This is a genomic window from Isoptericola sp. NPDC019482, from assembly GCF_040632295.1.
GTDB lineage: Bacteria > Actinomycetota > Actinomycetes > Actinomycetales > Cellulomonadaceae > Isoptericola.
The window spans coordinates 1-45,204 of the sequence record NZ_JBEYBQ010000037.1 but is presented as its reverse complement, the minus strand read 5'-3'; the positions used below and the strand labels follow the sequence as shown (position 1 = coordinate 45,204).

The 45,204-nt window shown below is 73.6% G+C and carries 39 protein-coding genes and 1 pseudogene; 16 read left to right on the top strand and 24 right to left on the bottom strand.

All coding sequences use genetic code 11. The features are described from left to right. Positions 1-125, bottom strand: a pseudogene (locus tag ABZ493_RS18640) (superoxide dismutase); the annotation flags it as partial. 101 nt (positions 126-226) lie between these two features. Next, complete coding sequence (locus ABZ493_RS18635; RefSeq protein ID WP_430583617.1) at positions 227-1,549, bottom strand: enolase C-terminal domain-like protein; 1,323 nt, start codon at positions 1,547-1,549, stop codon at positions 227-229. A 168-nt stretch (positions 1,550-1,717) separates the two neighbouring features. On the opposite strand from ABZ493_RS18635, the gene ABZ493_RS18630 reads away from it, so the two are divergent. Both ABZ493_RS18630 and ABZ493_RS18625 read left to right on the top strand, forming a co-directional pair. Continuing rightward, a complete protein-coding gene (locus tag ABZ493_RS18630; RefSeq protein ID WP_430583616.1) occupies positions 1,718-2,419 on the top strand; it encodes a ThuA domain-containing protein in 702 nt (233 codons plus the stop codon). Beyond that, on the top strand, positions 2,404-3,546 hold the full coding sequence (locus ABZ493_RS18625; protein WP_430583615.1) for a Gfo/Idh/MocA family oxidoreductase: 1,143 nt from the start codon (positions 2,404-2,406) through the stop codon (positions 3,544-3,546). Before ABZ493_RS18630 ends, ABZ493_RS18625 begins: the two co-directional genes overlap by 16 nt. Here the strand turns inward: ABZ493_RS18625 and ABZ493_RS18620 are convergent. Both ABZ493_RS18620 and ABZ493_RS18615 read right to left on the bottom strand, forming a co-directional pair. Continuing rightward, positions 3,521-3,688 carry a hypothetical protein gene (locus tag ABZ493_RS18620; RefSeq protein ID WP_430583614.1) on the bottom strand — a complete coding sequence of 56 codons (168 nt, stop codon included), beginning with the start codon at positions 3,686-3,688 and terminating at the stop codon, positions 3,521-3,523. The two genes, ABZ493_RS18625 and ABZ493_RS18620, sit on opposite strands and share 26 nt — an antisense overlap. A gap of 102 nt (positions 3,689-3,790) precedes the next feature. Continuing rightward, positions 3,791-7,606, bottom strand: coding sequence for an Ig-like domain-containing protein (locus ABZ493_RS18615; RefSeq protein WP_430583613.1), 3,816 nt, complete (start codon positions 7,604-7,606; stop codon positions 3,791-3,793). Between the two features lie 171 nt (positions 7,607-7,777). On the opposite strand from ABZ493_RS18615, the gene ABZ493_RS18610 reads away from it, so the two are divergent. Both ABZ493_RS18610 and ABZ493_RS18605 read left to right on the top strand, forming a co-directional pair. Continuing rightward, complete coding sequence (locus ABZ493_RS18610; protein ID WP_430583612.1) at positions 7,778-8,434, top strand: SGNH/GDSL hydrolase family protein; 657 nt, start codon at positions 7,778-7,780, stop codon at positions 8,432-8,434. Further along, complete coding sequence (locus tag ABZ493_RS18605) at positions 8,431-9,117, top strand: GntR family transcriptional regulator (protein WP_430583611.1); 687 nt, start codon at positions 8,431-8,433, stop codon at positions 9,115-9,117. Before ABZ493_RS18610 ends, ABZ493_RS18605 begins: the two co-directional genes overlap by 4 nt. A gap of 4 nt (positions 9,118-9,121) precedes the next feature. On the opposite strand, the gene ABZ493_RS18600 is transcribed toward ABZ493_RS18605, so the two are convergent. Together ABZ493_RS18600 and ABZ493_RS18595 are read right to left on the bottom strand one after the other, a co-directional pair. Further along, complete coding sequence (locus tag ABZ493_RS18600; RefSeq protein WP_430583610.1) at positions 9,122-9,685, bottom strand: GrpB family protein; 564 nt, start codon at positions 9,683-9,685, stop codon at positions 9,122-9,124. Next, positions 9,682-10,233, bottom strand: coding sequence for a GNAT family protein (locus ABZ493_RS18595; RefSeq protein ID WP_430583609.1), 552 nt, complete (start codon positions 10,231-10,233; stop codon positions 9,682-9,684). Before ABZ493_RS18595 ends, ABZ493_RS18600 begins: the two co-directional genes overlap by 4 nt. 95 nt (positions 10,234-10,328) lie before the next feature. On the opposite strand from ABZ493_RS18595, the gene ABZ493_RS18590 reads away from it, so the two are divergent. Then, on the top strand, positions 10,329-12,071 hold the full coding sequence (locus ABZ493_RS18590) for a PP2C family protein-serine/threonine phosphatase (protein WP_430583608.1): 1,743 nt from the start codon (positions 10,329-10,331) through the stop codon (positions 12,069-12,071). Here the strand turns inward: ABZ493_RS18590 and ABZ493_RS18585 are convergent. From ABZ493_RS18585 to ABZ493_RS18555, 7 genes are read right to left on the bottom strand one after another with little or no spacing between them, the layout of a single operon-like run. Next, a complete protein-coding gene (locus ABZ493_RS18585; RefSeq protein WP_430583607.1) occupies positions 12,038-12,934 on the bottom strand; it encodes an amidohydrolase family protein in 897 nt (298 codons plus the stop codon). The genes ABZ493_RS18590 and ABZ493_RS18585 overlap by 34 nt on opposite strands. Next, positions 12,921-13,958: an aldo/keto reductase gene (locus ABZ493_RS18580; protein WP_430583606.1), complete on the bottom strand. Its 1,038-nt coding sequence runs from the start codon at positions 13,956-13,958 to the stop codon at positions 12,921-12,923. Before ABZ493_RS18580 ends, ABZ493_RS18585 begins: the two co-directional genes overlap by 14 nt. Then, the gene (locus tag ABZ493_RS18575; protein WP_430583605.1) at positions 13,928-14,761 is read right to left on the bottom strand and encodes a ribonuclease activity regulator RraA; all 834 of its coding nucleotides are present in this window, start codon (positions 14,759-14,761) and stop codon (positions 13,928-13,930) included. Before ABZ493_RS18575 ends, ABZ493_RS18580 begins: the two co-directional genes overlap by 31 nt. After that, positions 14,758-16,797: a hypothetical protein gene (locus ABZ493_RS18570; protein ID WP_430583604.1), complete on the bottom strand. Its 2,040-nt coding sequence runs from the start codon at positions 16,795-16,797 to the stop codon at positions 14,758-14,760. Before ABZ493_RS18570 ends, ABZ493_RS18575 begins: the two co-directional genes overlap by 4 nt. Before the next feature lie 4 nt (positions 16,798-16,801). Then, positions 16,802-17,728 (bottom strand): carbohydrate ABC transporter permease, encoded by a 927-nt coding sequence (locus ABZ493_RS18565; RefSeq protein WP_430583603.1) that lies wholly within the window; start codon positions 17,726-17,728, stop codon positions 16,802-16,804. Next, positions 17,728-18,651: a sugar ABC transporter permease gene (locus tag ABZ493_RS18560; protein WP_430583602.1), complete on the bottom strand. Its 924-nt coding sequence runs from the start codon at positions 18,649-18,651 to the stop codon at positions 17,728-17,730. Before ABZ493_RS18560 ends, ABZ493_RS18565 begins: the two co-directional genes overlap by 1 nt. Before the next feature lie 2 nt (positions 18,652-18,653). Beyond that, positions 18,654-19,916, bottom strand: a complete 1,263-nt coding sequence (locus ABZ493_RS18555; RefSeq protein WP_430583601.1) for an extracellular solute-binding protein — start codon at positions 19,914-19,916, stop codon at positions 18,654-18,656. A 206-nt stretch (positions 19,917-20,122) separates the two neighbouring features. Between ABZ493_RS18555 and ABZ493_RS18550 the strand changes: the two genes are divergently transcribed. Further along, positions 20,123-22,183: a cytochrome c oxidase assembly protein gene (locus ABZ493_RS18550; RefSeq protein WP_430583600.1), complete on the top strand. Its 2,061-nt coding sequence runs from the start codon at positions 20,123-20,125 to the stop codon at positions 22,181-22,183. Between the two features lie 52 nt (positions 22,184-22,235). On the opposite strand, the gene ABZ493_RS18545 is transcribed toward ABZ493_RS18550, so the two are convergent. Further along, the gene (locus ABZ493_RS18545; RefSeq protein ID WP_430583599.1) at positions 22,236-22,937 is read right to left on the bottom strand and encodes a pyridoxamine 5'-phosphate oxidase family protein; all 702 of its coding nucleotides are present in this window, start codon (positions 22,935-22,937) and stop codon (positions 22,236-22,238) included. Between the two features lie 104 nt (positions 22,938-23,041). On the opposite strand from ABZ493_RS18545, the gene ABZ493_RS18540 reads away from it, so the two are divergent. Further along, positions 23,042-24,379, top strand: a complete 1,338-nt coding sequence (locus ABZ493_RS18540; RefSeq protein WP_430583598.1) for a PLP-dependent aminotransferase family protein — start codon at positions 23,042-23,044, stop codon at positions 24,377-24,379. 68 nt (positions 24,380-24,447) lie between these two features. Here ABZ493_RS18540 and ABZ493_RS18535 read toward each other — a convergent pair whose 3' ends face one another. Beyond that, complete coding sequence (locus ABZ493_RS18535) at positions 24,448-25,662, bottom strand: FAD-dependent oxidoreductase (RefSeq protein WP_430583597.1); 1,215 nt, start codon at positions 25,660-25,662, stop codon at positions 24,448-24,450. A 220-nt stretch (positions 25,663-25,882) separates the two neighbouring features. On the opposite strand from ABZ493_RS18535, the gene ABZ493_RS18530 reads away from it, so the two are divergent. Together ABZ493_RS18530 and ABZ493_RS18525 are read left to right on the top strand one after the other, a co-directional pair. Further along, on the top strand, positions 25,883-28,003 hold the full coding sequence (locus ABZ493_RS18530; RefSeq protein ID WP_430583596.1) for a prolyl oligopeptidase family serine peptidase: 2,121 nt from the start codon (positions 25,883-25,885) through the stop codon (positions 28,001-28,003). 49 nt (positions 28,004-28,052) lie between these two features. Continuing rightward, positions 28,053-28,877 (top strand): hypothetical protein, encoded by an 825-nt coding sequence (locus ABZ493_RS18525; protein ID WP_430583595.1) that lies wholly within the window; start codon positions 28,053-28,055, stop codon positions 28,875-28,877. A 68-nt stretch (positions 28,878-28,945) separates the two neighbouring features. Here the strand turns inward: ABZ493_RS18525 and ABZ493_RS18520 are convergent, their stop codons facing one another. Beyond that, entirely contained in the window at positions 28,946-29,527 is a 582-nt protein-coding gene (locus ABZ493_RS18520) for a helix-turn-helix domain-containing protein (RefSeq protein WP_430583618.1), read from the bottom strand. Positions 29,528-29,760: 233 nt separating this feature from the next. Here ABZ493_RS18520 and ABZ493_RS18515 point away from each other — a divergent pair, with 233 nt between their 5' ends. Next, positions 29,761-32,637, top strand: coding sequence for an MMPL family transporter (locus ABZ493_RS18515; protein WP_430583594.1), 2,877 nt, complete (start codon positions 29,761-29,763; stop codon positions 32,635-32,637). Continuing rightward, positions 32,634-34,925: a YhgE/Pip domain-containing protein gene (locus ABZ493_RS18510; RefSeq protein WP_430583593.1), complete on the top strand. Its 2,292-nt coding sequence runs from the start codon at positions 32,634-32,636 to the stop codon at positions 34,923-34,925. Before ABZ493_RS18515 ends, ABZ493_RS18510 begins: the two co-directional genes overlap by 4 nt. A gap of 13 nt (positions 34,926-34,938) precedes the next feature. Here the strand turns inward: ABZ493_RS18510 and ABZ493_RS18505 are convergent, their stop codons facing one another. Beyond that, positions 34,939-35,139 carry a hypothetical protein gene (locus tag ABZ493_RS18505; protein WP_430583592.1) on the bottom strand — a complete coding sequence of 67 codons (201 nt, stop codon included), beginning with the start codon at positions 35,137-35,139 and terminating at the stop codon, positions 34,939-34,941. 71 nt (positions 35,140-35,210) lie between these two features. Between ABZ493_RS18505 and ABZ493_RS18500 the strand changes: the two genes are divergently transcribed. Then, on the top strand, positions 35,211-36,239 hold the full coding sequence (locus ABZ493_RS18500) for a hypothetical protein (RefSeq protein WP_430583591.1): 1,029 nt from the start codon (positions 35,211-35,213) through the stop codon (positions 36,237-36,239). 32 nt (positions 36,240-36,271) lie between these two features. Here the strand turns inward: ABZ493_RS18500 and ABZ493_RS18495 are convergent, their stop codons facing one another. From ABZ493_RS18495 to ABZ493_RS18480, 4 genes are read right to left on the bottom strand one after another with little or no spacing between them, the layout of a single operon-like run. Then, positions 36,272-36,733, bottom strand: a complete 462-nt coding sequence (locus tag ABZ493_RS18495; RefSeq protein ID WP_430583590.1) for a PTS glucose transporter subunit IIA — start codon at positions 36,731-36,733, stop codon at positions 36,272-36,274. After that, complete coding sequence (locus tag ABZ493_RS18490) at positions 36,733-36,963, bottom strand: PTS glucose/sucrose transporter subunit IIB (RefSeq protein WP_430583589.1); 231 nt, start codon at positions 36,961-36,963, stop codon at positions 36,733-36,735. Before ABZ493_RS18490 ends, ABZ493_RS18495 begins: the two co-directional genes overlap by 1 nt. A 55-nt stretch (positions 36,964-37,018) precedes the next feature. Beyond that, complete coding sequence (locus ABZ493_RS18485; RefSeq protein ID WP_429765703.1) at positions 37,019-37,270, bottom strand: PTS transporter subunit EIIB; 252 nt, start codon at positions 37,268-37,270, stop codon at positions 37,019-37,021. After that, positions 37,267-38,085, bottom strand: coding sequence for a GntR family transcriptional regulator (locus tag ABZ493_RS18480; protein ID WP_430583588.1), 819 nt, complete (start codon positions 38,083-38,085; stop codon positions 37,267-37,269). The genes ABZ493_RS18485 and ABZ493_RS18480 overlap by 4 nt, the downstream gene beginning before the upstream one ends. Before the next feature lie 291 nt (positions 38,086-38,376). Between ABZ493_RS18480 and ABZ493_RS18475 the strand changes: the two genes are divergently transcribed. Both ABZ493_RS18475 and ptsP read left to right on the top strand, forming a co-directional pair. Further along, positions 38,377-39,729: a PTS transporter subunit EIIC gene (locus ABZ493_RS18475; RefSeq protein ID WP_430583587.1), complete on the top strand. Its 1,353-nt coding sequence runs from the start codon at positions 38,377-38,379 to the stop codon at positions 39,727-39,729. After that, the gene (ptsP, locus tag ABZ493_RS18470) at positions 39,729-41,411 is read left to right on the top strand and encodes a phosphoenolpyruvate--protein phosphotransferase (RefSeq protein ID WP_430583586.1); all 1,683 of its coding nucleotides are present in this window, start codon (positions 39,729-39,731) and stop codon (positions 41,409-41,411) included. Before ABZ493_RS18475 ends, ptsP begins: the two co-directional genes overlap by 1 nt. 45 nt (positions 41,412-41,456) lie before the next feature. On the opposite strand, the gene ABZ493_RS18465 is transcribed toward ptsP, so the two are convergent. The 3 genes from ABZ493_RS18465 to ABZ493_RS18455 all read right to left on the bottom strand — a co-directional run bounded on the left by ABZ493_RS18465 (position 41,457) and on the right by ABZ493_RS18455 (position 43,193). Next, complete coding sequence (locus tag ABZ493_RS18465) at positions 41,457-42,014, bottom strand: vitamin K epoxide reductase family protein (protein WP_430583585.1); 558 nt, start codon at positions 42,012-42,014, stop codon at positions 41,457-41,459. A gap of 59 nt (positions 42,015-42,073) precedes the next feature. Then, a complete protein-coding gene (locus ABZ493_RS18460) occupies positions 42,074-42,346 on the bottom strand; it encodes an HPr family phosphocarrier protein (RefSeq protein ID WP_430583584.1) in 273 nt (90 codons plus the stop codon). 70 nt (positions 42,347-42,416) lie between these two features. Continuing rightward, positions 42,417-43,193, bottom strand: a complete 777-nt coding sequence (locus ABZ493_RS18455) for a TetR/AcrR family transcriptional regulator C-terminal domain-containing protein (protein ID WP_430583583.1) — start codon at positions 43,191-43,193, stop codon at positions 42,417-42,419. A 117-nt stretch (positions 43,194-43,310) separates the two neighbouring features. Here ABZ493_RS18455 and ABZ493_RS18450 point away from each other — a divergent pair, with 117 nt between their 5' ends. Next, positions 43,311-44,273, top strand: a complete 963-nt coding sequence (locus ABZ493_RS18450; RefSeq protein WP_430583582.1) for an ATP-binding cassette domain-containing protein — start codon at positions 43,311-43,313, stop codon at positions 44,271-44,273. Beyond that, positions 44,270-45,133, top strand: coding sequence for an ABC transporter permease (locus ABZ493_RS18445; protein ID WP_430583581.1), 864 nt, complete (start codon positions 44,270-44,272; stop codon positions 45,131-45,133). The genes ABZ493_RS18450 and ABZ493_RS18445 overlap by 4 nt, the downstream gene beginning before the upstream one ends. Positions 45,134-45,204 lie beyond the last annotated feature (71 nt).

Genomic DNA, 45,204 nt, shown 5'->3' with positions numbered 1-45,204 from the left:
GTGTTCGCGCCGGTGACGTAGGCCGCGTGGTGCTTGTCGTGGTGCAGCTCCATGATCTTGCCGCTGATGTGCGGCTCGAGGGCGCTGTAGTCGTACGGCAGGTCGGGCAGGGTGTACACGGGCATGTCTTCCCCTTCGTCGTGCGGATGTCGTTGCTGGTCACGCTACGACCTGAACCCTTGTTGAGGTCAACGTGTTCCGGCCAACGTGTCCCAGGTCACCACGGTCACGACGTCCACGCAGCGCCGCCGGGGAAGCGGAACTCCGCCACGGACTCGGGGCGCATCTGCGTGGAGTAGCCGGGCGCGGCCGGCACGACGTACGACACGCCCTGGCCGGCGTCCTTCACCAGGCACGGGTCGGTGAAGTGCTCGTGCAGGTGGTCGACGAACTCGGTGACGCGCCCGTCCAGCGACCCGGAGACTGCGACGTAGTCGAGCACGGAGACGTGCTGGACCATCTCGCACAGGCCGACGCCGCCGGCGTGCGGGCAGACGGGCACCCCGAACTTCGCGGCGAGCAGCAGCACCGCGACGATCTCGTTGATGCTGGCCAGGCGGCCGGTGTCGAGCTGGCAGTAGTCGGTGGCCCCGGCCTGGAAGAGCTGCTTGAACATCACGCGGTTGTGGCAGTGCTCGCCCGTCGCGACGCGGACGGGGGTGACGCCCTTGCGCACCGCGGCGTGGCCGAGGACGTCGTCGGGCGACGTGGGCTCCTCGATCCACAGCGGGTCGAACCGCTGCAGCGCGTTGACCCACTCGATGGCCTCGGGCACGTCCCACACCTGGTTGGCGTCGATCATCAGCGTGAGGTCGGGGCCGAGCTCCTCGCGCGCGATGCCGAGGCGGCGGACGTCGTCCTCGAGCCGGGCGCCGACCTTGAGCTTCACGTGCCGGTAGCCGGCGTCCACGGCCTCGCGGGTGAGGCGGCGCAGCTTCGCGTCGTCGTATCCGAGCCAGCCGGCCGACGTCGTGTACGCGGGGTAGCCGCGACGCTCCAGGTGCGCGATCCGCTCCGCCCTGCCGGGCTCGGCGGCGCGCAGGATCTCCAGGGCCTCGTCGCGGGTGAGCGCGTCCGAGAGGTAGCGCAGGTCGGCGACGTCGACGAGCTGCTCGGGGGACATGTCCGCGAGCAGCCGCCACACGGGCTTGCCGGCACGGCGGCCCGCGAGGTCCCAGGCGGCGTTGAGCACCGCGGCGAGCGACAGGTGCACGACGCCCTTCTCCGGGCCCAGCCAGCGCAGCTGGCTGTCGGCGGTGAGGTCGCGGTACGTGGCGCCCATGTCGCCCACGACGTCGTCGACGTCGCGCCCCACGAGCCGGTCCGCCTGGTGCCGCGCCGCGAGGGCGACGACGTCGGTGCCACGGCCGATGGTGAACGTGAGCCCGTGGCCGGCGAGCGGCTCGCCCGCGGTGTCGGTGCCGTCGGTGCGCAGCACGACGTACACGGCCGAGTAGTCGGCGTCCACGTTCATGGCGTCCGAGCCGTCGGCCGTGCGGGAGGTGGGGAAGCGGACGTCGGTGATCTCGACGTCGGTGATGGTGGGCATGCGCACCTCTTCGTGGCGGTGATGAAAAGATCGGATGACTGCCCCCTACCGTAGTGGCGAGCTGTCAACTCCTCCAAGAGACTCCTCCCGGCGAGGGGTGAGAGATCCGAGGAATGCCGCATAGGCTCGGTCTGCTCACGAGAAGTCACCGACGACGAATGGAGAGCGATGACGGAGCGGACGAGACGAGCACTCGTCGTGCGCGGCGGCTGGGACGGCCACTCCCCGGAGGCTGCGACGGACCTGTTCCTGCCCTTCCTGCGCGAGCAGGGGTTCGAGGTGCGGGTCGAGACGGACAACGAGGTGTACGCCGACGCCGACACGATGGCGGCGACTGACCTGGTGCTGCAGTGCGTGACGATGTCGCAGATCAGCGGCCCCGCGCTGCAGGGCCTGCGTGCGGCCGTCGAGGCGGGCACCGGGCTGGCGGGGTGGCACGGCGGGATCGCCGACTCCTACCGGAACAGCTCGGACTACCTGCAGCTGGTGGGCGGGCAGTTCGCCACCCACCCGGGCAAGGAGCCGCACCTGCGGGTGGGCGACGGCTCGGACAACTTCCTGCGGCACACGGTCGAGCTCACCGACCTGGGCCGGGAGCATCCGATCACCGCCGGCCTGGACGACGTCGAGCTCGAGACCGAGCAGTACTGGGTGCTGCACGACGACCTCATCGACGTCCTCGCCACCACCACCCACCCGGCGCCGGAGTGGCACCCGTGGCACCGCCCGGTGACGTCGCCCGCGGTGTGGACGCGGCAGTGGGGCGCGGGGCGCGTGTTCGTCGCGACGCCGGGACATTCCGTGGACGTGCTGGAGAACCCGACGGTCCGCACCATCGTGGAGAGGGGGCTGCTGTGGGCGAGCCGGTGAACGCGCAGGTGAGCGATGGCCAGGTGGGCATCGGCATCGTGGGGCTGGGCGTCATCTCGCGCCAGTACCTGGACACGCTGGCCGGGCACCCGCGGGCACGGGTCGTGGCGGTGACGGACCTGGACAGCGCGCGGGCGGAGGCCGTCGCGGCGGAGCTGCCGGGGGCGCGCGTGGCCGCGGACCTGGACGCGCTGGTCGCGGACCCCGACGTGTCGGTCGTCCTGGACCTCACGACGCCCGGCGTGCACGCGCACGTCGCGAAGGCGTGCGCGGCGGCGGGCGTGGACCGCTACGGCGAGAAGCCGCTCGCCGTGGACCTGGCGGCGTCGCGGGAGGTGATGGCCGCCGCGACCGCCGCGGGCACGCGCGTGGGCTGCGCCCCGGACACCGTGCTCGGCACGGGGGTGCAGACGGCGCGGGCCGCCGTCGCGGAGGGCCGGATCGGCACGCCGACCGCCGCCGTCGCGACCTGGGTCTCGCCGGGGCACGAGCTCTGGCACCCGCACCCGGACTTCTACTACGCGCCGGGCGGCGGGCCGCTGCTCGACATGGGCCCGTACTACCTCACGAGCCTGGTGCAGATCCTCGGGCCGGTGGCCTGGGTGCAGGGCGCGGCGTCGCGGTCGCGGGACGAGCGCACCATCGGCTCCGGCCCGCGGGCGGGGGAGCGTGTGCCGGTCGAGGTGGCGACCCACGTCACGGGCGTGCTCGGCCACGCGAGCGGCGCGCTGTCCACCGTGACGGTGAGCTTCGACGCCGTCGGCTCGCACGCCCGCCCGATCGAGGTGCACGGCACCGAGGGCTCGCTCGTGGTGCCCGACCCCAACCGGTTCGACGGCGACGTCGAGCTGCGGGCGCTCGGCGGCAAGGAGTGGGAGGTGCTGCCCCCGAGCGCCGGCTTCGTGGGCGCGGGCCGCGGCGTCGGGCTGCTGGAGATGGTCGGTGCGGCTGGGCTGGACGGTGACGCGTCGGCGTCCCCGCGTGCCGGTGGCGACGTCGGGCTGCACGTCATGGAGATCATGACGGGGCTCCTCGACTCCGCGGAGTCGGGCCACCGGGTGGAGCTGACCACCGCGCCGGCCGTGCCGCCGCTGGTGCCCCTCACCCCCGAGGGCGCGTGGCGCTGAGATAGCAGGGGCGACGGCGCGCCGCGAGCACGTCCGCGGCGGCGCGCTGGCCGTCGTCGAGCGTCGAGCCGAGCGCGTGCGCGGCGTCGTCGAGCGCTGACCGCACGCGCAGGGTCTCCCGGGACGTCGTTCTCGACCACACGGTCAGGACCCTAGAGGAACGGAGATGCCCCCTTCGAGCACGGGATCCGTCCCGCCATCCGGGTGGTTGGCGACACGGATCCCGTGCTCGAAGGCGACGCGGTCAGCTCGCGGGGGAGAGGCTCATCTCGCCCGCGGGGCCCTGCCGGTAGGCCGTGAAGTATCCGTCGGTGGCGAGCGGGTTGTCCGCCGCGTCGTCGAGGTAGCTCCACACGGGCTCGCCGTCCACACGCAGCACCACGCGGGTGCCACCCTCCACGTCGACCGCGCCGAACGTCACCTCGTGGGTCGAGTTCGACTCGATCACCGTGTTGGGGAACGTGTCGACCATGAAGACGGCGGGGCTCCACTTCTGCATCTCGATGACGTCCTCCTTGATGACCACCAGGTAGCCCGAGCTGCTGTTGGTCCACACCGGGTCGCCGGCGGTCTTCGACCGGACGGAGAACCCGAACCAGCCGCCGTTGAAGGCACCGACCGAGGTGTCGAACCGGAGCAGCTCGTCGCCGAACTGCCGCGGCGTGAAGCTCCATGCGCCGCGCGGCGCCAGGTGGGCCGCACCGTCGGCCACCGTGATGCCCTCGCCGGGCGTCCAGGCCGCGGGGTCGAGGATCTCGGCGCCGAGCGACGTCACGGGGTGGTCGGCCGCCTGCACCGTCACGGTGGACGACGCCGCGAGGCCGGCCACCACGGTCGACGTCGCCGTGATCGTGGCCGTGCCCGCGGCGACGCCGCGGACGACGCCCTTCGCGTCCACGGTCGCGACGGACTCGTCGCTCGAGGTCCACTCCAGGCCGGTGCGCGTGGCGTCCGCGGGGGTGAACGACGCCGCGAGCGGGTGCGTCTCGCCCGGCTCGATCGTCGCCTCGGACGGCGCCAGCGTCAGGCCGTCGGGGTCGACGCCCACGAGCGAGAACCGCACGTCGTCGAAGTCGAGCGACGTGAAGCCCTGTACGTAGAACCCGACCTTGCCGGCCCCGTCGGGGGCCGGGTTGGCGCCCGCCACGACCTCCTCGCCGTCGAGCAGCACGCGCACTCCGCCCGCCGTCACCACGACGCGCACGTCGTACTGGGTGGAGGGCTCGAGCCCCTCGCCCGCGGGGAGCTTGACCTCCTGCACCGTGCCCCACGCGGAGTCGAAGATCGTCCACGTCGAGCCGGCCGCCGCGTGGCGGTAGCGGACGTACCCGCCCGGCGCGCTGCCGGTGCGGTCGTAGACGAGCATCTGCCCGCCCTCGGGCACCTCCGCCGGCGTCGTCACCGTGAAGTCGAGCGCATACTCCGAGAAGGAGCGGTCGAGCTGGGAGTTGGCGCCGTTCTTGATCCGGTAGACGTGGTCGCCCGTGCCGTCGTCGACGATCGCCCGGTTCGGGTCGGTGGCCCAGCCGTTGCCGCCCGTCTCGAAGTCCGTCGAGTGCAGCACGCCGTCGCCGGCCGCCACGGTCACGGTCATCTCGTCACGGATGCCCGCGTCGGCCTCCGCCTCCGCGCTCACCGTCACCTCGCCGGGCGCGACGGCGGTGAGGATCCCCGCCGCGCTGACGGTCGCGACCTCCGGGTCGCTCGAGGTGTACGTGACGGCCTGCTGCGTCGCGTTCCACGGCACCGCCTGCGCGGTCACCGACACCTCGTCGCCGAGCGTCACCGCCAGCTGGTCCGCGGGCAGCTGGAGCGACTCCAGGGCCACGGTGTCCGGCGTCTGCGACTGGCCGACGTGCCCGTCCGTGCCGATCTCGTCGAACGGGATGGCCTCGAACCCGGGGATCTGGTCGAAGACGGCGGCGTCGTCGCGCAGCGAGTAGTCGCCGTTCGCCGCGTCGACGAAGCCCGGGTCGGCGTCCGTCACCCAGTTGGCGTCGTCGCCGGTCCCGTAGTTGAGCAGGTTCTTCGTGTCGAGCGCGCCCTCGGCGTTGACGTCGGGGTTGCGCTTCCGGTCCGGGTTCCAGACGACGTTCTTCGCGAACGTGCTCTTGTTCGGGAAGTAGTGGTCGTCCTCGAAGAAGTGGCCGAGCTCGGGGTACTTGGTCAGGTACGGCGTGCCGACGAAGTCCTTGTGGTCGGCGAACACCTTCTCCCACTTCGGCATGTACACGCGGTCGACGGTGTTGCCCTCGCCGTCGCCCATCCACTGCGTGTAGTTGTCGTACGGCACGGTCGTGTCGACGAACACGTTGTTCGTGGCGTCGATGTAGTCGGCCGAGCCCGACTTGATCGCGTCGTTCCCCATGTTCACGAAGACGTTCTGGCTGATCTCCAGGTCCCACGTGAAGTTGTCGGCGTAGATGCCCTCGACGCCGTGCTTGGTGAGGCCGACGTCGTGGAAGTAGTTCTGCCGGAACACGTGCCCGCGCTGCTGCGGCGTCTCGCCCGAGTTCATGTAGATGGCGCCGAGGTCCTGGAACGTCTTGCAGACGTCGTAGACCTCGTTCTGCTCGAACAGGTGGTCGTTGCCGTGCACGATGACGCCCGGGTGGGGCGCGTCGTTGATCTCGTTGCCGCGCGCGATGTTCCCGACGCCGTCGAACATCACGCCCGGGTTGTACGCCTTGTGGTAGTACGCGAAGTCGTGGATGTGGGAGTCCTCGACGCGGTTGCGGCCGGGCTCGAGGGTCGTCTTGTCCCCACCTTGCAGCACGACGCCGACGCCGCCCACGTGCCGGATGTCGCTGGAGACGACGGCGTGGTCGCGGCCGCCGCGGTTCACCGGGATGCCGTCGTAGGTGTAACGGCCCGGCGAGTTGATGGACACGCCGCCGTCGGTGAAGTTCTGGACGTCGCTGTTCGAGATCGTCACGTGGCTGCCGCCGAGGATGACGGCGCCCAGGGCCCGCCCGTACTCGAGCACCAGGTCGTCGAAGGTCACGTACGACGCGCCGTCCGTGCGGATCATCGGCTCGTCCAGCGTCGTGACGACCGGCGCCCCGCGCTCGGCCAGGAACGACGCGTTCGGCACCAGGTAGAGGATCCCGGTGTCGCGGTCGATGTAGTACTCGCCCGGCGCGTCGAGCTCCTCGAGCAGGTTCTGCGCGAAGTGGAAGTCGGGGTACCAGGTCTTCATCAGCCCGGACATCTCGCCGTAGCGCATGGTGATGGTGCGTGCGTCGGTGTCGATCGTGTCGATCTTGTTGTACGACCACTCCCAGCTCTGGCCGAAGATGCCGTCCAGCCAGACGTCCTCCGCCTCGCCCCAGTACTGCGGGCGGTCGTAGGAGTAGCTGAACGTGCCGCCGCGCTCCTGCAGGTCGGCGTCGTCCTTGGTGGGGCCGGGGTCGACGATCTTGTTCATCTGGACCGTGTCCTTCGCCGCGCCCGCGTTGGGCCAGCGCGCGAGGGTCATGTCCTCGCCGTCCACGTACAGCTCCATCGGCGGCGTCGCGCTGACGTCGTTGGCCTTCCAGTAGCCGTGCCGGCTGAGCTGGCCGTAGTCGTCGATGCCGAGCTCGCGCAGGTCGATCTGGAGGACGTCGTCGTGCGCGGACGTCTCGATGATCCGGTCGAGCACGGCCTGGTCGGTGACGGGGGAGAAGCCGTCGTAGGGCAGCTCCCTGCCGCCCGAGATCGTGGCCCGCTCGCCGGGGTAGGAGGCGTACGTGATGGGGGCGTCCTGGGTGCCCGAGTCCTCCGGCCCGAGGAGGAACGACTCCGAGCGCTCGTAGGTGCCCTCGCGGAGGTAGACGGTGACGCCCTTCTTGCGCTGTCCCTTCGACAGCTCGCGGATCGCGTCGCGCGCGCCCTCGAGGGTCGCCAGGGGGCGCTTCTGGGATCCCTTCGCGCCGTCGTTCCCGTCGGGGGAGACGTAGAGGATGACGCCGGCCTTGGTCCGGGCTCCGGCGGCCGCGGTCGGTTCCGCGTGCGCGGTGGTCTGTGTCCCTGCGAGGAGCAGGGACGTCAGCAGCAGTGCTGACAGTGGTCGCTTCATTGCGAGTGCTCCGACCTCTCGTGTGGTCACGGGGTTCTCGGGGCGACGCGGGTGCGGCGCGCCGGATCGTCAAGCATCGGCAGATTACATTAATCGATAATCGCTGACAACGGTGTGGTGGCGGCCCGGACCCGCTACGGTCGGACCCGTCCGTCACTCGAAGGAGAGCTCATGACCAGCAGTGCAGCCCCCGAACGCCTCGTCTTCGTCGGGGACTCCATCACCGACGCGGGCCGCGACCGCGGGGACGAGACGTCCCTCGGCGACGGCTACGTCTCGCTCGTCGCGGCGGACCTGCCGGACGCCGTCGTCCTCAACCTCGGCATCGGCGGCCACCGCGCCGTCGACCTGGAGGAGCGGTGGGAGCGCGACGTCGCGCCGGCCGCGCCCGACGTCCTCACGGTGTATGTGGGCGTCAACGACACCTGGCGTCGCTTCGACTCCGACGACGCGACGAGCGCCGAGGCGTTCGAGGCCACGTACCGCCGCCTGCTCGACCGGGTGCCCGGCAGCCCGCGGCTCGTGCTGGTCGAGCCGTTCCTGCTGCCGGTGCGCGACGAGCAGCGCGGCTGGCTGGAGGACCTCGACGGCAAGCGGGACGTCGTCGCGCGCCTGGCCGCCGAGACCGGCGCCGCGCTGGTGCCGCTGCACACGCTGCTGACCCGCGCGGCCGAGGACGCCGGCGCCGCGGCGCTCGCCCCGGACGGCGTGCACCCGACGCCGCCGGCGTCCCGGATGATCGCGGACGCCTGGCTGGCCGCGTACGCTGGCTCTACACAAACGATTCTCGATAACGATCGGACGAACGACGTGGGGCAGCAGGCATGACGGACGCGCTCAGCTCGATCAGCGGCCTGGAGCGCGGGCTGCTCTCCGACCAGATCTACGACCTCGTGAAGTCGATGATCAAGACGTCGCAGCTCGCCCCGGGGGAGCAGCTCGTCGAGTCGCAGCTCGCCCGCCGCCTCCAGGTCAGCCAGGCCCCGGTGCGCGACGCGCTCAAGCGCCTCGCCCACGAGGGCCTGGTGACGCACGTGCGCCACCAGGGCAACTTCGTGGCGCAGTACTCCGACGAGGAGGCGCAGCAGGCCAAGCAGGCGCGCGTCGCGCTCGAGGCGTTGGCCGGCCGGCTCGCGTGCGGGCAGCTCGCGCCCGAGACCCGCTCCAGCCTGGAGAAGGTCATCGACGAGATGCACGGCGCCGTCGACGCGGCCGACCTCCCCGCCTTCCGCGAGCTCGACTTCGGGTTCCACCGCGCCGTCATCGAGGCCAGCGGCAACACCTACCTGCCGCGCATGTGGGACATCATCGAGCCCAGCCTCCGGTCCATGCACCTGCTCGGCGACCCCGAGTTCACCGGCGACTGGCACCAGGTGGCCGACTGGCACCGCAGCCTGCTCGACGTGCTCGACGACGGCGACGCCGACGCCGCGTCCGCGCTCTTCGAGGCGCACGCGGCGGGCACGCTGCTCGACGGCGAACCTGACGGCTCGCAGGACGCCGCCGGCTGACCAGCTACACCCGCCAGCCCGTGGCGGCGGCCCAGGCCTCCGCCCGGGCGGTGATCTCCGCGATCAGCCCGCCCTTGGCGTCGGCGTAGTGGTTCATGCTCGGCCAGTCGCGGGCCGCGAGCTCGCGCTTGAGCGCCGCGTAGGCGGCACGGTCGTCGGCGTCGTGCCGGAGCCGGTCGCGGAACAGCAGGTGCCTCCGCTCCCAGTCGCCGCCCGCCGGGCAGACATGGACGTGCACGTCGCGCTCCGGCGTGCGGACCAGGCGGTGGCCGGGCTCCCGCACGCGCAGCTCGTACCCCGCGGCGAGGAGCGCGGGCAGGTACGCGTCCTCGTCCTCGACGTCGGGCACGCTGACGTCGATGTCCACGATCGGCTTGGCCGCGAGGCCCGGCACCGACGTCGACCCCACGTGGTCCACCCGCACCGCCGTCGGGCCCAGGGCGGCCACGATGCGCTCGCGCTCCCGCGCGAACCGCGCCGGCCACGCCGGGTCCGGCTCGACGAGGACGATCTGGCGCTTCTCGATCCCACCCACCAGCTCGACCGCGTCGTCGGGTGCGCCGCTCATCCCTGCGCCTCCCACTCCGGCGCGAGCACCGACCAGACCTCGATGTCCTGCCGCACGCCGCGGTGCTCGTGGTGCTCGCGCAGCACCCCGTCGCGCCGCATCCCCAGCCGGCGGGCGACCGCGATGCTCGCCGCGTTGCCCGACGCCGCCCACCACTCGACGCGATGGATGCCGCGCTCGCGGACGGCCCAGTCGATGATGACGCGCGCGGCCCGGGTCACCAGACCGCGCCCCGCGGCGGTCGGCTCCAGCCAGCAGCCCGCCTCGGCCGTGCCCTGCGCCACGTCCATCGTGCGGAAGAGGACGCCGCCCACCAGCGTGCCGTCCAGCCAGATGCCGTAGAGACGCCCGCTGTCCGTCGCGGCCTTCTGCGCATACGACTCGAGGAACGACCGGCTCGACTCCAGGTCCGTGATCCGGTCCGCCAGGCCGATGAACCGCCCGACGAACTCCCGGCCGCGGTCGATCGTCGCCAGCAGCTCCTCCGCGTGCCACGGTTCCAGCGGCCGCAGCTCCGCGCCGTCGTCACCCAGCGACCTCGCGAACATCGTTCCTCCCCGCGCCTGGCCCGGCCGGCCTGCCGGACCGGGGGATCCTCCCACGGGACCGGCGCGGGGCGTCCGACTCTCGTTAAAATTCGCCGGTGGACGCAGGATGGTTCGAGGAGACGACGGCGCGCAGCGCCGTCGGCCGCGAGGCGCGCTCGGTCGCGTGGGAGCGCACTCCGCTGGGCCCGCCGGACGAGTGGCCCGTCGCGCTGCGGCACGCCGTCCGGCTGTGCTTCTCCACGCGGTTCCCCGTGATGATGGTCTGGGGCCCGGAGCTCACCCTCATCTACAACGACGGCTACCGCGCCATGCTCGGCACGGACAAGCACCCGGGGGCGCTGGGCGCGCCGGCCGCGGCCGTGTGGGACGAGATCTGGCACGACGTCGGCCCGCTGTTCGAGCACGTCCTGGCCACCGGCGAGCCGACGTGGAGCCGGGACCTGCTCCTGACCATGAACCGGTCGGGGTTCGACGAGGAGACCTACTTCACCTTCTCCTACAGCCCGCTGCTGGACGACGACGGGCGCATCGCCGGGGTCCTCGACATCGCGACGGAGACCACGCTGGAGGTGGTGAACCAGCGGCGGCTCTCCACGCTCGGCGAGGTGCACGCCGCGCTCCCGACCTCCTTCGACGACCTCCCGGCGTTCCTGCGGCCGGTGCTCGACGTCCTCGCGCGCAGCGCCGACCTGTCCCGGGCCGCGGTGTACGACGCCACGGGTCAGGACCTCCTCCTGGAGACCGGCGGACCGGCGGCGGACGACGAGCGCGCCCTGGTCGCCCGCGCCCTCGACTCCGGCGAGCTGCTGACGGTCGACGGCGCGGTGGTGAAGCCGATGCGCTCGGGCGTCGGCCGCGGGGTGCTCGCCGTGCTGGTGCTGCGCGGCACGTCGGTGCGTCCCTGGGACGCGGACTACTCGCGCTTCCTGGCGGTCGTGGCCACGACCGTCGCGGCGACCCTGCGCGACGTGGTGCGCCGCCGGGACGCGGACGACGACCTGCGCAGCCGCGCCCGGCGCTCCGAGGAGGGGCGGGTGCGGGCCACCGAGGTGTCGCTGGCCCTGCAGCGGGCGGTGCTCACCGATCCGCCGCAGCTGGACGACCTCGACGTGGTGGTGCACTACCAGCCGGCCGCGCTCGAGCGCGACATCGGCGGGGACTGGTACGACGCCTTCACGACACGCGACGGCGCGACGACGCTGGTCATCGGCGACGTCGTCGGGCACGACCTCGGTGCCGCGGTGGCGATGGGCCAGCTGCGCGCCCTGGTGCGGGCCATCGCCTACGACAACAGCCACCAGACGCCCGCGCGGGTCCTGGAGCGGGTGGACGCGGCGGTCGACGGGCTGCTCGTCGCCGGCGCGGGCACGGCCACCGTCCTCGTGGCCAGGGTCGAGCAGACGGCGGACCAGCGGGCTCGCGGCGCCCGCACGGTGCGCTGGTCGAGCGCGGGTCACCTGCCCCCGGTCCTGGTGCGGGCCGACGGGACGAGCGAGGCGCTGTGGGTCGACAACGACCTCGTCCTCGGCGTGGTCCCCGCGACCGCGCGCCGGGACCACGTCGTCGAGATCCTGCCCGGCGACACGCTCGTGCTGTACACCGACGGGCTGGTCGAGGTCCGGACCGAGCCCCTGCGGCAGCGGGTGACCCGTCTCGCCCGCGTGCTGGAGGGCACGCACGCGGCCGAGCTGGACGGGCTCCTGTCCGCCGCGCTCACCGGGATGCTGTCGGAGACGGTGGAGGACGACGTCGCGATCGTCGCGGTGCGCGCCTGTCCGCAGCGGCCCGCCGTCGAGACCTCCCGTCAGCCCGCGACGGCCCGGTCGGCGACGCCGTAGAGCCGCGCGGCCGTCCCCGACCAGACGGCGGCCGTGGCCGCGTCGTCGAGCGCGGGCAGGGCGCCGGAGGTCCGCGCGACGATCTGGGCGTACGGGGCGACGCGTGCGGACATCGGCCAGTCGCTGCCGAACAGCAGCCGGTCCGGGCCGAGCAGATCGACGGCGGCGCGGGCGGCCGCCGCGACGCGGCCGGCGTCGGCCGGAGCCGTCGTGTGGAGGCCCGACAGCTTGGCGTGCGCGCGAGGGCGGGCGGCGACGGCGGCGAGGGCGTCGCGCCAGGCGTCGTCGGGGTCGCCCGTGCCGAGGCCCAGGTGGCAGACGACGACGTCGAGGTCCGGGTGTCGCCCGGCGAGGGCGTCGACGGCCGGGAGCTGGTCGGGGCGCACCAGCGTCTCGAGCACCCGGCCGGAGGCGGCCAGGCCCTCGCACAGCGCGTCCAGGCCGGCGACGTCGGACAGGTCCGCCACGCCGCCGGGGACGGCGAGCCGCAGGCCCGCGACGGGGACGCCGTCGTCGATCAGCGCCTGCGCCATCCCGGCCCAGGCGTGCGGGTCGTCCGGGCGCGCGTCGTACTGGAGCACGACCGGTCCGGGCAGCGGGCCGTGCGCGACGGCCCGCCGCGCGAGCCAGCGCGCCTCGCCCTCCGTGTCCGCGGCCTGCACGGCCACCGCGGCGCGCACGGGCACCGGCGACGTCGCGACGGCGCGGGCCAGGTCGTCGGGCCCCACCTCCGCAGGCAGCCCGAGCCCGTCGTGGAACCACGAGATCCGCATGGCCGCCGTGTCCCACAGGTGCACGTGCGCGTCCACGACCCCGTCCACGCCCTCGCCGAACGGGCGGTTTGCGCCGTTATGCGGTGCCATGCGACCCGATAACGGTGTCAACCGCCTGTTCGGCAGCGCTTGCGATCGCGTCGAGCTCCGACCACAGGTGGTCGGGGACGACGGCGTCGGCGGCGTCGGCGAAGACGTCCACCTCGGCGGGGGTGCGCGCGCCCACGACGACGGCCTCGACGCCCGGCACGCGGAGCGGCCAGCGGACGGCAGCGGTGGGCAGGTCGATCCCCTCGCGGTGGCACGCGGCCGCCATGCGCAGGGCCCGGTCGACCTGGTCCGGCGACGCGGGGTGGTAGTCGAAGAACGGCGCCGCGACCGGGTCGGCGAGCACGCCGGAGTTGTAGACCCCCGCCGCGACGACCCCGACGCCGCGCTCGCGGGCGGCCGGCAGCAGGTCGTCCAGGGCCGTGCGGTCGATCAGCGTCACCCGCCCGGCCGGCATGACGACGTCCAGCTCGCCGGCCGCCCCGCGGACCAGTCGCGCCACGGGCGCGTTGCGCCCCATCCCCACGCCGACGGCGCGCACGACGCCCTGGTCGCGCAGCTCCAGCAGCGCGGGCAGGGCGCCATGCCTCGGGTGCAGCGCCTCGTCGACGTCCGCCGGGTCGTGCAGGTAGAGCAGGTCGACGCGGTCGGTGCCGAGCCGGGCGAGGCTGGCCTCCAGAGACCGCAGCACGCCGTCGCGGCTGAGGTCGCCGACCGTCCGGCCGCCCGGCCCGCCGGTGCCGCCCGACGGGACGGGCACGCCGTCGGCGTCGACGATCACGCGCCCCACCTTGGTGGCGATGACGACCGAGTCCCGGTCGACCCCGGCGAGGGCGGCACCGAGCCGCAGCTCGCTGACGCCCTCGCCGTAGTGCGGCGCGGTGTCGAAGAAACGGATCCCGCGCTCGAGCGCGCGGGCGACCGTCGCCTCGGCGTCGGCCTCCGCCACGGGCGCGAACAGGTTGCCGATCGGCGCGCAGCCGAGGCCGAACGACGACGCGGCGAGCCCCGCGCCGGGGGCCTCGGCCGGCGGGGTCAGCGGGCGGAGTCCTGCGCGGAACGCCATGCCTCGAACTCCCCTCGGGTGTCGGGGGTCAGCGGGTAGTAGTCGCTGAGGCGGGCGCCCTCGTCGAGCCGCCGCCGGCTGAAGACCTCCCACTCCTCGTGGTCCTGCGCGGACGCGACCACCTGGTCGGCCATCGCGCGGGGCACGATGACGGGGCCGTCGTCGTCCGCCACGACGAGGTCGCCCGGCATGCACAGCACGCCGCCGACGGCGACGGGCACGTCGTAGGCCCAGGGGAACAGCTCGGACTGCGAGGCGTAGTGCGGCGTGACGCCGGTGGACCACACGGGCAGGCCGAGGTCGGCGATCTTGCCCGAGTCGCGGATGCGGCCGTCGACGACCATGCCCGCGCCGCCCTTGCGCTGGAAGTAGCGGGCGAGGATGTCGCCCACGCAGCCCGAGAAGCGGCTGCCGAACGCCTGGACCACCAGCACGTCTCCGGGCTGCACCGCCTCGAGCACGTGCCACAGCGCGGTGTGCCGCTCCACGTACTCCTGCTCGTCGCCGGCGGCGAGGTCCTCCCGCTGCGGCATGAACTGCAGGGTCAGCGCGTTGCCGACGACGCGGTAGCCGGGCCGCAGCGGCCGCGGGCCCTCGACGAACGAGTGCCGGATGCCGAGGCCGTGGAGCTTGGCGCAGGCCGTCGCCGCCGACACCTGGCCGAGCCGCTCCAGGGACTCGGCGTCCGCCCGCTCGTACGCGCCGCCGCGCACGGGCAGCGAGATCTCGGGCCGCACGAGCCCGGCGCCGGGGTCGGAGGGCAGGGCGTCGACAGGCAGCCCGTCGGTGAGGGCTTCGGTCATGGTCGGGCTCCTTCGTGGTGCTGGTGGTGACGTGGCGCGCGGCCGGCGGGTGCGGTGAGCAGGACGACGTCGGCTCGGTGGCTCGGCGGCAGCTCGACGAGCAGGTCGGGGGCGTCGAGCGGGACGGTCGCGACGGTCCGGGCGCCGGCGCGGCCGGCCGACGCCGTGGACGGGCCGGGCCAGACCCCGCCGTCCTCGCCGCGCACGACGACGCCCGTCAGGCGCTCCTCGCCGAACCGCGAGGGCCGCACGCGCACGCGCCGGGCGTGCGTGGGGGAGAGGTTGACGAGGCTGAGCTCGACGCACCGGGTGCCGTCGCCCAGATCGAGGTATCCGTCGCCAGATCGACCCTCGGTACCTCGATCTCGCGACGGGTACCTCGATCTCGCGTCGAGGGACGTGACGAGGGCGGCGACGTCGGGCGGCAGGCCGGGGCGCTGCCGGTCGGCGTCGGTGTACGCGACGGCGGCGAACGGCAGCCCGCCGTTGTACAGGGTCTGCGGCGTGCCGGTGACCAGCTGCCCCAGCACCTCCGTGACGACCGGGTTGGCGCGCTGCCAGAAGTGCAGGTGCACCGTCTCGGGGTCCACCGGCTCGGCGTCCATCACCGCCACGCGCCGGGCGAGCTGGCCGAGCGCCATCGACAGTGCGCGCTCCGGGTAGTCCGGCAGCGAGCCGTCGAGGAACGCGAGCCACGGGCCCTCGTGACCCGCCTCGACCTTGTCGCGGAACGGGCGGACCTCGTCGGAGCCGGGGACGCCGTCGAGCACGCGGTCGAGGCGCTTGCGGTCGGCGTCGTCGCGCGTCCACCACCACAGCCAGGTGGGCAGGTCGAGCTGGAGCGGGCCGAAGTCGAACCAGCCGTCGGCTCCGTACCGGTAGGGCACGAGCGTCGCGGGTTCGGCGGCGTGCGGCCCGAGCCGCTCGAGCCAGCTGCCGCGCAGGCTGAACGGCGTCTCGGTGACGGGCGCGGTGATCGCGTGGTCCAGCGCCGTGTCGAGCATGGTGCGCACCAGGTCGAGCGGCCCGTCGTCGCGCGCCCCCGAGGCGCCCGACACGAACGACGCGTTGATCGCGCCGATCAGCGTGCTCATGCCCACCGAGTGCAGGCCGTGCGGCCAGGTCCAGCCGTAGTGCCCGCCGTACCAGGCGCCGTCGTGCAGGCCGCCGACGACGCCGTCGGGCGCGACGTTGTCGGGTATGAGGCCGCCTGGTGCGGACCCGGTGGCGGCGCGCTCGCGCCAGCCGTCGACGTACCGCGCCACCCACGCGGCGGACGCGGCGTCGCCGTCGTACAGCCACCGGTTGGTGACGAGGGACGTCGCGGCGAGGTTGACCGCCGTGTCGCCCGCCGCCCGGCGCTGGAGCTCGTCGCCCATGAGCTGGGCGCGGGCCGGGTCCTCGAGATCCTTCCAGCGTTGAATGCCGGGCAGCCCGTGCAGCGGCAGGCCGTACGCCTCCATGTAGTCGAGCGACGCCGGGTACGTGAGCCACTCGGTGCCCAGCCCGGGCAGGGGGCCCCGCGCGCCGTTGTGCGGCGCGGTGATGAGGTTCCGCGCCGGGTCGTAGTTGCCGTGCGCCGGGTCCGTGTACAGCGCGGCGAACCGGCGCGCGCGCTCGGCGAACCGCTCGTCGCCGGGGTCGGCGGCGCACAGGCCGTAGAAGAACAGCAGCGACTCGCCCTGGTGGAACCAGTCGTACCCGTTCTCGTACTCGCCCGTGAGCATGCCGCCCTCGGTGAGCTGTGCCGTCACGCCCTCGAAGTGGTGCTTCGCCGCGTCGAGGATCTCGTCGCTGCCGCCCAGGGCGTAGAACGCGGGCCAGTTGAAGAACGGCTCGTACAGGTCGTCCACGCCGTCGCGGTGCTCGAAGCCGCCCGCGTGCAGGATGCGCCCGTCGGGCCCGGTGTAGCGGGCGGAGAAGAGGCGCCAGGCCTCCTCCGTCGCGTCGAACAGGCGCCGCTCGAGCACCGCCCAGGCGGGGACCTCGTGCAGCGGCGTCGTGGGGATGCGGGGTGGCGTCGCGGGTGCGGTCATGTGCTCAGCCCTTCGTCGCCCCGGCCACGAGGCCGCCGATGATGTGCCGCTGCATGAGGACGAAGAACAGGATCGCGGGACTCACCGCCAGCAGCAGGGTCGGGAAGACGGTCGTGTAGTCGGTGGAGAACTCGCCCACGGCCGCGTACACGCCGGTCGTCACGGTGTAGATGCCGGAGCTCGGGCCCAGGATGATCTGCGGGCTGACGAAGTCGTTCCAGACGCTGATCGAGTTCAGCACGACGATCGTCGCGACGACCGGCTTCATGATCGGGAAGATGCACGACCAGAACGCGCGGATCTTGCCCGCGCCGTCCAGGGCGGCGGCCTCGTCGATGTCGCGGGGCACGGTGCGCAGGTAGGCGGCGAACAGGAAGATCGTCACCGGCAGCGTGGCCGCCGTCTCGAACAGGATGAAGCCCGGGATGGTGTTGATGAGACCCAGCACCCGCAGCACGAAGACGACGGGGATCAGCGTCACCTGGCCGGGGATGAACAGGCCGGACACGAAGAGCAGCAGCAGGCCCAGGTGCCACTTCGACCGACCGCGCGCGATGACGTACGCGACCGGCGCGGCGAGCGCGATGCCGCACACGTTGACCAGCGCCACGAAAAGCAGCGTCACGCCGTAGGCCCGCACCACGTTGAACTTCGCGCTGGTGAGCGCGGCCTGCAGGTACTCCAGGCTGAACGTGTCCGGGGTGATCGCCAGCGGCGAGGAGATGATCGCGTCCTGCGGCTTGAAGGCGTTGATCACCATGATGTACAGCGGCACCACCATGACCAGCGCCACCAGGCCCAGCACCACCCACTTGAGCACCGTGCCCACGCCGGGCAGGGGGCGGCGGCGGGTGCGCGACGCCGGTCGTGCGGGCGCCGGGGCAGCGGCCGGCGGGGTCACGGGGGTCGTCGGGTGCGTCGTCGTCGCCATCAGTCGGCCACCTTCTTCTCCGCGCCGCGTCGCGCGAACGTCACCGCGAGGCCGAGCACGGCCGTGACGAGCAGCAGGATCACGGACTGCGCCGCGCCGAACCCGAGCTCGGACTGGCCGAACGAGTCCCGCAGGATCTGGTACACGATCGTCTGGGTCGAACCGGCGGGTCCGCCGTCGGTCAGGGCCAGGACGACGTCGTAGACCTTGAGCAGCCCCACCAGCGTGAGGACGAGGTTCACGGTGAACACCGGGGCGATGAGCGGCAGCGTGACGTTGCGGAACTGCTGCCACTTCGAGGCGCCGTCGACGGTGGCGGCCTCGTAGTACTCGGTGGGCACCGACTTGATGCCCGCGAGGAACAGGATCATGTTGAAGCCGAAGTGCGCCCACACGATCGTGAGGATCACGCTCGCCTTGGCGAACGTGACCTCGGTGAGGAACGGCAGCGGCGCGACGCCGAGGTGACCCAGCAGGCCGTTGACCGCGCCCTCGGGGGACAGCATCGCGGACCAGAGGAACCCGATGATCAGCGAGCTGATGATGTACGGGTAGAAGAAGATCGTGCGGAGCAGGGTGTTCGCGCGGCTGTTGCCGGCGATGAGCGCGGCGATGAACAGCCCGACCGCGTTGCACAACACGGTGCCGCAGAAGGCGACGACGGCGGTGAAGATCGCCGCGTCCACGGTGCGCGGGTTGCGGAACGCCTCCGTGTAGTTGTCGAAGCCGATGAACGTGAAGTTCAGGCTGTAGCCGTTCCAGTCGGTCAGGCTCAGCACGAACGCCAGGAACATCGGCACGATGAACATCGCCAGGAAGACCAGGACGGCGGGGCCGCCCATGACGATGCCGGGCAGACGGTCGCGCCACACGCGCGCCGCCGGGCGGCGGCGCGCGCGGGCGAGGGGGAGGGTGGCAGCCATCGTCAGCCGATCGTGGCGGTGAACCAGTCGTCCATCGCGGAGTCGACCTCGTCGGCCGAGGTGCCGCCGATGAGCGCCTGCGTCTGCGCGTTGATCTCGTCCGAGTAGCCGGCGGGCAGGGTGCGCTCGCCGTAGCCCTGGCCGGTCGGCGTGTACGCCTCCGCGGGGGTGTCCGCGACGATCTGCAGGAGCTCCTTGCCCAGGTCGTCCATCTCGTACTCGTAGCCGTCGCGGAAGTTGCCGTCGACCTCGAGCTGGCTGGCCACCGCGTCCTGGTCGGTCACGAGGAACTCGACGAGCTTGGCCGCGGCGTCCTGGTTCTCGCTGGTCTTGAGGATCGAGTACGGGCTGGCGATGTTCGCGCCCATGGCGGGGCCGGCGACGCCGTCGACGGCGGGGGCGCGGAAGACGCCGATCTCGGCCTTGTCCTCCGCCTTCGCCTCGGTGCCGGCGAACCAGCTGCCCATCGGGTAGATCGCGCTCTTGCCGGAGAGGAACGCCTGCTCGGCGTCGGGGTACTTGATGCCGAGGGCGTCCTTGGGGACGTAGCCCTTCGCCACCCAGTCGGCGTAGGTCGCGACGGCGTCGCCGTAGGTGTCGGAGAACGTGGCCTCGCCCGAGCTCATGTGCGCGAACCAGTCCGGGTCCTCGCCGACGATCGACGGGAGGCCGAGCGCCTGGAGCGAGTGGCTCGTCATCCAGTCGCCGCCGGTCTGCAGCGGCGTCCAGCCCGCGTCCTTGAGCTTGCCGAGGGCCGCGGTGAGCTCCTCCACGCTGGTCGGGGTCTCCGTGATCCCGGCCTCCTCGAACGCTGCCTTGTTGTAGAAGAAGAGGCTCTGCAGCTGGAACCCGATGCCGGCCATGTAGTACTTGCCGTCGATCGAGTACTGGTCGGCGAGCGGGCCGGACGTCGCCCAGTCGTACCGGGACAGGTCGACGAGCTCGGGGGCGAGGTCCGTGGTCGGCGGCAGCGACTGGACGACGTCGGGCGCGTCGCCCGCGGTGAGCAGGCGGGGGAGCGCGGCGGCGACACCCTCGGCACCCGGGTTCTGGACGACGACGTCGATGCCGGGGTTCGCGTCCTCGAACGGCTTGACCAGCTCGTTCCAGTACTCCTCGGTGAGGTTCGGGGTGACGTTGACGAGCATGCTCACCTCGGTGGTGCCGCCGGATCCGCCGTCGTCGTCGGAGCCGGCGCAGCCGGTGAGCGCGAGGGCGGCGACCGTGAGCGTGCCCACGCTCGCCAGGGTGCGGTGCTTGATCATCGTTGATCCTCTCGGGTTGCCGCCCCGCCGGGGACGCTGCTGTGCGTGCCCGGAGTTCGGCCGTGCGGCTGTGGATGACGTCCGGTGTGGAGGGACGACTGGGACACTAATCGATAATCGTTGGATTGGGAAGAAGGTGCCCCGAAGGCGGCGATCTCACACCCGGGGCGTCCCGGGGCGTGGCGCGTCGCCCATAGGCTGGACGGGTGACCTCCGCAGCCCCCGCCGTGCAGCGGCCGGGCGGTACCCCGAGCGTGCCGCCGCGGCCCTGGTGGCTCGTCGCCGCCGGGCCCGCCGCCGTCCTGGCCGCCGTCCTCGCCGTGCTGGCGGGAGGCGCCTACTCCGGCGCCTTCCAGGCGCTCAGCGGCTTCACCGACCCGGGCGCGATCGTGCGCTACGGCCTGCCCGTGACCACCGTGCTCACCGAGCTGAGCGTCTCCGTGACCCTCGGCTCGCTCCTCGTGGCGGCGTGCCTGGTACCGCCGGGCCGCGCCCAGACGCGGGCGCTGACGACCGCCGGGGCCGCCAGCGCCGTGTGGGCCGTGGCCGCCGTCCTGCAGCTCGTCCTCCGGTACGCGAACATCTCCGGGACGTCGCCGGCCTCGCCCGCGTTCGGGCAGGGCCTCGCGCAGTTCGTCACCGACCTGGACCTCGGCAGGCTCTACCTCGCGATCATCGTCGTCGCCGCCCTCACGTCGGCGCTGGCCATGGCCGTGCGCGGGGCGGTGGGCGCCCTGTGGACCACGGTGCTGCCGCTCGCGGCCCTCGCCATGCAGTCCACGACCGGCCACGCCTCCGGCGCCGCTGACCACGAGCTCGCCGTCGGCGCGATGCTGCTGCACCTGGTCGGCGCTGCCGTGTGGGTGGGCGGCCTGGGCGCGCTGCTCGTCGTCGTGCTCACGCGCGGCGAGGACAAGGGGCGCGACGACGGCCGCACCGCCGCGGCCGCCGTCGCCCGCTTCTCCCCGGTCGCCGGGTGGTGCTTCGCCGCCGTGGGCATCTCCGGCATCCTCAACGCCTGGCTCCGCATGGGGTCGTGGGGCGACCTGCTCACCCCGTACGGCGTGCTGCTGCTCGTCAAGGCGCTGCTCATGGTGGCGCTGGGCGGGTTCGGCTTCGCGCACCGGATGTGGGTCGTGGACCGGCTCGGCCGCGCCGACTCCGCCGGCGCCGTGCGCCGCCTGTTCTGGCGGCTGCTGGCCGTCGAGCTGCTCGTCATCGGCGCCGTCTCCGGCGTCGCCGTCGCGCTCGGGTCCACGGCGCCGCCCGTGCCGGACGAGGTGCCGGTCGACGTCACGCCCGCCTTCCAGCTCACCGGCCAGGCGCTGCCGCCCGAGCCGACCATGGCCCGCTGGTTCACCGAGTGGAGCCTCGACCCGCTGCTCGCGTTCGCGTGCGTGGCCGGGCTCGTGGTCTACCTGCGCTGGGTGCGGCGGCTCGCGCGGCGCGGCGACGCGTGGCCCGCGGGGCGCACCGTGTCGTGGTGCCTGGGCATGGTCGTGATGTTCTGGGTGACCAGCGGCGGCCCGGCCGTGTACGGCCACGTGATCTTCAGCGGCCACATGGTGCAGCACATGATCCTGGCGATGCTGGCGCCGCTGTTCCTCGTGCTCGCCGCGCCCGTCACGCTGCTCCTGCGCGCCATCCCGGCCCGTAAGGACGGCAGCCGCGGGCCGCGCGAGTGGGTGCTCGGCCTGGTGCACTCCCGGTTCGGCCAGTTCATCGCGCGCCCGGTGGTGGCCGCGGTGCTCTTCGCCGGCGGCATGATCGCGTTCTACTACACGCCCGCGTTCGAGTTCGCGCTGCGCAACCACGCCGGGCACGTGTGGATGATCGTGCACTTCACGCTCGTGGGGTACCTGTTCGCCAACGCGCTGGTCGGCATCGACCCGGGACCGAAGCGCCCGCCGTACCCGCAGCGCCTGCTGCTGCTCTTCGCCACGATGGCGTTCCACGCGTTCTTCGGCGTCGTGCTCACCTCCGGCACCTCGCTGCTCGTCGCCGACTGGTTCGGCAACATGGGCCGCCCCTGGGGCCTGCCCGCCATCGAGGACCAGCAGCGCGGCGGCGGCGTCGCGTGGGGCATCGGCGAGCTGCCCACGCTCGCCCTCGCCATCGCCGTCGCCGTGCAGTGGACGACGTCGGACGAGCGCGAGGCGCGCCGCCGCGACCGGAAGGCCGACCGCGACGGCGACGCCGAGCTCACCGCATACAACGAGATGCTCGCCAAGATGGCGGACCGCGACGACAAGACCCCGCCGAGGTAGTCCAGGTCTCCGCGAGGTAGTGGCCCGGTCCACTACCTCGCGGAGAGATGCACTACCTCGCGGAGAGTTGAGCTACCTCGCGGAGGTCCGTCAAGGCGTCGACGTGCGCGGGGACGGGCTCGCGGGTGTCGGCGTCGGGCACGGCGGGCCCCACGACGCGCCGCACGGGGACGTGCCCGCCCCAGCCGCCTGCGGCGACGTCGGCCGGGTCGTCGACGGGCGCACCGGCGCGGGCCTTCATCGACGCCTCGCGCAGCGGCACGGCCAGCACCGCCGTCGCGGCGAGCTCCTTGCGGGTGGCGGGGCGCAGCGTCGCGGACCGGCCGGGCGCCATGTGGTCGACGACGGCGTCCAGCGCGCGGGCGCGCTCGGCGTCGTCCGTGACGAGGCGGGCCGTGCCGATCACGACCGCCGACCGGTAGTTCATCGAGTGGTGGAAGCCGGACCGCGCCAGCACGAGCCCGTCGAGCTCGGTCACCGTGACGCAGACGGTCGCGTCCGTCGCCCCGACCAGCCAGCGCGCCGCCACCGACCCGTGGACGTACAGCGTGCCGCCGTCGTCCGGGCCGTCGAGGTCGACCGCGTAGGCGCAGGGCAGCACGACCGGGTGCCGGTCCGCGCCCTCGCCGACGTCGACGCCGAGGTGCGCGACGAGGCCGTCGGCGAGCAGGGCGTGCAGCGCGGCCCGATCGGCGACGGCGCGGTTCCGGCCGCGCCGCACGGTGGTCCTCGAGGTGGGGGAGAGAGCGTCCATGGCACTACCGTGGTCCCCTGGTGGCCTGTAGTCACGAGCCATTCCTCGTGAGGTTCGGCAGGCCACTTCGCCCCCTGTCGTCCCGTCCTGTCCCCGGGAGTCCCATGCCCGCGCTCCCCGTCCGCCTCGAGCGCGGCGGTCGCGACCCGCTCGGCGCGCAGCTGTCCGGCCAGGTCCGCGACCTGGTCTCCCGCGGCACGCTGCGGCGCGGCGACCGGCTGCCCAGCACGCGCGCGCTCGCCGCGGACCTCGGCGTCGCCCGCTCGGTGGCCGAGCAGGCGTACGACCAGCTCGTGGCCGAGGGATGGCTGACGGCGCGCCACGGGGCGGGCACGTTCGTCGCCGCCGACGCCGTGCCCCGTCCCGCGCCCGGACCGCGCCGGGCCGCGGGGCCGGGCAACGGCCTCGTGCGCCTGAGCACGGGCGAGCCGTGGATCGACCCCCGCCACCGCGCGGGTTGGCGGCGGGCGTGGCGGGAGGTGTCGGCGGCGACGCCGCCGCGGGGTTACGACGACCCGTGCGGCCTGCCCCCGCTCCGAGCGGCGCTCGCCGAGCGGCTCGCCCGCACCCGGGGCCTCGTCGTCGACGCCGACGAGGTGGTGGTCACCGCCGGGACGACGGCCGGGTTCCGCGACCTGCTCGGCGTGCTGCCAGCGGGGCCCGTGGGCATCGAGGACCCGGGATACCGTGCCGCCGTGGCGACCGTGCGCGCCGCGGGCCGCTCCGTCGTCGACCTGCCGGCCGAGGCGCGCCACGACGAGGAGGCCCTGCGCGGGCTGGCTGCCGCATATGTGACGCCGGCGCACCAGCACCCGCTCGGCCGGGTGATGCCGGCCGACGACCGGCGCGCGCTGCTCGCCGCGTCGCGGGCCACGGGGGCGGTGGTGGTCGAGGACGACTACGACTCCGAGCTGCGCTACGACGTGGCGCCGGTGCCCGCGCTGGCGGCGCTCGGCCGCGACCGCGTCGCGTACCTCGGCACGGCGTCGAAGTCCGCGCCGCCCGGGCTGCGGATCGGGTGGCTGGTGCCGCCTCCGGCGATGCTCGACGACGTCGTCCGGCAGCGCGCCGTCATGCACGACGTCGCGGCGTGGCCCACGCAGCGGGCCCTGCTGACGCTGCTGCGGGACGGCTGGCTCGACGCCGTCCTGCGCACCGCGCGGCGCGTGTACGCCGAGCGCGCGGCGCGGGTCGCCGCGGTGCTGGCGCCGCACGCGGAGCCGGCCGCGACGTCCGCCGGCATGTACTCGACCTGGCTCCTGCCGCAGCAGGCCGCGCTGTCCGCGCGCGACGCCGCCCGGCGGGCGGGCTTCGACCTGCCGCTCCTGTCCGACGTGTGCCGGACGGCCGCGCTCACCGGCGTCGTCGTCGGGTTCGGCGGGGTGGACGATGCCGAGCTCGACCGCGCGCTCGCGGCGATCCGGGCGGGACTGGGCGGGTGACGTAGCGATGGGTCGCCGTCAGCGCTGGTCACGACGACCCATCGCTACGTCACCGGCTGGCCGCCGGGCTACAGCAGGCCGTCCACGACCTTCGCCGCGAGGCCCAGCGCCGTCGTCGTGCCGAGCCCGTCGGCGACGGTCACGGTGGTGACGCCCGGCGCCGGGTCGGCGACGACGAACGGCGTGCCGGCGAACGGCCCGCGGCGCGGGCGGGGCACGGCGAGGTCGGGCACCGACCAGCGCCGCCGCACCTCTACCGGCCGCCCGAGCAGAGCCTCTGCCTCGCGCAGCAGCAGGGTGTCGGCGGTCTCGGAGCGCTCGGGGTCGCGGTCGAGCCCCGCGCCGTCGCGGCGGTCGGCGTCCGTGCGTCGCGCCTCGCCGAGGAGCAGCGTGTCGCCGTGCGGGGTGAACGCGAGGTGCACGCCGGCGTCGAGCAGCCCGGGGGCGCTCGTGCGCAGGCGCTCGCGCACGTCGGCCAGCGCGGGGGAGTGCGCCGTGGCGGCGTCGCGCAGCAGGCTCGTGCCGCCGAGCACGGCGGGTCCGGCGGCATCGTGCCGGCGGCCCGGCGTCGCGACCTGCAGCACCTGGCGCACGTCGGGGCGCAGCCCGGCGCGCGCCGTCTCGTCGGGGAAGAACCGGTCCAGGTCGGGCCCGACGGCGACCAGCACGCGGCGTGCCACGACCTCGCCGCGCGACGTGCGCACCAGGGTGCGGCCCGTGCCGGCCTCGAAGGTGAGCGCCGTCGTCGACCAGGCGACGTCGGCCCGCGGTCGCGAGTCGAGCGCGGCGGCGAGCGCCCGGAGGGCGTCGCGCGGCTCGACGCGCAGGTCGAGCGGGAGGAACGCGCCGCCGACGACGTCGCCCGTGCTCGTCAGCCCGGCACGCTCGGCGGCCTGCGCGGCGTCGAGGAGCAGCGCGTCGCCGTCGCGGGCGGCGACGAGGTCGTCCAGGACGGCGAGCTCGTCCTCCGCGCGCGCCACGACGACGGCGCCGGTGTCCTTGACCCAGAAGCCTGCCTCCCGGCCGAGCTTGAGCCAGCGCTCGCGCGACGCCAGCGCGCACGACAGGGTCGCGGCGTCCTGCGTGGTGACGGCGACGTGGCCGCTGCGCCGGGCGGACGCGCCGTCGGGCCGCGGGTCGCGCTCCACCACCAGCACCGAGTGCCCGCGCGCGTGCGCCTCGAGGGCGTGCGCGAGCCCCACGATCCCGGCCCCGACCACGACCAGGTCGGCGGTGGCGGGCAGCGGCGGCAGGTGGACGGTGCGGGGCGACGGCGGTCTCACGACGAGACCGTGCCCGATCGGGCGGCGGCCGCTCAACCGCAGGAGACGCTGTCGCGAACAAGTTCAGCGAACGTTCATCCCGTGTTCCCCGACCGTCAGGCCTCCCGCGCGCCGACGGTTCTGATGACGTACGCCAACGGCCCCGGGACGTACGCGATCAGAACCGTCGGCCGCGGGGGACGGTCGGCGGAACCGGGGAGCCGTGTGGTAGACCGGGCGCGTGAGCCAGGACGCCGACGCCCCCACGCCCTTCGACGACCTCGACCGCTGTCTGGAGCTCCCGCGCGTCGGAGGGCTCGCGCTCAGCCCGGACGGCACGCGTCTCGTCACGACCGTCCAGACGCTCGACGCGAAGCGCACCGGCTGGACGACCGCCGTCTGGGAGGTGGACCCCGCCGGCGTCGCCCCTGCCCGGCGGCTGACCCGCAGCCGCAAGGGGGAGTCGTCGGCGGTGTTCACGGCGTCGGGCGACGTGCTGTTCACGTCCGCGCGGCCGGACCCGGACGCGGACCAGGACGACGACGAGCCGAAGGCGGCGCTCTGGCTGCTGCCCGCGGGCGGCGGGGAGGCGCGGGTCGTCGCGACGGCGCCCGGCGGGGTCGGCGGGGTGCTCGCGGCGCGTGCGGCCGACGTCGTGTCGGTCTCGGCGCCCGTGCTGCCGGGCGCGGCGGGGCTCGCCGAGGACGGGGCGCTGCGCAAGGAGCGCACTGACCGCAAGCTGTCCGCGATCCTGCACGCGGGCTACCCGGTGCGGCACTGGGACCACGACCTCGGCCCCGACGAGGAGCGCCGGTTCGCGGGCACGTTCGGCGGCGACGACCGGCTCGACCTGCGCCCGCTCACCGGCCCGGGGCGCCAGCTCGACGAGCACGAGGCCGACCTGACGCCCGACGGCGCCGCGCTCGTCACGACCTGGGGCGTCGCGGACCCGGGCGCGGCGCGCCGGACCGTGCTGGTCGCGGTCGACACGGCGTCGGGGGAGCGCCGCACCCTCGTGGACGACCCGGACGCCGACGCCTTCGTCCCGGCGGTGTCGCCGGACGGGCGGTGGGTCGCGTTCGTGTCCGAGACGATCACGACGCCGGAGCGGGCACCCGAGGTGCGGCTCGGCCTGGTCCGGCTCGACGGCCCCGACGGCCCCGACGGCGAGGTGGCCGAGCCCGAGATCCTCGCCGACGGCTGGGACCGCTGGCCCACGACCGTCGCCTGGCTGCCCGACGGCTCCGGGCTGGTGGTGACCGCCGACGAGGACGGCCGCGGCCCGGTGTTCCTGCTGACGTTCGGCGCCGGCGCGCCCGGCTCGGGGGACCCGGTCACGGTGGAGCGGGTGACGAGCGACGACGCGTCGTTCAGCGACGTCCGCGTCGCGCCCGACGGGTCCGCGCTGTACGCGCTGCGCAGCAGCTACGCCGCCCCGGCGGAGCCGGTGCGGGTCGACCTCGCGGCGTTCACGGCGACCGGCGACGCCGGCGAGCGCACGCCCGTCGCCGCCGACGTGCTGCGCGGCCCCGTGCCCGCGCCGGCGCTGCCCGGCACGCTGACCGAGGTGGAGACGATGGCGGCCGACGGCGCGCGCGTGCGCGCCTGGCTCGCGCTGCCCGACGGCGCGTCGTCCGACGCCCCCGCGCCGCTGCTGCTGTGGATCCACGGCGGACCGCTGGGCACGTCCAGCGCGTGGAGCTGGCGCTGGAACCCGTGGCTCATGGTGGCCCGCGGCTACGCCGTCCTGCTGCCGGACCCGGCGCTGTCCACCGGGTACGGCCAGGACTTCGTGCAGCGCGGCTGGGGCGCGTGGGGCGGAGCGCCGTTCACCGACCTCATGGCGATCACCGACGCCGTCGAGGCGCTGCCCGAGATCGACGAGACCCGCACCGCCGCGATGGGCGGGTCGTTCGGCGGGTACATGGCGAACTGGGTGGCCGGGCACACGGGCCGCTTCCGCGCGATCGTCACGCACGCGAGCCTGTGGGCGCTGGACCAGTTCGGCCCCACCACCGATCACGCCTACTACTGGCAGCGCGAGATGACCCCCGAGATGGCGGAGGCGAACAGCCCGCACCGCTTCGTGGCGGACATCCGCACGCCGATGCTGGTGATCCACGGCGACAAGGACTACCGCGTGCCGATCGGGGAGGGCCTGCGGCTGTGGCGCGACCTGCTCACCGAGTCGGGGCTCCCGGCGGACGACGACGGCGCCACCGTGCACCGCTTCCTGTACTTCCCCGACGAGAACCACTGGGTGCTCGCGCCGCAGCACGCGAAGGTCTGGTACCAGACGGTGCTGGCGTTCCTCGGCGAGCACGTGCTGGGCGAGGAGCCGGAGCTACCTGCGTTCCTCTGACCTGTGGACAACTTGTGCCGCGGTCCACAACTTTCGCGATCATCGACCGATGCAACCTCACGACGGCGTGACCTGGTACAAGCGCTGGTGGCCTCCTCTCGTCGCGGCCCCGATCGTCTATGGGGTGTGCGCCCTCCTGGCCGCGGTCCTGCCGACGAACGGACCTGGCGCGGGGTGGTCGGTGCTGGTCGTCTTCGTCGGGGTCCTGGCCCCGATCGCACTGCTCGTTCTTGCGGCGGTTCGAGGGAAGCGGGCCTACGGTCACCATCGGCGCAGCCGGGGTCGGTTCACGGTGGCGGAGCGCCGAGGGCTGGAGCTGCAGGCACAGGCAGATGCCGCCGTCGAGCATGCCCGGGCACTGCGCCGGACGCTCGGTGCCCGACAGGTGCCGCCCTCCATCCGGGTCTGGGACGTGGTGCCCTACCCGGAGGAGACCTTCTTCTGTGACACGCCGATCATGTACGCGCGGTACTACGGCATGGACGTCGAGTACTCACAGACCTCCGGGTTCTTCTTCGGTCGGCCTTCCTTCGTGCTCGCCGGACTGGCGGCCACCGCGGTCGGCAACGCGTCGCGGAGGTCGGCCGCTGCCCGACAGGCACAGGAGCAGTGGCGCGAGCACGCCCAGGCCCGTCTCGTCATCAGCGACAAGCGGCTTCTGGTGCACGTGCACGGACGCTGGCTCTCGTTCGACTACGGGGCGATGTCGGCGATCTACCCGGAGCCGGGGAACTGGATGGTGGTCTGCCAGTTCCCGGACACTGCGCCCCTGATGCTGAGCGGCCAGTACGCCCCGTACGCGTCGGTCATGGCGCTGTTCGTGACGCACGGAGAGGTCGCGTTGCGGGAGCACCCCGCGCTCGCTGGACTCTGAGCCCGCTTCGTCGTGAGCCGTGCCAGCCCACTCGGTTCGGGTGCGGGAGACGTTTCGATCAGGGTCCGTCAGGCGGGCGTGACGATGAGGTCCACGAGGACCTCGAGCATGGCGCTGGCGTCCTTGCGGGAGGTCTCGGCGGGCAGCATCGCGGCGCGCTGACCTGCCTCGTGCGCGCCGAGCAGCAGGTCGATGGCGACGTGCTCGTCGACGGCGAAGCGCAGGCCGAGGGCGGCCATGACGCGGTTCAGGGCGGCGATCATCTCCCCGCGGAGCACCTGCTGCTGGTCGACGTAGCGCTGCGCGATCTGGGGGTCGCGCAGCGCGAGCAGCTCGAACTCGAGCTCCATGACGCACCACGAGGCCTTGGCGGCCTGGTCGGGCAGCACCGACGCGATCACCTCGCGCACCGTGGCGCGGAACCCCTCGGGGGTCTGCAGGGCGGCGGGGTCGACCGTGGTCACCGCCTGCTCGAGGGCGCCGAGGTGGCCGCGCGCCTCGCGCTCCGTGAGCGCGAGGAACAGCTCTTCCTTGCTCGCGAAGTTCGAGTAGAACGCGCCGCGGGTGAACCCCGCGGCCTCGCAGACGGCCTCGATGGACGCTCCCTGGACGCCCACCTGCGCGAACACCTCGAAGGCGGCGTCGAGCAGGCGCTCACGGGTCCGCTCGCGCCGGGGCGAGCGGCCGGTGGCGACCGTAGCCTCGTCGGGGGTCGCGCTATCGGTGGTCAGGGGTCCTCCTCGGGATGCTGCCGTGATCGGCCCGGTGCGGGCACTGCGCCCGGCCCGGGCCCACTCTAGCCAATACAGTCGTGTATCGGATACGTTCGTGCATCGGATACAGTGCCGTATCGAATCCCTCGTCCGTCGTCCCGGGAGAGCCTGTGTCCTCCGTCCTGTACTCCCTCGGCCGTTGGGCCGCCCGGTCCCGGCGGCTCGTCGTCATCGGCTGGGTGCTGGTGCTCGCCGTCGTCGGCGGCGCGGCCGGCCTGCTCTACCAGGGGTTCGACAACTCCGTGACCATCCCGGGCACCGAGTCGCAGGACGCCCTCGACAGCCTGTCGGCCACGTTCCCGCAGGTCAGCGGCTCCTCCGCACAGATCATCGTCGTCGCCCCCGACGGCTCCACGATCGACGACGACGCGATGCGCGCCCCCATCGAGGACACCGTCGACGACCTCGGCGAGCTCGACCAGGTCGCCGCCGTCACCTCCCCGTACGACGACCAGATGGCCGCGTCGGTCAACGACGACGACACGGCCACGCTGCTCACGATCCAGCTCGACGGCGACCAGTCCGTCATCACCGAGGACACCAAGGACGCGCTCCGCACCGCGAGCGACGACCTCGCCGCCGCGCTGCCCGACGGCGCGCAGGCCAGCCTGGGTGGCGAGCTGTTCAGCGTCGAGTTCCCGGCGCTGAGCATCATCGAGGCGATCGGCGTCGTCGTCGCGCTCGTGGTCCTCATCATCACGCTCGGCTCGTTCGTCGCGGCCGGCCTGCCGCTGGTCAACGCGCTCATGGGCGTGGGCGTGTCGATGCTCCTGCTGCTCACGGCCACCGTGTTCGGCCCGATCAACTCGACGACGCCGATGCTCGGCCTCATGCTCGGCCTCGCGGTGGGCATCGACTACGCGCTGTTCATCGTGTCCCGCCACCGGGAGCAGCTGGGCCAGGGGCTGGACGTCGACGAGTCGATCGCGCGCGCGACCGCCACGGCGGGCTCGGCCGTGATCTTCGCGGGCCTCACGGTGATGATCGCCCTCGTCGGCCTCGGCGTCGCCGGCATCCCGTTCCTCACCGTCATGGGCATCGCCGCCGCCGTGGCGGTCGGCATCGCCGTCGTCGTCTCCCTGACGCTGCTGCCCGCGCTGCTGTCGTTCTCGGGCGAGCGGCTGCGGCCGCGCGCGCCCCGCGCGCCGAAGAAGGGGAAGGCGAAGCGCGCCGCCGCGCCGGCCGACGGCGTCCACCACAACCGGTTCTTCGACGGCTGGGTGCGCGGCGCCACCCGCTTCCCGGTCCTCACGATCGTGCTGGTCGTGGGCGCCATCGCGGCCCTCGCCTGGCCGGCCACGAACCTGCGCCTCGCGCTGCCGGACGCCGGCACCCTGCCGGAGGACAACAGCGCGCGCGTCACCTACGACCTCGTGGGCGAGGAGTTCGGCGAGGGCTTCAACGGCCCGCTCATCGTCACCGGCTCGATCGTCACCAGCAACGACCCGCTGACGCTCATGGAGGACCTCGGCGACGAGATCGCCGACCTGCCCGGCGTCGCCGACGTGCCGCTCGCCACGCCGAACCCGTCCGCAGACACCGGCATCATCCAGGTGGTCCCCGAGGGCGGGCCGACGTCGCAGGAGACCAAGGACCTGGTCAACGAGATCCGCGACCAGCACGACCACTACCTGGAGAAGTACGGCGTCGACCTGTCCGTCACGGGCTTCGCCGCGGTCGGCATCGACGTCTCCGACAAGCTCGGCGCCGCGCTGCTGCCGTTCGGCCTCGTCGTCGTGGGCCTGTCGCTCGTGCTGCTGACGATGGTGTTCCGCTCGATCTGGGTGCCGATCAAGGCCTCGCTCGGCTACCTGCTGTCCGTCGGCGCGGCCTTCGGCGTGGTGACGCTCGTGTTCGAGAACGGCGTCCTCGCCGACGCGCTCAACGTCACCAAGCTGGGCCCCGTCATCAGCTTCATGCCGATCATCCTCATGGGCGTGCTGTTCGGCCTGGCGATGGACTACGAGGTCTTCCTCGTCTCCCGCATCCGGGAGGACTACGTGCACGGCGGCGACGCCCGGCGCGCCGTCCGCACCGGCTTCCTCGGCTCGGCCAAGGTCGTCACCGCCGCCGCGGTCATCATGTTCGCCGTCTTCGTCGCGTTCGTGCCCGAGGGCGACATGACCCTCAAACCCATCGCTCTCGGCCTCGCCGTCGGCGTGCTCGTGGACGCGTTCGTCGTCCGCATGACACTCGTGCCCGCCGTGCTCCACCTCCTGGGCGACCGGGCCTGGCACATGCCGCGCTGGCTCGACCGCATCCTGCCCACGTTCGACGTCGAGGGCGAGGGCCTCACCAAGGAGCTGCGGCTCGCGTCGTGGCCCGAGCCGGACGCCACGGACGCCGTCGCCGCGCGCGACCTCGAGGTCGCCGGGCCCGACGGCTCGCCGGCCCCGGTCGTCGGTCCCGTCAGCGTCCGCGTGCCCGACGGCGGCGCCCTGTGCGTGCACGGCGACGCCGCGGCCCCCGTGTCCGCGCTGCTGCTCGCGCTCGCCGGGCGCATGGCGCCCGACGCGGGCGCCGTGAAGGTCACCGGCCTTGTCCTGCCCGAGCGCGCGATGACGGTGCGCGGCCGCGTCGCCGTCGTCGACGCCCTCGCCGAGCACGGCCGCCCCGCCGCCACGGTCGACGCCGCGGTGCGCGACGGCGCCCGGGTCGTGGTCGTGGACCGCACCGACGCCGTCGCCGACCGCCCCGCGCGCGAGGCGCTCGCCGCCGCGCTCGCCCGCGCCCAGCGGGGCGGGACGGCGGTGCTGCTGGGCGCCAGCGGCGTCGCCGCGACCGACCTGCTCGACGACGGCACCGGCCGCGAGGTCGCCGTGCTCGACGTCGGCGCCGGCTGGGGCGCGCCGAGCGTGCTCACCGGGGCGGACGTGCCCCCGCCCCCGCCCGGCGACGCGCACGACCCCGTGCCCGCCGGCACGGCCACCGACGACCTCGACGACCCCATCGAGGGTGACACCCACGTGCAGGAGGTGCGGGCATGACCGCCCCGACCATCGCCACCCGGACGCGCCGCGACCCCTGGCGCATCGCCGCCGTCGCGCTGCTGCCGATCATGGTGCTCGGGCTGCTGCTCGCCGCGCTGTGGAACCCGCAGGACCGGCTCGACCAGGTGCCGGCCGCCATCGTCAACCTCGACGAACCGGTCGAGGTCCAGGGTCAGACCGTGCCGCTGGGCCGCCAGCTCGCGTCCGGACTCGTGAGCGGCGGGGAGACCGCCGAGGGGGCGAAGGCAGCGCAGCCCGCCGAGGACGCGACGAACTTCGACTGGACGATCACCGACGAGGAGTCGGCGGCCGACGGCCTCGCGAACGGCACCTACGCCGCCGTCGTCACCATCCCGGAGGACTTCTCCGCGGCCGCCACGTCGTACGGGAACGACGACCCGTCCGAGGCGCGGCAGGCCACCATCGACGTCAGCACCCCGCCCGGCGGCCGCGTGGCCGACGACGCGCTCGCCCGCGTCGTCGCCGCCACCGCGACGTCCGTCATGTCGAGCACGCTCACCGAGGCGTACGTCGACAACGTGCTCGTCGGCTTCAACGAGCTGTCCGACGGCATCGGCCAGGCGCAGGACGGTGCCGTGCAGCTCGCCGACGGCGCGGGCGACGCCGCGGACGGCGCCGACCAGCTCGCCGACGGCGCCGGTCAGCTCGCCGACGGCGCGGGCGACGCCGCCGACGGCGCGTCGCAGCTCGCGGACGGCGCGGGGCAGCTGGCCTCCGGCGCGACGAGTGCGGCGACCGGCGCGTCCGGCGTGGCCTCCGGAGCCTCGGGCCTCGCGGACGGCGCGGGCAAGCTCGCCTCGGGCTCGTCGCAGGTCGCCGACGGTGCGCGCGGGATTGCGGGTGGCATCGGCGAGAGCGCGGCCGGCGCCGACGACCTGGCGAAGGGCGGCGACGACCTCGCCGCCGGCGCGACCCAGGTCGCCCAGGGCAACCGCGCTCTCGCGGACGGCGTCGCCGAGCTCAACCAGAACGTGCCTGACGTGGCCTCCCTCAAGGAGTCCCTGGACGACGCCCAGGACCGCGCCGACGAGTTCGCGTCGGCCGCAGGTGCTGCGCTGGGCTGTGACGCGACCCCGGGGACGGAGGCGTGCCAGGCGCTCTTCGAGGCCCTTGCCGGGCTGGAGGAGGACTCCTCGGCGGTGCAGGACACCATCGACGACGTGGTGAGCGCGCGAGAGCAGCTCGACGCGCTCGCGACCCAGACGGATCAGCTCGCCTCCGGTGCCGAGGGCGTCGCGACCGGCATCGGAGGGATCGCGGACGGCAACCGAGACCTTGCGAAGGGCCTCCGCCAGCTCCAAGGCGGCGCGTCGCAGGTGGCGGACGGCGCCGACGGGGTGGCGTCGGGGGCAGGCGAGCTCTCCGGCGGAGCGGGCCAGCTGGCCTCCGGGGCGTCGCAGCTCTCGTCGGGCGTCGGGCAGCTCGCCACGGGCGCGTCCGGCGTGGCGTCGGGGGCGACGGACCTGTCGACGGGCGTCGGCCAGCTCGCGACCGGCACCGAGGGCATCGCGACGGGTGCCGGCGACCTGGCGGGCGGCGTCGGTCAGCTCGCGTCGGGCGCGGGCGACCTGTCGGACGGCCTCGACGACGCGAAGAACCAGATCCCGACGTACACGGACGACGAGCGTCAGACGCTCTCGTCTGTCGTTGCGGAGCCGGTGGCGGCGCCGTCGGCGTCGGGCATCAGCACCGGGGCGTCGGGCCCGCTGTTCGCCGTCATGGCGCTGTGGCTGGGGGCGCTCGCGCTCATGACGGTGTTCCCGCCGGTCATGGCGCGGGCCCTGGGGTCCACGCGCGACTCGGTGCGCCTCGCGCTCTCGGCGTTCTGGCTCCCGGGCGCGGTGGGTGCCGGCACGGGCGCGCTGGTCGGCGTGATCCTCGCGGCGGTCGAGAAGCTCGACGCCGGGGGCTGGGTCGGCGCGATCCTCGTGGGCGCCGTCGCGTCCGTGGCGTTCGTCGCGGTGCACCAGGGCTTCCTCGGCTGGCTCGGCAACCTGGGCCGCGGCATCAGCCTCCTGATCGCCGTGCTGCTCATCGCGACGGGCGTCGTCGCGACCGTGCCCGCCGCGCTGCAGGGGCTCGTCGACGCGCTGCCGATCGGCGCCGCGCGGGATGCCCTCACAGCGGTCGTGGTGCCCGCGGCCGGCGGCCTCGGGATGAGCGTGACCCTGCTCGTGCTGTGGGGCCTCGGCGGCCTGGCGCTCGCCGCGCTCGTCACCGCGCGGGGCCGCCGGCTCGGGGTGGGGCGCCTGCTGCGCGCCTGACCGGTCGCGCTGCTCAGCCCAGCCCGGGGCAGCGGGCGGCGGCGCGGCGCCACCGCAGCACGAGGACGGTGTCGGCGCGCCGCCGCGCGGCGTTGCCCAGGTGGGCCACCTGGCGGTGCTCGAGGAGGGCGTGCAGGTCGTGGTCGAGCGCCCAGGCGAGGGCGCGTCGGACGTCGTCGAAGTCGGGCGCGAGCAGGGATGGTGCGGGTCTCACGAGGGGAGAGATGTCCGACTCGCCGGTTTGTGACATCGGCGTCTGTCACAGGCCTGCACCAGACTCGCCGCATGGACCTCACCCAGGCACGCGAGACCAAGGCACAGCTCAGCGACTTCGCCCGTGACCTGGCCGAACGGCACGGCGTGCCCGCCAGCCCGTACGCGGTCGGCGACGACGCGACCCCTGCGGACGTGGTGCGAGCGCCCACCCTGTCGCTGGGCCTCGCGCCGCAGGGCGAGGGGGAGTTCGGCATCGCGGTGCGCTACCGGCTCGGGGTCCCGACCGCGCGCTCCTTCGTGCGCCGGCTGGCCGCGGAGGCGGGCGACGCCGTCGACGTCCGCCGCACCGGACGCATCCGGACGCTCGGGGCACAGGTCCGCCCGCCCGTCGCCACGGCGCGCGCCCTCGGGGAGACCGACCGGGTGCGGCCGCTGCGTCCCGGGGTCTCGATCGCGCACGTGGACGTCACCGCCGGCACGCTCGGCGCGTTCGTCGTCAAGGCCGGTGAGGAGGGCGCGCGCTACGTGCTGTCCAACTTCCACGTGCTCGCCGGCTCGCCGTCCGCGCAGGTGGGGGACGTCGTCGTGCAGCCCGGCCCGGCCGACGGCGGCCGCGCGCCCGGGGACCGGGTCGGCACCCTCGCGCAGGTGGTGCCGCTGACGCCCGGCGAGCCGGCCACCGTCGACGCCGCGCTCGCCCTCCTGGACGACGGGATCGAGGTCGACCCGACGTACCCGGTCGGCGCGGTGACCACCACGGCCGTCGCGGTGGGCGGCGAGGCGGTGGCGAAGATCGGCCGCACCACGGCGCTCACGCAGGGGCGGGTGACGGCCATCGAGATGGACGACGTCGTCGTCGGGTACGGCGACGAGCTTGGCGCCCTGTCCTTCGACAACCAGATCGAGGTGGAGGGCGTGGGCGGCACGTTCTCGCGCGGCGGCGACTCCGGGTCCCTCGTCTACCGCGAGGACGGCGTCGCGCTCGGCCTGCTGTTCGCCGGCTCCGAGACGGGCGGCGCCGACGGCACGGGCCTGACCTACTGCAACCCCGTCGACGCCGTCCTCGAGGCCCTGGGCGTCACCCTCGCGCCGAGGTAGTGCGAGATTCGTACTACCTCGGCGCGGGTCTCTCAGCCCCAGGTGAGCAGGTCCTCGCCGTGCTCGACCATCGTGCCGACCTGCGCCAGGTGGTCGACGGCGTCGGGCGCAGCCTCGAGCGCGACGACGGGGCAGACGGCGGACTTGCCGCCGTCGCGCACGGCCGCCGGGTCCCAGGTGACCAGCACGGTGCCGCGCTGCACGACGTCGCCCTCGGAGGCGTGCGTGGTGAAGCCTTCGCCGCCGAGCTTCACGGTGTCGATGCCGAGGTGCACCAGCACCGCGCGGCCGTCGTCGTGCTGCAGGACGAACGCGTGCGGGTGCAGCTTGACGATCGTGCCGGTGATGGGCGCGACCGCCTCGCCCCCGCGGACGCCGTCGGGCTCGATCGCGAGGCCGGGGCCGACGAGGCCGGCGGAGAACACCGGGTCCTCCACCTCGGACACGTCGACGACCGTTCCGGTGACGGGCGCGAGGACGGTCAGCGCCGTCATCAGCGGAGGTCCTCGATGTCGGAGGCGAGGGTGTCGGCCTCGGGTCCGACGATGACCTGGATGGCGACGCCGGAGCGCACCACCGCGATGGCACCCGCCTTCGTGAGGTCGGCGTCGATCACCTTGGCCGGGTCCTCCACCTCGACGCGCAGCCGGGTGATGCACGGCTCGAGGTCGACGATGTTGTCGTCGCCGCCGAGGGCGTCGAGGATCTGCTGTGCCTTGCTCATGATGCTCCTTGATGGGTCCGGGTGGAGATTCCGGGGGTCTGCGGGGGCGCCGGGCTCACATCAGCTCGGCGAGGTCGGAGGCGATCGTGTCGACGCGCGGGCCGACGACGACCTGCACGACCCGCCCGTTGATCATCACGCCGAACGCGCCGGCGCGCTTCAGCAGGGCGGCGTCGACGAGGGCCGGGTCCTTGACGAGGGACCGCAGCCGCGTGGTGCACGGGTCGATCTCCTCGATGTTCTCCACCCCGCCGAGGCCGGCGAGGATCGAGGCGGCGAGCTGCGCGTCGGGGTCGGGCGTGCTCATCGAGGGCTCCCTTCGGGGATGCGTCCGGGCTGGACGGGGTGCTCGGGCTTCCCCGTGCCGTCGTCGGCGGGTCGGTGGCGGGGGACCAGCGTGGGCCGCGCCTCGCGCAGCGGGACGAAGACGCTGTAGCGGTCCCCGCGGTAGCAGGTCCGGGAGTACAGGAGCGCGGCGTCCCCGCCGAAGGTGCGGTGCACGGTGCGCATCACGGCCTGGGTGCCGCGCATCTCCAGGCGGCGCAGCTCGTCGGGCGTGCCGTCGGCGGCGGTGATCGTCTCCTCGCCCCAGGTGGGGTGCAGGTCGCGCGCCCGCAGGGCCGCGTAGAGGCTCTCGGGGACGCCGTCGTCCAGCAGGTCGGGCACGAGGTCCGCCGGGATCCACGAGTCCTCGATGCTCATGGGTGCGCCGTCGGCGGTGCGCAGGCGGACCACGTGGTGCACGGGGTCCCCCGCCTCGCGGTCGAGGGCCTCGGCGACGTGCGGCGGGGCCGGGACGGTGGCGGCCTCGAGCACCTGCGCACCCGGAGTCAGCCCGCGCCGGCGGGCCTCCTCGCCGAACGTCGTCAGGCGCATCTCGAAGTCGGCGCGCGGCGGGGCGACGAACGTGCCGCGGCCCTGCGCGCGCTCGAGCACGCCCTCGGTGACCAGCGCGTCGATCGCCTGGCGCACGGTCATGCGCGAGACGCCGAACTTCTCGGTGAGGCTGCGCTCGGAGGGGATCGCGTCCCCGACGGCGAGCTCGCTCGTGACGAGGTCGGCGAGGAACGCACGTACCGCGAGGTACTTGTGCTCGCCGGAGCGAGCGCCGTCCCTGACCATCCGCGTGTCCTGTCCTGCCCTGTGATCGGCATCGATCTGCGTGCTGTGCGACATCGGGACCAGTATCGGGCGTCGCCGCCCGTCTCCGGTGCCGTGTCTCCCCGCCGGAATCGCGGGGTTGACACATCATGAGGTCTAGACCACTCTTCCTGCAAGTGGTCCAGACAACCTGCCCGTGGCAGCGTGTGGATCACCGGCAATGACGCCCCGACGTCGCGACACTGCCGCCGGACGACGCAGGCACGGCCTGCAGGACACGCCCGCCCCCGGGCCATCCATCGGAGGAGAACCATGACCACGGTCGCAGAGACCAAGCAGAAGCGGGGATTCCCCGGCCTGGCGCAGCTGCAGCGCGTCGGCCGCTCGCTGATGCTGCCCATCGCCTCGCTGCCCGCCGCCGCGCTGCTGCTGCGCCTGGGTCAGCCCGACATGCTGGGTGCCGACGGTGTTGCCGGCACGCTCCCGTGGATGCAGCCCGTCGCCGACGTGCTCGGCGCCGCGGGCCAGGCGCTGTTCGGCAACCTGGCGATGATCTTCGCCCTCGGTGTGGCCATCGGGTACGCCCGCAAGGCGGACGGTTCCACCGGCCTCGCGGCCCTCATCGGATACCTGGTCTTCACCGGGGTCACCGACGCGCTGTCGCCGACCGTCCTCGGCCTCGCCGCGGAGGGCGAGGAGCAGGAGCTCATCAACTACGGCGTGCTCGGCGGCATCGTCATCGGCCTCACCGCCGCGCTGCTCTACCAGAAGTACTACCGGATCAAGCTCCCGGCCTACCTCGCCTTCTTCGGCGGGCGACGGTTCGTGCCGATCGTCACCGCCGGCGCGGCGGTCGTCATCGGCGTGGTCTTCTCGCTCATCTACCCGGCCTTCGACTGGCTGTTCAACGAGCAGATCGGTGGCTTCGTCACCGGCTCCACGGTGATCGGCGCGTTCGTCTACGGCACGCTCAACCGCCTGCTCGTGCCGATAGGCCTGCACCACCTGCTCAACTCGCTGCCCTGGTACCAGTTCGGCTCGTACACCGACAGCGCCGGGAACGTCGCGCACGGCGACATCTTCCGCTTCCTCGCCGGCGACCCCACGGCCGGCACCTTCATGACCGGCTTCTTCCCGATCATGATGTTCGCCCTGCCGGCCGCCGCCCTCGCCATCGTGCACACCGCGAAGCCGAAGAACCGCAAGGTCATCGCCGGCGTCATGGGCTCCGCCGCCCTGGTCGCGTTCGTCACCGGCGTCACCGAGCCGCTCGAGTTCGCGTTCGTCTACGTCGCCTACCCGCTGTACGCGATCCACGCGGTGCTCACCGGAACGTCGATGGCGCTGGTCAACGCGCTCGGCATCCGCGACGGCTTCGGCTTCTCCGCGGGTGTCATCGACTACCTGCTGAACTTCCGCATCGCGGAGATGCCGCTGCTGCTCATCCCGATCGGGCTCGGCTACGCGGTCATCTACTACTTCCTGTTCCGGTTCGTCATCACCAGGTGGAACCTCAAGACCCCGGGCCGCGAGGACGACCCCGAGGCGGCTGCCGCCGTCGTCGGCGACCAGGCCGTGACCGACCAGAAGGAGGCCGTGGCGATCGGCACCGACACTTCTCCGTCCGGCGGCGACGGTTCCGCGAAGGGCAAGGACGCGGTCTGATGAGCACCACCCTCACCGGTGCCCCGGTGAGCCCCGGGCGGGCGGCCGGCGTCGTCGTGACGATGCCGGCCCCCGTCCCGGAGCCCTCGGCGGCGACCCTCGACACGTCCGACGTCTCCGGTGCCGACGACGCGGTGTCCCGCCTGGGCGCCGCGACGTCGGCGGTCCGGGACCGCCTCGCCGCCCAGGCGGCGCAGGCCACGGGGACGGCGGCGGACGTGCTCGCCGTGACCGCCGCGATGGCGGCCGACCCCACGCTGGCCTCCGACGCCGAGCGGCGCGTGCGAGATGCCGCCGCGACCCCCGAGCGGGCCGTGTGGGACGCCGCGAACGCGCTCGCCGCGCAGCTCGAGCCGCTCGGACCGCCGCTGAGCGAGCGGGCCCGCGACGTGCGCGACGTGCGCGACCGCATCGTCGCCGAGCTCACCGGCGTCCGCCCGCCCGGCGTCCCCTCGCCGGGGCACCCGTTCGTGCTGGTCGCCGAGGACCTGGCCCCCGCCGACACGGCGACCCTCGACCCGGAGGCGGTCGTCGCGATCGTCACCAGCGGCGGCGGCCCCACCTCGCACACCGCGATCCTCGCGCGGGCGCTCGGCATCCCCGCCGTCGTCGCGGCCCGGGCCGCGGAGGGCCTCGCCGACGGCGAGACCGTCGTCGTCGACGGCGCCGCGGGCACGGTGCTGCGCGACCCGTCGGACGCCGAGGTCGAGGCCGCGCGCGCGGCCGTGCGCGTCGAGCGCGAGTTCGACGGTCACGGCCGCACCGCCGACGGGCACCGGGTGGAGCTGCTCGCCAACGTGGCCGACCCGCAGGCCGCGCAGGCCGCCGTCGCCGCGCACGCCGAGGGCGTGGGCCTGTTCCGCACGGAGTTCTGCTTCCTCGGGCGCGACGTCGAGCCGACCGTCGAGGAGCAGGTCGCGGCGTACCGCGGCGTGCTGTCCGCGTTCGCGGGCCGCAAGGTCGTGGTGCGCACCCTCGACGCGGGGGCGGACAAGCCGCTGCCCTTCGTCACCGCCGACGACGAGCCCAACCCCGCGCTCGGCGTCCGCGGCCTGCGCACCGCCGTCGCACACCCGGAGGTGCTGGACCGGCAGCTGCAGGCGATCGCCGCCGCCGCGGAGGCGGAGTCCGCCGACGTGTGGGTCATGGCGCCGATGGTCGCCACGACCGACGAGGCGCGGTCGTTCGTCGCCGCGTGCGAGGCGCACGGGCTGCGCCGCGCCGGCGCGATGATCGAGGTCCCCGCCGCCGCGCTGCGGTCGCGCTGGGTGTTCGAGCACGCCACGTTCGGCAGCATCGGCACCAACGACCTCACCCAGTACGCGATGGCCGCCGACCGGATGCTCGGCGACCTCGCGGCGCTGTCCACGTCGTGGCAGCCCGCGGTGATCGAGCTGGTGCGCGCCACCTGCGAGGGCGCGCACGCGCACGGCCGGCCGGTCGGCGTGTGCGGGGAGGCGGCGGCCGACGCGGTCCTGGCCCCCGTGCTCGTGGGCCTCGGCGTGCGGTCGCTGTCCATGACGCCGCGGGCGCTGGCCGACGTCGCGGCCGTGCTGGCGGAGGTGTCGTTCGTGCGCTGCCGCGAGCTCGCCCGGGTGGCGCTGGAGCAGCCCGACGCCGACGCCGCGCGCTCCGCCGTCCGGCGCGAGCTCGCCGACGTCCTGGAGCCCCTCGGCCTGTAGCCCTGCCGAGATAGAGAACGCGCGTCCGGGTTCTCTATCTCGGCGTCAGGCGAAGAGGGCCGTGCCGTACTTGAGGAGGACGGCGGCGGCCAGCAGCAGGAACCAGGCGGCGGTGAGGATGCCGAACGCGCCGGAGCGCACCAGCGACATGGCCCACGACTGCAGCCGGGCGGGCCAGTAGAGATTGTCCTCGAGGATGTTCCAGTGCAGCATCGACGCGAAGACGAGCGTCGTGGACACCGTGATCGTGAGGCACCAGGGGCAGAGCGCGCCGATGACGAACATCGACTGCCAGAACAGCCAGTACGCGAAGACGAAGCCCAGCAGGTAGACGGTCTGCGCGGCCGTCATGAACCAGCGCGGGAACCGCACGCCGGCCAGGCCGGCCACGGCCACGGTGATGACGACGGACTCGGCGACGAGCCCGAGGAACGCGTTGGGGAAGCCGAACAGGCTGGCCTGCCAGGACGTGCCGACCGTGCCGCACGAGATGATCGCGTTGATGTCGCACGCCAGCGCGGCGTCCGGGTTCGCCGCGAGCTCCACGGCGTCGACCGACAGCACGAAGGCCGCGACGAGCCCGACGAGCGCCCCGACGAGCATCTCGCCGAACAGCCAGCCGGCCGAGTGGAAGAACCCGGTCGGCCGGGCGGGCCGCTCCGTCAGGCCACCGCTTCCTGCGACAGGAACTCGACGAGGGCGTCGAGCGCGGTGGTGGCGTCGTCGCCGTCGGCCTCGGTGCGCAGCACCACCTCGTCGCCCGCGGAGGCGCCGAGGGTCATGATCCCGAGGATGCTCGCGGCGTCCACGGCGTCGCCGCCGGCGGTCTTGGCGATCTTCACCGGCACGGGCTGCTGGCCGGCCTTCTGCGCGAACAGCGCGGCCGGGCGGGCATGCAGGCCCTCGGTGATGGCGACGACGACGGTGCGTTCCACGGTGTCCTCCGAACGAGAGGTGGTCTGGACCAGTTCATCGTAGGGATCGCGGGGCGCGAAGGGAAGCCTGTCAGCTCGCCCCGCGCGCCCGGTCGATCGCCATGCCGACGGAGTCGAGCAGCCGCTCCAGCGAGGCCTCGAACGGCGTGGCCTCGGCATCGAAGCCGCCCGCGTCCCAGATGCGCAGCATGGTGGGGTAGCGCCGCGGGTCGAAGTGGTCCACCCAGAAGCTGCTCATCGACGTCCAGTACTCGTCGTTGCTCTGGCCGGAGGCGTCCTTCTCCGCGGACTCGGCGACGGTGGAGCGCGCCAGCCCGCGCACGAACGCGTCGAGGAGCCCGACGATCTCGACCACCTGGCGCTCCGGCAGGCCGGTGTCCACGAGGGTGCGCAGCCCGCACTCCTGCGCGTCGAGGACGGATGGGGTGAGCGGCAGGCGCCACATGTTCGTCTGCAGGATCCACGGGTGGCGCTGGAACAGCTCCCAGTGCGCGCGGGCGTAGGCCGCCAGGCCGTCGCGCCACGGCGCCGTGGCGGGCGGCAGGTCCAGCTCGGCGAACGCGCGGTCGATCATGAGGTCGAGCAGCTCGGTGCGGCCCGGCACGTACGTGTACAGCGACATCGCACCGACCTCGAGCCGCGCCGCGACCTTCCGCATCGACAGCCCCTCGAGCCCTTCGGTGTCGGCGATCGCGGTGCCCGCGCCGACGACGTCGTCGAGCGTCAGCCGGGCCCGGCGGCCGCGGCCGGACGGCTGCGGCGGGTCCCACAGGAGGGCCAGCCGCCGCACGACCTCGGGCGGGCGGGGGACGCCGTCGTCCGGCGGCTGGGGCGAAGTGCTCGACATGGATCGTCATCCTCCCATCCCGGGGCTCGCGGTCCCGCGCATTGTCGGACCCGCGGTCTAGAGTCGAGACTAGTTCCAGTACAGCGTACGAGAGATGAGGGCGGGAGAGGTGCGGACATGATTCGAGCACGAGGGCTGACCAAGACGTTCAGCCGTCGCAAGGAGACCGTCGAGGCGGTCAAGGGGATCGACGTCGACGTCGCGGAGGGCGAGCTCGTCGCCTTCCTCGGGCCCAACGGAGCCGGCAAGTCCACGACGCTGCGGATGCTGACGTCGCTGCTGGAGCCGACGGCGGGCGAGGCCACCGTGGCCGGGTACGACGTCGTCAAGAGCCCCGCGCAGGTGCGGGCACGGCTGGGCTTCATCGGGCAGGGCAACGGCGGCGGCTTCAGCTACAAGGTCGTCGACGAGCTGCACAACCAGGGCCGCTTCTACGGGCTGACCCCGGAGGTCTACCGCGAGCGGGCTGCGGACCTCATGGCCGCGCTCGAGCTGGGCGGGCTCGAGAAGCGGTCGGTGCAGTCGCTGTCGGGCGGCCAGCGTCGCCGGCTCGACGTCGCGCTCGGGCTGATGAACCACCCGCCGCTGCTGTTCCTCGACGAGCCCACCACCGGACTCGACCCGCACTCGCGGGCCAACCTGTGGGGGCACATCACGGCGATGCGCGAGCGGTACGGCATGACGGTGGTGCTCACCACGCACTACCTCGACGAGGCGGACAGCATGGCCGAGCGCGTCGTCGTCATCGACCACGGCGAGATCATCGCGGACGCCGCGCCCGACGCGCTCAAGCACCGGTACGCCGACGACACCCTCACCGTCGTCGTCGCGACCGACGACGGCGCGGCGGTCCGGGCCGCGCTGCCCGACACCCTCGGCGACGTCGAGCTCACGGCGCGCGACGGCGGCCTCGAGGTGCGGGTCGGGACCGCGCAGGGGGCCGAGACGCTGCCCGTCGTCATCGAGGCGCTGCGGGTGGCCGGCATCTCCACGACGTCGGCGAGCGCCCGCCAGGCGAGCCTCGACGACGTGTTCCTCAACCTCACCGGCCGGAGCCTGCGCGAGGAGGCGGCAGCATGACCGAGCAGACCCGCACCACCACCACGACGACGGCACAGCACGAGGCGCCGCGGATCGTCACGCGCACCGGGCCGGGCAAGTTCGTCACGGACACCGGGGCAGTGTTCACCCGCGAGATCCTGCTGGTGCTGCGCGACCCGTTCACGCTGATCTTCTCGTTGCTGCAGCCGCTGATCTTCCTCGGCCTGTTCGGGCCGCTGCTCACCGGTACGTTCGGCGGCGGCTTCGGCGGGCCGTCCGGATCGGCAGGAGCGAGCACCGCGGACACCCTGCAGTGGTTCGTCCCCGGCGTGATCGTGATGATCTCGCTGTTCGGCACCTCGATGACCGGCTCGAACCTGCTGTACGAGATCATGACCGGCTCCTACGAGCGGGTGCTCGCGACGCCGCTGGACCGGTCCGCCATCCTCGTGGGCCGGGCGCTCAAGGAGTTCGCCCCGCTGCTGGTGCAGGGGCTCATCATCGCCGCGGTCTGCATCCCGTTCGGGTTCACGTTCCACGTGCTGCCGGCGCTCGCGGGCCTGGTGCTGCTCGGCGTCTTCGGCGTCGGGGTCGGGGCGCTCTCGCACGCCCTGGCCCTCGCGTCGAAGAACCGGGAGTGGCTGTTCTGGGGCGTGCAGCAGTCGCTGCTGTTCCCGCTGCTCATCCTGTCCGGGATGATGCTGCCGCTCGAGGCCGGCCCGTCGTGGATGCAGACGGCGGCGAAGTTCAACCCGCTGACCTACATGGTCGACGCCGAGCGGGTGCTGTTCGGCGGCACGTTCGCCGACACCGCCGTCCTGTGGGGCGCGGTCGCCGCGGCGGCCACCTGCGCCGTCGGCCTCCTGGTCGGCATCCGCGCGACGCGCAAGGCCGTCTGACGGCCCACCCCCGAGTGTTGTGAGCGCGATTTCGGGGACTATTCGGTGGCGGGTGGTGGCCGCAAAAGCGC

Coding starts and splice junctions, on each gene's coding strand:
- ABZ493_RS18480 (WP_430583588.1), bottom strand. CDS start 38,085: ATGGTCAGGGACGGCGCTCGCTCCGGCGAGCACAAGTACCTCGCGGTA.
- ABZ493_RS18635 (WP_430583617.1), bottom strand. CDS start 1,549: ATGCCCACCATCACCGACGTCGAGATCACCGACGTCCGCTTCCCCACC.
- ABZ493_RS18580 (WP_430583606.1), bottom strand. CDS start 13,958: ATGGCGTTCCGCGCAGGACTCCGCCCGCTGACCCCGCCGGCCGAGGCC.
- ABZ493_RS18450 (WP_430583582.1), top strand. CDS start 43,311: ATGATTCGAGCACGAGGGCTGACCAAGACGTTCAGCCGTCGCAAGGAG.
- ABZ493_RS18485 (WP_429765703.1), bottom strand. CDS start 37,270: ATGAGCACGCCCGACCCCGACGCGCAGCTCGCCGCCTCGATCCTCGCC.
- ABZ493_RS18560 (WP_430583602.1), bottom strand. CDS start 18,651: ATGGCTGCCACCCTCCCCCTCGCCCGCGCGCGCCGCCGCCCGGCGGCG.
- ABZ493_RS18605 (WP_430583611.1), top strand. CDS start 8,431: ATGACGGACGCGCTCAGCTCGATCAGCGGCCTGGAGCGCGGGCTGCTC.
- ptsP (WP_430583586.1), top strand. CDS start 39,729: ATGAGCACCACCCTCACCGGTGCCCCGGTGAGCCCCGGGCGGGCGGCC.
- ABZ493_RS18600 (WP_430583610.1), bottom strand. CDS start 9,685: ATGAGCGGCGCACCCGACGACGCGGTCGAGCTGGTGGGTGGGATCGAG.
- ABZ493_RS18500 (WP_430583591.1), top strand. CDS start 35,211: ATGGACCTCACCCAGGCACGCGAGACCAAGGCACAGCTCAGCGACTTC.
- ABZ493_RS18610 (WP_430583612.1), top strand. CDS start 7,778: ATGACCAGCAGTGCAGCCCCCGAACGCCTCGTCTTCGTCGGGGACTCC.
- ABZ493_RS18465 (WP_430583585.1), bottom strand. CDS start 42,014: ATGCTCGTCGGGGCGCTCGTCGGGCTCGTCGCGGCCTTCGTGCTGTCG.
- ABZ493_RS18555 (WP_430583601.1), bottom strand. CDS start 19,916: ATGATCAAGCACCGCACCCTGGCGAGCGTGGGCACGCTCACGGTCGCC.
- ABZ493_RS18585 (WP_430583607.1), bottom strand. CDS start 12,934: ATGGCACCGCATAACGGCGCAAACCGCCCGTTCGGCGAGGGCGTGGAC.
- ABZ493_RS18495 (WP_430583590.1), bottom strand. CDS start 36,733: ATGACGGCGCTGACCGTCCTCGCGCCCGTCACCGGAACGGTCGTCGAC.
- ABZ493_RS18545 (WP_430583599.1), bottom strand. CDS start 22,937: ATGGACGCTCTCTCCCCCACCTCGAGGACCACCGTGCGGCGCGGCCGG.
- ABZ493_RS18490 (WP_430583589.1), bottom strand. CDS start 36,963: ATGAGCAAGGCACAGCAGATCCTCGACGCCCTCGGCGGCGACGACAAC.
- ABZ493_RS18595 (WP_430583609.1), bottom strand. CDS start 10,233: ATGTTCGCGAGGTCGCTGGGTGACGACGGCGCGGAGCTGCGGCCGCTG.
- ABZ493_RS18630 (WP_430583616.1), top strand. CDS start 1,718: ATGACGGAGCGGACGAGACGAGCACTCGTCGTGCGCGGCGGCTGGGAC.
- ABZ493_RS18540 (WP_430583598.1), top strand. CDS start 23,042: ATGCCCGCGCTCCCCGTCCGCCTCGAGCGCGGCGGTCGCGACCCGCTC.
- ABZ493_RS18565 (WP_430583603.1), bottom strand. CDS start 17,728: ATGGCGACGACGACGCACCCGACGACCCCCGTGACCCCGCCGGCCGCT.
- ABZ493_RS18570 (WP_430583604.1), bottom strand. CDS start 16,797: ATGACCGCACCCGCGACGCCACCCCGCATCCCCACGACGCCGCTGCAC.
- ABZ493_RS18455 (WP_430583583.1), bottom strand. CDS start 43,193: ATGTCGAGCACTTCGCCCCAGCCGCCGGACGACGGCGTCCCCCGCCCG.
- ABZ493_RS18525 (WP_430583595.1), top strand. CDS start 28,053: ATGCAACCTCACGACGGCGTGACCTGGTACAAGCGCTGGTGGCCTCCT.
- ABZ493_RS18445 (WP_430583581.1), top strand. CDS start 44,270: ATGACCGAGCAGACCCGCACCACCACCACGACGACGGCACAGCACGAG.
- ABZ493_RS18510 (WP_430583593.1), top strand. CDS start 32,634: ATGACCGCCCCGACCATCGCCACCCGGACGCGCCGCGACCCCTGGCGC.
- ABZ493_RS18575 (WP_430583605.1), bottom strand. CDS start 14,761: ATGACCGAAGCCCTCACCGACGGGCTGCCTGTCGACGCCCTGCCCTCC.
- ABZ493_RS18475 (WP_430583587.1), top strand. CDS start 38,377: ATGACCACGGTCGCAGAGACCAAGCAGAAGCGGGGATTCCCCGGCCTG.
- ABZ493_RS18615 (WP_430583613.1), bottom strand. CDS start 7,606: ATGAAGCGACCACTGTCAGCACTGCTGCTGACGTCCCTGCTCCTCGCA.